General features: G+C 66.5%; 51 protein-coding genes and 1 other RNA gene. 39 read left to right on the top strand and 13 right to left on the bottom strand.

Going from position 1 to position 57,671, the window contains the following annotated elements; all coding sequences use genetic code 11:
• Nucleotides 1-216 precede the first annotated feature (216 nt).
• From DIE08_RS22145 to lipA, 5 genes are all read left to right on the top strand, one after another.
• Nucleotides 217-1,275 (top strand): ATP-NAD kinase family protein, encoded by a 1,059-nt coding sequence (locus DIE08_RS22145; RefSeq protein ID WP_059604320.1) that lies wholly within the window; start codon nt 217-219, stop codon nt 1,273-1,275.
• 100 nt (nt 1,276-1,375) lie between these two features.
• The gene (locus DIE08_RS22140; RefSeq protein WP_059604323.1) at nt 1,376-2,359 is read left to right on the top strand and encodes a thiamine pyrophosphate-dependent dehydrogenase E1 component subunit alpha; all 984 of its coding nucleotides are present in this window, start codon (nt 1,376-1,378) and stop codon (nt 2,357-2,359) included.
• A 68-nt stretch (nt 2,360-2,427) separates the two neighbouring features.
• Nucleotides 2,428-3,432: an alpha-ketoacid dehydrogenase subunit beta gene (locus DIE08_RS22135; RefSeq protein WP_059604326.1), complete on the top strand. Its 1,005-nt coding sequence runs from the start codon at nt 2,428-2,430 to the stop codon at nt 3,430-3,432.
• Between the two features lie 4 nt (nt 3,433-3,436).
• Entirely contained in the window at nt 3,437-4,552 is a 1,116-nt protein-coding gene (locus DIE08_RS22130) for an acetoin dehydrogenase dihydrolipoyllysine-residue acetyltransferase subunit (protein ID WP_124903573.1), read from the top strand.
• A 2-nt stretch (nt 4,553-4,554) separates the two neighbouring features.
• Nucleotides 4,555-5,520: a lipoyl synthase gene (gene lipA / locus DIE08_RS22125; protein ID WP_059604332.1), complete on the top strand. Its 966-nt coding sequence runs from the start codon at nt 4,555-4,557 to the stop codon at nt 5,518-5,520.
• Between the two features lie 15 nt (nt 5,521-5,535).
• Here lipA and DIE08_RS22120 read toward each other — a convergent pair whose 3' ends face one another.
• The 8 genes from DIE08_RS22120 to trxA form a co-directional block, all read right to left on the bottom strand.
• A complete protein-coding gene (locus tag DIE08_RS22120; protein WP_124903571.1) occupies nt 5,536-6,900 on the bottom strand; it encodes an MATE family efflux transporter in 1,365 nt (454 codons plus the stop codon).
• A gap of 2 nt (nt 6,901-6,902) precedes the next feature.
• Entirely contained in the window at nt 6,903-8,660 is a 1,758-nt protein-coding gene (locus DIE08_RS22115; protein ID WP_124903569.1) for a glycosyltransferase family 39 protein, read from the bottom strand.
• Nucleotides 8,661-8,886: 226 nt separating this feature from the next.
• A complete protein-coding gene (locus DIE08_RS22105; protein ID WP_059604341.1) occupies nt 8,887-9,150 on the bottom strand; it encodes a type B 50S ribosomal protein L31 in 264 nt (87 codons plus the stop codon).
• A 160-nt stretch (nt 9,151-9,310) separates the two neighbouring features.
• A complete protein-coding gene (locus DIE08_RS22100) occupies nt 9,311-10,141 on the bottom strand; it encodes a zinc-dependent peptidase (protein WP_124622634.1) in 831 nt (276 codons plus the stop codon).
• Between the two features lie 38 nt (nt 10,142-10,179).
• Nucleotides 10,180-11,736, bottom strand: a complete 1,557-nt coding sequence (locus DIE08_RS22095; protein WP_124903567.1) for an MFS transporter — start codon at nt 11,734-11,736, stop codon at nt 10,180-10,182.
• Entirely contained in the window at nt 11,733-12,233 is a 501-nt protein-coding gene (locus DIE08_RS22090) for a MerR family transcriptional regulator (RefSeq protein ID WP_124903565.1), read from the bottom strand. Before DIE08_RS22090 ends, DIE08_RS22095 begins: the two co-directional genes overlap by 4 nt.
• Nucleotides 12,234-12,365: 132 nt before the next feature.
• Nucleotides 12,366-13,628, bottom strand: coding sequence for a transcription termination factor Rho (gene rho, locus DIE08_RS22085; protein ID WP_006478662.1), 1,263 nt, complete (start codon nt 13,626-13,628; stop codon nt 12,366-12,368).
• A 192-nt stretch (nt 13,629-13,820) separates the two neighbouring features.
• The gene (trxA, locus tag DIE08_RS22080) at nt 13,821-14,147 is read right to left on the bottom strand and encodes a thioredoxin TrxA (RefSeq protein ID WP_006402348.1); all 327 of its coding nucleotides are present in this window, start codon (nt 14,145-14,147) and stop codon (nt 13,821-13,823) included.
• A gap of 414 nt (nt 14,148-14,561) precedes the next feature.
• Between trxA and ffs the strand changes: the two genes are divergently transcribed.
• From ffs to DIE08_RS22030, 10 genes are all read left to right on the top strand, one after another.
• Nucleotides 14,562-14,660, top strand: an RNA gene (gene ffs / locus DIE08_RS22075) — signal recognition particle sRNA small type.
• A gap of 127 nt (nt 14,661-14,787) precedes the next feature.
• Nucleotides 14,788-17,124 carry a DNA polymerase III subunit gamma/tau gene (gene dnaX / locus DIE08_RS22070; RefSeq protein WP_124903563.1) on the top strand — a complete coding sequence of 779 codons (2,337 nt, stop codon included), beginning with the start codon at nt 14,788-14,790 and terminating at the stop codon, nt 17,122-17,124.
• A 94-nt stretch (nt 17,125-17,218) separates the two neighbouring features.
• A complete protein-coding gene (locus tag DIE08_RS22065; RefSeq protein ID WP_006755698.1) occupies nt 17,219-17,545 on the top strand; it encodes a YbaB/EbfC family nucleoid-associated protein in 327 nt (108 codons plus the stop codon).
• A gap of 49 nt (nt 17,546-17,594) precedes the next feature.
• Nucleotides 17,595-18,191, top strand: a complete 597-nt coding sequence (gene recR / locus DIE08_RS22060) for a recombination mediator RecR (protein WP_014896897.1) — start codon at nt 17,595-17,597, stop codon at nt 18,189-18,191.
• A gap of 48 nt (nt 18,192-18,239) precedes the next feature.
• The gene (locus DIE08_RS22055; protein ID WP_124903561.1) at nt 18,240-19,445 is read left to right on the top strand and encodes a CaiB/BaiF CoA-transferase family protein; all 1,206 of its coding nucleotides are present in this window, start codon (nt 18,240-18,242) and stop codon (nt 19,443-19,445) included.
• Between the two features lie 222 nt (nt 19,446-19,667).
• Entirely contained in the window at nt 19,668-20,429 is a 762-nt protein-coding gene (surE, locus tag DIE08_RS22050; protein WP_059604358.1) for a 5'/3'-nucleotidase SurE, read from the top strand.
• Complete coding sequence (locus DIE08_RS22045; RefSeq protein WP_124903559.1) at nt 20,426-21,355, top strand: protein-L-isoaspartate(D-aspartate) O-methyltransferase; 930 nt, start codon at nt 20,426-20,428, stop codon at nt 21,353-21,355. Before surE ends, DIE08_RS22045 begins: the two co-directional genes overlap by 4 nt.
• Before the next feature lie 5 nt (nt 21,356-21,360).
• On the top strand, nt 21,361-22,242 hold the full coding sequence (locus DIE08_RS22040) for a peptidoglycan DD-metalloendopeptidase family protein (protein WP_124903557.1): 882 nt from the start codon (nt 21,361-21,363) through the stop codon (nt 22,240-22,242).
• An 11-nt stretch (nt 22,243-22,253) separates the two neighbouring features.
• Complete coding sequence (gene rpoS, locus DIE08_RS22035) at nt 22,254-23,339, top strand: RNA polymerase sigma factor RpoS (RefSeq protein WP_059604367.1); 1,086 nt, start codon at nt 22,254-22,256, stop codon at nt 23,337-23,339.
• 3 nt (nt 23,340-23,342) lie between these two features.
• A complete protein-coding gene (locus DIE08_RS22030; protein ID WP_059604370.1) occupies nt 23,343-24,119 on the top strand; it encodes a 3'-5' exonuclease in 777 nt (258 codons plus the stop codon).
• Between the two features lie 27 nt (nt 24,120-24,146).
• Here the strand turns inward: DIE08_RS22030 and DIE08_RS22025 are convergent, their stop codons facing one another.
• Nucleotides 24,147-25,001: an endonuclease/exonuclease/phosphatase family protein gene (locus DIE08_RS22025; RefSeq protein WP_124903555.1), complete on the bottom strand. Its 855-nt coding sequence runs from the start codon at nt 24,999-25,001 to the stop codon at nt 24,147-24,149.
• A gap of 198 nt (nt 25,002-25,199) precedes the next feature.
• On the opposite strand from DIE08_RS22025, the gene rlmD reads away from it, so the two are divergent.
• Nucleotides 25,200-26,597: a 23S rRNA (uracil(1939)-C(5))-methyltransferase RlmD gene (rlmD, locus tag DIE08_RS22020; protein WP_124622649.1), complete on the top strand. Its 1,398-nt coding sequence runs from the start codon at nt 25,200-25,202 to the stop codon at nt 26,595-26,597.
• Between the two features lie 66 nt (nt 26,598-26,663).
• Here the strand turns inward: rlmD and DIE08_RS22015 are convergent, their stop codons facing one another.
• Nucleotides 26,664-27,362: a Bax inhibitor-1/YccA family protein gene (locus DIE08_RS22015; protein WP_006761414.1), complete on the bottom strand. Its 699-nt coding sequence runs from the start codon at nt 27,360-27,362 to the stop codon at nt 26,664-26,666.
• Between the two features lie 250 nt (nt 27,363-27,612).
• On the opposite strand from DIE08_RS22015, the gene ndk reads away from it, so the two are divergent.
• From ndk to DIE08_RS21920, 17 genes are all read left to right on the top strand, one after another.
• Entirely contained in the window at nt 27,613-28,038 is a 426-nt protein-coding gene (gene ndk / locus DIE08_RS22010; protein ID WP_006478674.1) for a nucleoside-diphosphate kinase, read from the top strand.
• 55 nt (nt 28,039-28,093) lie between these two features.
• A complete protein-coding gene (rlmN, locus tag DIE08_RS22005) occupies nt 28,094-29,233 on the top strand; it encodes a 23S rRNA (adenine(2503)-C(2))-methyltransferase RlmN (protein WP_014896906.1) in 1,140 nt (379 codons plus the stop codon).
• A 136-nt stretch (nt 29,234-29,369) separates the two neighbouring features.
• The gene (locus DIE08_RS22000; RefSeq protein WP_059604382.1) at nt 29,370-30,395 is read left to right on the top strand and encodes a helix-turn-helix domain-containing protein; all 1,026 of its coding nucleotides are present in this window, start codon (nt 29,370-29,372) and stop codon (nt 30,393-30,395) included.
• Nucleotides 30,396-30,501: 106 nt separating this feature from the next.
• A complete protein-coding gene (gene ispG / locus DIE08_RS21995) occupies nt 30,502-31,806 on the top strand; it encodes a flavodoxin-dependent (E)-4-hydroxy-3-methylbut-2-enyl-diphosphate synthase (RefSeq protein ID WP_006483314.1) in 1,305 nt (434 codons plus the stop codon).
• A gap of 21 nt (nt 31,807-31,827) precedes the next feature.
• The gene (gene hisS / locus DIE08_RS21990) at nt 31,828-33,168 is read left to right on the top strand and encodes a histidine--tRNA ligase (protein ID WP_124903553.1); all 1,341 of its coding nucleotides are present in this window, start codon (nt 31,828-31,830) and stop codon (nt 33,166-33,168) included.
• 55 nt (nt 33,169-33,223) lie between these two features.
• A complete protein-coding gene (locus tag DIE08_RS21985) occupies nt 33,224-33,853 on the top strand; it encodes a tetratricopeptide repeat protein (RefSeq protein ID WP_124622651.1) in 630 nt (209 codons plus the stop codon).
• Nucleotides 33,854-33,893: 40 nt separating this feature from the next.
• Nucleotides 33,894-35,039 (top strand): outer membrane protein assembly factor BamB, encoded by a 1,146-nt coding sequence (bamB, locus tag DIE08_RS21980; protein WP_059604387.1) that lies wholly within the window; start codon nt 33,894-33,896, stop codon nt 35,037-35,039.
• 246 nt (nt 35,040-35,285) lie between these two features.
• Complete coding sequence (der, locus tag DIE08_RS21970) at nt 35,286-36,623, top strand: ribosome biogenesis GTPase Der (RefSeq protein WP_014896912.1); 1,338 nt, start codon at nt 35,286-35,288, stop codon at nt 36,621-36,623.
• Between the two features lie 141 nt (nt 36,624-36,764).
• Nucleotides 36,765-37,004: an RNA chaperone Hfq gene (hfq, locus tag DIE08_RS21965; RefSeq protein ID WP_006399927.1), complete on the top strand. Its 240-nt coding sequence runs from the start codon at nt 36,765-36,767 to the stop codon at nt 37,002-37,004.
• Between the two features lie 72 nt (nt 37,005-37,076).
• Nucleotides 37,077-38,252 (top strand): GTPase HflX, encoded by a 1,176-nt coding sequence (gene hflX / locus DIE08_RS21960; protein ID WP_185633731.1) that lies wholly within the window; start codon nt 37,077-37,079, stop codon nt 38,250-38,252.
• Nucleotides 38,253-38,299: 47 nt separating this feature from the next.
• Nucleotides 38,300-39,667, top strand: coding sequence for an FtsH protease activity modulator HflK (gene hflK, locus DIE08_RS21955; RefSeq protein WP_124903551.1), 1,368 nt, complete (start codon nt 38,300-38,302; stop codon nt 39,665-39,667).
• A gap of 15 nt (nt 39,668-39,682) precedes the next feature.
• Nucleotides 39,683-40,582, top strand: coding sequence for a protease modulator HflC (hflC, locus tag DIE08_RS21950; protein WP_124903549.1), 900 nt, complete (start codon nt 39,683-39,685; stop codon nt 40,580-40,582).
• Between the two features lie 36 nt (nt 40,583-40,618).
• The gene (locus tag DIE08_RS21945; protein ID WP_009687995.1) at nt 40,619-40,810 is read left to right on the top strand and encodes a DUF2065 domain-containing protein; all 192 of its coding nucleotides are present in this window, start codon (nt 40,619-40,621) and stop codon (nt 40,808-40,810) included.
• 101 nt (nt 40,811-40,911) lie between these two features.
• Nucleotides 40,912-42,060, top strand: a complete 1,149-nt coding sequence (locus DIE08_RS21940) for an ATP phosphoribosyltransferase regulatory subunit (RefSeq protein WP_059604400.1) — start codon at nt 40,912-40,914, stop codon at nt 42,058-42,060.
• A 113-nt stretch (nt 42,061-42,173) separates the two neighbouring features.
• The gene (locus DIE08_RS21935) at nt 42,174-43,520 is read left to right on the top strand and encodes an adenylosuccinate synthase (RefSeq protein WP_124903547.1); all 1,347 of its coding nucleotides are present in this window, start codon (nt 42,174-42,176) and stop codon (nt 43,518-43,520) included.
• A gap of 8 nt (nt 43,521-43,528) precedes the next feature.
• Nucleotides 43,529-44,125, top strand: a complete 597-nt coding sequence (locus tag DIE08_RS21930; RefSeq protein ID WP_059604405.1) for a phosphoribosyltransferase — start codon at nt 43,529-43,531, stop codon at nt 44,123-44,125.
• A gap of 273 nt (nt 44,126-44,398) precedes the next feature.
• Nucleotides 44,399-46,312, top strand: a complete 1,914-nt coding sequence (locus tag DIE08_RS21920) for a potassium transporter Kup (protein ID WP_124622663.1) — start codon at nt 44,399-44,401, stop codon at nt 46,310-46,312.
• Nucleotides 46,313-46,423: 111 nt separating this feature from the next.
• On the opposite strand, the gene DIE08_RS21915 is transcribed toward DIE08_RS21920, so the two are convergent.
• Entirely contained in the window at nt 46,424-48,748 is a 2,325-nt protein-coding gene (locus tag DIE08_RS21915; RefSeq protein ID WP_124622665.1) for a Tex family protein, read from the bottom strand.
• Between the two features lie 160 nt (nt 48,749-48,908).
• Here DIE08_RS21915 and DIE08_RS21910 point away from each other — a divergent pair, with 160 nt between their 5' ends.
• The 3 genes from DIE08_RS21910 (at nt 48,909) to DIE08_RS21900 (ending at nt 52,250) form a co-directional block, all read left to right on the top strand.
• A complete protein-coding gene (locus DIE08_RS21910; protein WP_124903545.1) occupies nt 48,909-49,658 on the top strand; it encodes a hypothetical protein in 750 nt (249 codons plus the stop codon).
• Nucleotides 49,659-49,735: 77 nt separating this feature from the next.
• Complete coding sequence (locus DIE08_RS21905) at nt 49,736-49,951, top strand: YdcH family protein (protein WP_006755091.1); 216 nt, start codon at nt 49,736-49,738, stop codon at nt 49,949-49,951.
• A gap of 55 nt (nt 49,952-50,006) precedes the next feature.
• Nucleotides 50,007-52,250, top strand: a complete 2,244-nt coding sequence (locus DIE08_RS21900) for an ATP-dependent DNA helicase (protein WP_124903543.1) — start codon at nt 50,007-50,009, stop codon at nt 52,248-52,250.
• Between the two features lie 81 nt (nt 52,251-52,331).
• On the opposite strand, the gene DIE08_RS21895 is transcribed toward DIE08_RS21900, so the two are convergent.
• Nucleotides 52,332-53,156 carry an outer membrane protein assembly factor BamD gene (locus DIE08_RS21895; protein WP_059604424.1) on the bottom strand — a complete coding sequence of 275 codons (825 nt, stop codon included), beginning with the start codon at nt 53,154-53,156 and terminating at the stop codon, nt 52,332-52,334.
• Nucleotides 53,157-53,197: 41 nt separating this feature from the next.
• Between DIE08_RS21895 and DIE08_RS21890 the strand changes: the two genes are divergently transcribed.
• The 3 genes from DIE08_RS21890 (at nt 53,198) to phaC (ending at nt 57,496) form a co-directional block, all read left to right on the top strand.
• Complete coding sequence (locus DIE08_RS21890; protein ID WP_059604426.1) at nt 53,198-54,406, top strand: RluA family pseudouridine synthase; 1,209 nt, start codon at nt 53,198-53,200, stop codon at nt 54,404-54,406.
• A gap of 6 nt (nt 54,407-54,412) precedes the next feature.
• A complete protein-coding gene (gene pgeF, locus DIE08_RS21885) occupies nt 54,413-55,252 on the top strand; it encodes a peptidoglycan editing factor PgeF (protein WP_124903541.1) in 840 nt (279 codons plus the stop codon).
• Nucleotides 55,253-55,621: 369 nt separating this feature from the next.
• Nucleotides 55,622-57,496: a class I poly(R)-hydroxyalkanoic acid synthase gene (phaC, locus tag DIE08_RS21880; protein WP_124903539.1), complete on the top strand. Its 1,875-nt coding sequence runs from the start codon at nt 55,622-55,624 to the stop codon at nt 57,494-57,496.
• Here phaC and DIE08_RS35925 read toward each other — a convergent pair.
• Nucleotides 57,475-57,671, bottom strand: a 197-nt coding sequence (locus tag DIE08_RS35925) for a hypothetical protein (RefSeq protein ID WP_221622451.1), incomplete at its 5' end; no start/stop codon positions are given. The two genes, phaC and DIE08_RS35925, sit on opposite strands and share 22 nt — an antisense overlap.

Below are 57,671 nucleotides of genomic sequence, written 5' to 3'. Positions count from 1 at the left end.
CTGTCAAGGAGGCAGATGTCGCTGATCGGCATGTCCGCAGAGCCAGTCCGCACGCGGGTTCCGTGGTCATCGCACACACGGTGGCACGCCGCTTGCAGATGTCATGGGCAAGCCCGGCGCGGTCGCGTCGGGTGCGATGATCCGCTGCCCTCGATGACGGCGGACGACACATGCAGGGCCGGCGCGAGCGCCGGTCCACTGGATGGAGACAAGCCCGTGACGACGCCCGTGACCGTCGGCGTGATCGCGAACCCCGCATCGGGGCGCGACATTCGCCGCCTGACGACGCATGCATCCGTGTTCCCGACGGCGGAAAAGGCCAACATGGTCGTGCGCCTGCTCGCCGGCCTCGGCGCGATGGGCGTCGAGCGCGTGCTGACCTTACGCGACAAGACGGGCATCGCGACGCTGCTGATGCGTGCGCTCGATACGCATCGCGCGGTCGCGCCGCACGAACGCTGGCCCGACGTCGAATTCGTGGACCTGCCGATCTCCGATACCGTCGCCGACACGCACGCCGGCGCCGCATACATGCACCGGATGGAAGTCGCGCTGATCGTCGTGCTCGGCGGCGACGGCACCCATCGCGCGGTCGCCGCGCATTGCGGCGCGACGCCGCTCGTCGCGCTGTCCACCGGCACCAACAACGCGTTTCCCGAACATCGCGAGGCGACCGTCGCGGGCGTCGCGGCCGGACTCGTCGCGACCGGCGCCGTGCCGGCCGAGGTCGCGTTCGCGCGCAACAAGCGGCTCGTCGTGCGCTGCGGGGCGGGCCCGAACGCGGGGCGCGAGGAGATCGCGCTCGTCGACGTGTGCGCGGCCCGCCAGCGCTTCATCGGCGCGCGCGCGATCTCGGGGCCTGACGACATCGACACGCTCTATCTGACTTTCGCGGAGCCGGACGGCATCGGCCTGTCCGCGCTCGGCGGCGCGTGGGCACCGCTCGAGCGCAGCGCGCCGCACGGGCTCGCGATGCGTTTCGCCGCCGATGGCAAGACCGCCGGCACGCCGCTCGTCGCGCCGATCGCACCCGGCCGCGTCGATCGCGTCGTGATGCGCAGCTGCGAGCGGCTCGAGCCGGGTGCGTGGCAGACGATCCCGTTCGAACACGGCACGCTCGCGTTCGATGGCGAGCGCGAGATCGAGGTCACGCGCGGCGACCGCTACGAGATCGCGCTCGACTGGCGCGGGCCGCTGACCGTCGATGTCGGCCGCACGCTGCGTTACGCGTCGTCGCGGCAGTTGCTGCGCGATGCCGGCGCGTGGCGCGGCTGACGCCGGCTTCACGTTTCACCGACGGCCGGGCCGTCGTGCAATCCGTCGCCGGGGCGTTGCCGCGGCGGCATTCGCAGTCAGACCTATCAAGGAGACACACATGACCGTTTCGACACAGCTCAGCAGGGACACGCTGCTGGATGCGTATCGGCTGATGCGCACGATCCGCGAATTCGAGGAGCGCCTGCACGTCGAGTTCGCGACCGGCGAAATCCCCGGCTTCGTTCACCTGTACGCGGGCGAGGAGGCCTCCGCGGTCGGCACCATGTTGCACCTCGGCCTTGAGGACTATGTCGCCACCACGCACCGCGGGCACGGCCACTGCATCGCGAAAGGCGTCGACGTGCACGGGATGATGGCCGAGATCTACGGAAAGAAGACGGGCGTTTGCCACGGCAAGGGCGGTTCGATGCACATCGCCGACCTGTCGATGGGGATGCTCGGCGCGAACGGGATCGTCGGCGCGGGCGGCCCGCTCGTGTGCGGCGCGGCGCTCGCGGCCAAGCACAAGAAGACGGGCGGCGTCGGGGTGTGCTTCTTCGGCGACGGTGCGTCGAATCAGGGCGTGATCTTCGAATCGATGAACCTTGCGTCGGTGTGGCGGCTGCCGGCGATCTTCGTGGCAGAAAACAACGGTTATGCGGAAGCGACGTCGTCGAGCTGGTCGGTCGCGACCGACAACATCGCCGACCGCGCGAACGGCTTCGGGATGCCGGGCGTGATCGTCGACGGCTTCGACTTCTTCGCGGTGCACGAAGCGCTCGGCGAAGCTGTCGCACGCGCACGCAACGGTGGCGGCCCGACGCTCGTCGAAGTGAAGTTCACGCGCTATTTCGGTCACTTCGAAGGCGACGCGCAGACCTATCGCGCGCCGGGCGAAGTACAGAAGCTGCGCGACGAGAAGGACTGCCTGAAACATTTCGAGACGCGCGTCGTGCGTGCCGAGGTGCTGACGACCGACGAACTGCGCGCGGTCGATGCGCAGGTGAAGGCGCTGATCGACGACGCGGTCGCGCAGGCGAAGGCCGCGCCGCTGCCCGACGCGGCCGATTTGCTGACCGACGTGTACGTGTCGTACCCGTGAGCGCGATGTGACACAGCGGCCACCGGCCTGCAGCCGGCACGGCGAACCCAATATTCCAGGAGACGGACATGGCAAGGAAGATCACTTATTCGCAGGCGATCAACGAGGCGCTCGCGCAGGAAATGGCGCGCGACGACAGCGTGATCGTGATGGGCGAGGACAACGCGGGCGGCGCGGGCGCGCCGGGCGAGGATGACGCATGGGGCGGCGTGCTCGGCGTGACGAAGGGGCTGTTCCACAAGTTTCCGGGCCGCGTGCTCGATACGCCGCTTTCGGAAGGCGGCTACATCGGCGCGGCGGTCGGCGCGGCCGCGTGCGGGATGCGGCCCGTCGCGGAGCTGATGTTCATCGATTTCATGGGCGTGTGCTTCGACCAGATATTCAATCAGGCCGCGAAGTTCCGTTACATGTTCGGCGGCAAGGCCGTGACGCCGGTCGTGATTCGCGCGATGTACGGCGCCGGCCTGCGCGCGGCCGCGCAGCATTCGCAGATGCTCACGTCGCTGTTTACGCACATCCCGGGGCTGAAGGTCGTGTGCCCATCGACGCCTTACGACGCGAAGGGGCTGCTGATCCAGTCGATCCGCGACAACGATCCCGTGATCTTCCTCGAGCACAAGCTTCTCTACACGCGCGAAGGCGATGTGCCTGAGGAATCCTATGCGATTCCGTTCGGCGAGGCGAACATCGTGCGCGACGGCGATGACGCGACGATCGTCACCTATGGCCGCATGGTGCACCTCGCGACCGACGCGGCCGCGAAGCTCGCGAAGGACGGCATCCAGGTCGACGTGATCGACCTGCGCACGACGTCGCCGCTCGACGAGGAAACGATCCTCGAAAGCGCGGAGCGCACCGGGCGCGTGGTGGTGGTCGATGAAGCGACCCCGCGCTGCTCGATCGCGACCGACATCGCCGCGCTCGTCGCGCGGCGCGCGTTCCGATCGCTCAAGGCACCGATCGAGCTCGTGACCGCACCGCACACGCCCACGCCGTTCGCCGGCGTGCTGGAAGACCTTTACATCCCATCCGCCGACGCGATCGCGCAGGCGGTACTGAAGACGAGGAGCTGACACGATGTCGATTCACATGATCACGATGCCCAAGTGGGGGCTGTCGATGGAGCAGGGGCAGGTCAACGGTTGGCTGAAGGCGATCGGCGAACGCGTGACGAAGGGCGACGAAGTGCTCGACGTCGAGACCGACAAGATCTCGTCGGGCGTCGAGTGCGCGTTCGACGGCACGCTGCGCCGACAGGTCGCGCAGGAGGGCGAGACGCTGCCGGTCGGTGCGCTGCTCGGCGTGGTGGCCGCGGCCGAGGCAAGCGATGCCGACATCGACGCGGCGATCGCCGAATTCCAGCGCGATTTCGTGCCGGCCGCGGCCGCCGACGACGCGTCGGGTCCGCAACCCGAGAAGGCGCCGATCGGCGGACGCACGGTCCGGTTCCTGAAACTCGGCGACGGGTCGGGTACGCCTGCGGTGCTGATCCACGGCTTCGGCGGGGACCTGAACAACTGGCTGTTCAACCACGCGGAGCTGGCCGCGCATCGGCCCGTGTGGGCGCTCGACCTGCCCGGGCACGGCGAGTCGGGCAAGGCGGTCGACACGGGCAGTCTCGACGAACTGGCCGACGCGGTGCTCGCGCTGCTCGACGCGCAGCACATCGATCGTGCGCATCTGATCGGGCATTCGATGGGCGGCGCGGTCGCGATGGCCGCGGCCGAACGCGCGCCGCAACGCGTCGCGTCGCTGACGCTGATCGCGAGCGCGGGGCTCGGCACCGATATCAACCGCGCCTATATCGACGGCTTCGTCGCCGGCAACAGCCGCAACACACTGAAGCCGCACCTCGGCGCATTGTTCGCCGACGACGCGCTCGTCACGCGGCAACTGGTCGAGGATCTCGTCAAGTACAAGCGGCTCGAAGGTGTGCAGGCCGCGCTGGAGAAGATCGCGAACGCCGCGTTCGACGGCGCGTCCCAGCGGCGCGTGTTCCGCGACCGCGTCGAGGCGCTCGCGCCGCGCACGCTCGTGATCTGGGGCGAGCGCGACGAGGTGATTCCGGCGCAGCATGCGCAGGGCTTGCCGGACGGCGTGCGGGTCGAGGTGATCGCCGGCAGCGGCCACATGGTGCAGATGGAGGCGGCTGCCGACGTGAACCGCTTGATCGTCGCGTTTCTCGGAGACTGACGATGGCCGCCGCGCTCGAACGACCCAGTCTCACCGCGCTCGGCCAGCCGGGCGCGAGGAGCCGCGACAAGCTCGCGCGCATTCCGGTGCGCGTCGAGCCCGCAGCCGGCGCGGCGCTGCCTAAGCCGCCGTGGCTGCGGGCGCGGCCGATGATGAGCGGGGCGGTCGCCGACATGGCGGCCGTGCTGCGCGATCATCGGCTGCATTCCGTCTGCGAGGAGGCGATGTGCCCGAACATCGGCGAATGCTTCGCGCAGCGCACCGCGACTTTCATGATCATGGGCGGACTGTGCACGCGGCGCTGCCCGTTCTGCGACGTCGCGCACGGCCGCCCCGATCCGCTCGATCCCGACGAGCCCGCGCGGCTCGCCGACGCGGTCGCGGCACTCGAACTACGCTACGTCGTGATCACGTCGGTCGATCGCGACGACCTGCGCGATGGCGGCGCTGCGCATTTTGCGGCCTGCATCGCGGCGGTGCGCGCGAGCGTGCCGGGCATCGGCGTCGAGGTGCTGACGCCCGATTTCCGTGGCCGCGTCGCGCGGGCGCTCGATGCGTTGTCGTCAGCGTGGCCGGACGTGTTCAATCACAATATCGAGACGGTGCCGTCGCTGTATCGGGCGGCGCGGCCGGGCGCCGACTATCGCGGTTCGCTCGAACTGCTCGCGCAGGCGAAGGCCGCGCGGCCGACGCTCGTGACGAAATCGGGCTTGATGCTCGGGCTCGGCGAGCGCGACGACGAGGTGCGGGACACGCTGCGCGACCTGCGCGCGCACGAGGTCGACGTGCTGACGCTCGGCCAGTATCTCGCGCCGTCCGCGCACCATCTGCCGGTGCGCCGCTACGTGAGCCCCGATGCGTTCGCCGCGTGGCGAGACGAGGGGTTGGCGCTCGGGTTCAGGGAAGTCGTTGCCGGTCCGCTCGTGCGGTCCTCGTACCACGCGGCCGACGTGCTGGAGGGCGCGTAGGCCGCGCGCCATGCGTCATGAGCCGTATGCGCTGACGGCCGGTTGCGTGCGGCTGACGTGGCGCAGGTAGAGCGCGAGGCCTGCGCCCGCGAGCATCAGGCTGATCGTGTTCGCGAACCAGAAGCCGCGCGCGCCGGTCAGCCAGGCGGGCGCGATGCCGCCGACGTCGAAACCGAGCACGTAGCCGCCGCCGAGCCCGACGCCCCATAGCGCGACCGCATAGATCACGGTCGGCACGACCGCGACCTTGTACGCGCGCAGCACGAATGCGGACGTGATCTGCAGCGCGTCGAAGAAGTGGTAGCAGGTGACGATCGCGACGAGCGGCAGCGCGGCGGCGGCCACGGCCGGGTTCGGTGTGTAGCCGCCGACGATCAGCGGACGCAGCGTGAACACGAGCACGCCGTACGCCGCCGCGATCCCGCACGCGAGCATCACGCTGTGCCGGCCGAGCAGGCGTGCCTCGTCCGGGCGGCCGGCGCCGAGTGCGCGTGCCACCAGCGTCGACGCCGCGACGCCGATCGACAGCGGCGTCATGTACAGCACCGCGCCGATGTTGCCGGCGATCTGATGGCCGGCGAGCGTCGTCGTACCGAATTGCGCGATGAAGAGTGCCATGCACGTGTACGACGTGACCTCGATCAGGTATGACAGGCCCATCGGCACGCCGAGCTTCAGGATCGCCTTCTGGCGTGCCCAGACGGGCCAGCAAAAGCGCGAGAAGATCGAAAGCGGCGAGAACACGTCGAGCTTTGCGAGCAGCGTGAAGCCGATCAGGGCGAGCGCCCAGTTGATCAGCGTGCTGGCGAGCCCGCAGCCGGGCCCCCCGAGGGCCGGCACGCCGAAGCCGCCGAAGATGAACCACACGTTGAGGGGAAACTTGAGCAGCAGCGCGCCAACCTGCAGGATCATCGCGAGGCGCGGCTTGCCGGCCGCGTTGGCCAGCGCGTTGTAGATCCGGAACACGAGGCTCGCCGGCAGGCCGTACGACAGGATTCGAAGGTAATCGACCGTGCGATCGTGCAGCGCGGGCGGTGCGTGCGCGATGTGCAGCAGCGGTTCGGGAAAGTGCAGCAGCAGGAAGCCGGGAACCGCGAGCATCAGCGCGAGCCACAGCGCCTGACGGACTTCCTCGCCGATTTCCGCGTAGCGCCGCGCACCGTAAAGTTGCCCGGTGATGGGCTGCAGCGCGGACAGGATGCCCGTCATCCCGATGTAGACCGACACGTAGATCGACGAACCGAGCCCGAGTGCGGCCAGGTCGATGGCCGAATACCGGCCGACCATCGCCGTGTCGATCACGCCGAACGCGATGATCGCGAGCTGGCCGACGAGCACCGGCCACGCGAGACCGACGATCCGGCGGATGTCGGCGAACATCGTCAATCGACCGTCCGGTGGCGCGGGCCGCGGCGCTTGACGGGCGCCGTTGGCCGCTCGATGCGCTCGTACAGTCGGAAGCGTTCGTCGCGGTCGGCGACGCGACGGCCTTCCCACACGAGACGCCACACGTATTGCGACATCGCGCTCGGCTCGCCGAAGTCCGCGCGGTCCTGGCGCAGGATCACGTCGCAGTCGCCCGAGAATTCGAAGTGCATGTCGCCGAAGTACGCGAAGGTCGCGATCTGCGCATCGCCGAGCCGCACGGGCGCGATGCACTCATAGTCTTTCGGCAGATGCGACGCGATCTGTTGCGCGACATCGCTGTAAGTCCGGCCGTAGTTGACGATCGGCAGCCACAGCGTCATCAGCAGCACCCACATCAGCGTGGTGCCCGCGCCCGACAGCACGACGCTGCGCCACAGCACCTTCGGCTGGCGCGAGATGCGCCAGCGCGCGAGCAGGCACCAGCACACGGTGACGATCACCGCGCAGATGAACGAGAGGATCTTGAAGTGCGGTTCGTAGCCCGGCACCAGGCGCGCGAGGTTGCGCGCGAGCGGGTGCGGGAAGCCGGTGAGCGACGCGAGCCATACGAGCCACACGAAGGTGCCGAGGATCGTGAAGCTCAGCACCGCGAACCAGTCGAACGCGTTGATCGCGCCGCGCTTGAGCGTCGGCAGCGCGAAGGTAGCGAGCACCGCGAGCGGCGGCAGCAGCAGCATGTACATGCGGTTCGACTGCTGGCTCTGCAGGATCACGAGCGCGACGAGCGGTACCACGACCGACAGCGGAATCGCGATGTGCGCGCGGCGGCGCATGCCGGCCCAGCTCCACCACGCCCAGATCGCGAGCGGCCACGCGGGCCACGTGAAGAGCGGCAGGTTCTTCGCCGCGTAGGCGAGCACCGCGGTCGGCGGGCCCGAGAAGCGCATCAGGCTGCCGTGGATCCACTGATTGAAGAACCACGCGGCGTCGTCGGGTGCCGCGTGGAACGCGGCGAGCGGCCACAGCGCGAAGATCGCGGCCGCAAGCGGCAGGCCGATCAGCGGCAGGCGCAGGTTGCGCATCTCCGGCGTGACGAGCCACAGTGCGGCCGTGCCGGCGAGCAGCGCGACGACGAGCACCGGGTTGCCGGACAGCGCGACGAGGCCGATCGCGACGCCCCACCACAGCGCACCCTGCATCGGCTTGTCGATGCCGCGCACGATGCCGTACACGAACATCGCGATCCACGCGAACTGCGCGAGCTGCGGCGTCGTTTCGTGCCCGCGCTCCGCGAGCCCGAAGCACGCGACGAGGACCAGCAGCGCGCCGTCGGCAAGCGTGCGGCCGTAGTCCCGCGGCTCCGGCTCGCCGCCGAATGCGTACTTGAACGGCTGGACCTCGGCGCGCCGGCCGAGCAGGTAGGCGGCGTACCAGACGAACGCGCACGCGAGGCAGAACAGCACGCCCGTGTCGACGCGCGACGCGTTGCTCGCGTCGACCCACGGTGCCAGCGCGCGGATCGACAGCGCGCCGAGCCAGTAGCCGAGCGGCCCGTCGGTCGTGATGAACTTGCCGACGAGATTCGGCAGCAGCCAATCGTGCCAGCCGCCGGTGGCCATCGTCCACATCACGCCGAAGCCTGCAGCGTCCTCGTTCTTCCACGGGTCGCGGCCGAACAGGCCGAACGCCGCGTAGACGAGGCAGAGCGTAAGCAGCAGCCAGCGCGGCAGCGCGCGCGTGGCGGAGGCGGTGAGACGAACGACTGGCTTCATGCAGATGAGTGATTTGTTATGAGCAGGCGGCCGGCGCGGTCATGCGCCGACGGCGCCGGATTCGGGCATCCGGCATTGTAGACGCGCCGGCCGTTGCGCGTCGGACGATTGCCCCTGCACCGGCCGCCGTGCGGTGTTTTCCCGGCGAGCGGAGACAAAAAAGGGCAGCCTGGGCTGCCCTTTCGTGCGGTACCGGTGCGTTGCAACCACCGGATCGGTGCGAAGCTTACTTCGCGACCTTGCCGCTGGCGCGTGCGCCGAACTTGTTCTTGAACTTCTCGACACGGCCTGCCGTGTCCATGATCTTTTGCTGACCCGTGTAGAACGAGTGCGATTCCGACGACACTTCGATCTTGGCGAGCGGGTAGGTCTTGCCTTCGTGTTCGACGGTTTCACGCGTCTGGATCGTCGAGCGCGTGATGAACTTGAAGCCGTTCGACATGTCTTGGAAGACGACTTCGCGGTAGTCCGGGTGAATGCCAGGTTTCATGATGTTCCTTGGTGAGAGCGGTAGCCAACCCGCCGCTTGCCGTGCCGGACCGCACGCATTTGCACGATTCAGCCGACGTCAAGCCCGGCGCGAGCCACTTGCCTAAGGTCGAAAAACGGCGATTATGCCAGAAAATCAGACGGTTGACGAATAATTTTCATCACGCGTCGAGGGCGCCCGTCCGGGCCGGATCCTGTCGATAGTAGCGGGCGAGCAGCCGGTAGAGCTCCGGAAATTCGGACTCGAACGCACGCGGTCGCACGAACAGCGCCTCGCTGCACACCGCGAAGAACTCCGACGGGTGATCGGCCGCATAGGGATCGATCAGCGAGTCGCGCTCGAAGCGCGCCCACGCGCGATCCGGCACCGCATCGACGCGCGCGCAGAACTGGTCGTATGCATGCTCGAACACGTCGGCCCACGCCTGCGCGTCGAGGTGCGGCGCGTGCCAGCGGCGAAAAAGGGGCGGATACCCGTCGGCCTCGCCATTGACCATGTCGATCTTGTGCGCGAACTCGTGGATCACGACGTTGTATGCGTCGCGGCCGTCCGTCATCTGCGCGTCTTCCCACGACAGGATCACCGGGCCGCCTTCCCACGCTTCGCCGCTCGCATCCTGCTCGACTTCATGGACGACACCGTCCTCGTCCTGCACGGTCTTGCGGATGACGAATTCACCCGGATACACGACGACGCCGACCCAGCCGTCGTACAGCGACAAATCGAGGTTCAGCACGGGCAGGCACGCCTGCGCGGCGATCGCGACAATCATCTCGTCGGTCAGCGCGAGTCCGTGCGCGGTCGAGAACGATTTCTTCGCGATGAACAGGCTCGTCAGCTCGCGCAGCCGACCCAGGTCGCCGGGCGACAGCGCGTCGAGGAATGGCAGGCGCGCGACGGTGTCCCGCCACAGCTCGTCGGGAATCGGATGGCTGCGCAGCGCGCGGTCGCGGCGGCGGTCGTCGAGCCAGCGGGTCAGTTTCGAGAGCATGGAAGCAGCGCGGGAGAATCCAAAGCCTGTCTTTTAACTCAATCGATCTCTTTTTGCCATGCCGCGAAGAGGCCGCCGACGAGCGCGACGCCCGCGAGGAAATAGAAACCGTCGAGCGACGCGAGGAACGACGCCTGTTGCGCGACCATTCGCGCGATCGATGCGATCGCGAGGGTGTGCGCCTCGTTCAGCGCATGGCCGGCAGCCGCGTAGCTGCGCGTGAGCGCGTCGACGGTTTGCTGGAACAGCGGATCGAACACGTTCGCGCGCTCCACGAGCCGCGTCTGATGTACGGCCAGCCGGTGCTGCTCGACGATGATCACCGACGACGTCGCGAACGAGATCGTCAGTTGCCGCACGATGTTCTTCAGCCGGTAGCCGTGCGTGTATTCGTCGATCGCGAAGATGCGGAACGTCAGGTTCGCGACCGGCAGCACGATGAACAGCAGCAACAGCCCGCGCAGCAGCAGCGGGACGATCAGCGCGGCCTCGCCGACCTGGGGCGTCATCCGCGTCATCCACCGCGCTGCGACGATCGCGATCGCGAACCCCGGCACGACGAACCATTTCTTGTGCGTGACGCGCTTCGCGTGGCGCAGGTAGACGAACAGCGCGGTGGCCGAGATCAGCGACATCGTGCCGACCAGGCGCCCGGCGTTCTCGACCGGATAGCCGAGCCCGCCTTCGAGCAGGCGGGAGGTCAGGTAGCTGAAGCCCGTCGACTCGTAGTAATAGAACATATACAGCAGCAACCCGACCTGGAACGTGCGCTCGCGAAACGCATGCAGTCGCACGAGCGGCGTCGGATGGTTCCACTGGTGATAGGCGAACCACGCGAGCGCGCCAAGGCCCCCGATCGTCAGCAGGATCAGCATTGGCGAACCGCTGTAGAGCTGGTAGTGCACCTGCTGCAGCACGATCTGCAGCGCGCCTTGCGCGAGCGCGAACACGACGTACGGCCAGAAATGCCCGGAGCCGCGCTCGTCGTCGGGCGTTTTGCCCGAATCGGGCAGCGTGAGGAGCGCGAGAATCGCGAATGCGATGCCTGCGGGCGCGGTGCACGCGAACAGCGCGCGCCACGTCAAATGCGCGACGAGCAGCCCTCCGACGATCGGTGCAAGCGCGCTGCCGAGCAGGATCATGATCAGGAACGCGCGCGTGGCGGGCGGCCGCTCCTGCGGCTTGAAGCTGATCTGGATCAGGATCCGGCATGCACCCATCATCGGGCCGATGAAGTAACCTTGGAAGCCGCGCGCGAACGCGAGCTCGAGCGACGTGTTGGCGAGTGCGGCCGCGATCGCGCCGAACGAGAACATCAACATGCAGCCGGCGACGTAGCGGCGATGGCCGAGCCGATCGACCCACCATTGCTGCTGCAGGATGCCGAGCACGGCCGTGACCGCATACGCGCTCGACGACCACACGAGCTCGTCGGGCGACGCGTTGATGCCGCCCGCTATGTAGCTCGCGAAGAACGAGAAGGCCGCGTTGTCGAAGTAGTCGATGCCGGTCACGAGCGCGAGCGCCCACGGGAACAGGTCCGCGCGCAGGTTCGCACGGCTCCACAGCGGCGGGCGACCCGGCGCGACGTTCATTCCCGATCCTTGCGCGAGCGCCGCGTGCCGGCTTCGGCTTGCCGCTGCGCGATCAGCGTGTCGGGGTTTTCGCCGGCGAGGCGCCGTTCGATGTAGTCGATGTCGTGCTGCAGTTCCGTGCGCAGCGCGACGGCTTCCTTCAGCTCGCGCTGGACGGCCGCAATCCGCTGGTCGAGCGTGTCGATTTGCTCGGCGAGCCCCGAGCGGATGTCGCGCAGCGACGCGTCCGAATAGCGGCGCCGGCCGTCGCCCGTTTCTTCCAGCGGGCGCTTGAGCATCTCGGTGATGCCGTGTAGCGAAAAGCCGAGCGCGCGCAGCCGCAGGATGCGGGCGAAGCGTTCGAGATCGGCTTCGTCGTAGAGGCGATAGCGGCCGCCGCTGCGTGACGGCGTGACGAGCCCGCGCTCTTCGTAATACTTCAGTGTGCGCGGCGTGACGCCGAGCCGCGACGCGGCGTCGCTCACGGTCAGCAGCGAGGGGGAGGCGTCGTTCGGCATTGGATTGGCGCGGCTTCGATTGGGGCGATGGCGCGATTATAGATCAACCTGTACGTTCACGTTCAGGTTGACGTGAAAAAACGGCTGCCGGGCGAAATGCGCGGGCAGCCGTTCGTTGCGGTGCGGGGGCGATCAGCCGCCGCGGCGCATCAGGTCGAAGAACTCGGAGTTGCTCTTCGTCTGGCGGATCTTGTCGAGCAGGAATTCCATCGCCTCGACTTCGTCCATGTCGTGGATGAACTTGCGCAGCACCCAGATCTTTTGAAGGATCTCGGGCTTGATCAGCATTTCTTCGCGGCGCGTGCCCGACTTGTTCAGGTTGATCGACGGATAGACGCGCTTTTCCGCGAGACGGCGCTCGAGGTGCACTTCCATGTTGCCGGTGCCCTTGAACTCTTCGTAGATCACGTCGTCCATGCGGCTGCCGGTTTCGATCAGCGCGGTGCCGATGATGGTCAGCGAGCCGCCTTCCTCGATGTTGCGCGCCGCGCCGAAGAAGCGCTTCGGGCGCTGCAGCGCGTTCGCGTCGACACCGCCCGTCAGCACCTTGCCCGACGCCGGGATCACGGTGTTGTACGCACGTGCGAGACGCGTGATCGAGTCGAGCAGGATCACGACGTCGTGCTTCATTTCGACGAGGCGCTTGGCCTTCTCGATCACCATTTCGGCGACCTGCACGTGACGCGTGGCCGGTTCGTCGAACGTCGAAGCGATCACTTCGCCGGCGACCGAGCGCTGCATTTCGGTCACTTCTTCAGGGCGCTCGTCGATCAGCAGCACGAACAGGATGACGTCGGGATGGTTCTGCTTGATCGCATGTGCGATGTGCTGGAGCATCACGGTCTTGCCCGACTTCGGCGACGCGACGAGCAGGCCGCGCTGGCCCTTGCCGATCGGCGCGATCATGTCGATGATGCGGCCCGTGACGTTCTCTTCGCCGCGCATTTCGCGTTCGAGCGACAGCGGCTTGTTCGGGTGCAGCGGCGTGAGGTTCTCGAACATGATCTTGTGTTTCGAGGCCTCGGGCGGCTGCCCGTTGACTTTGTCGACCTTCACCAGCGCGAAGTAGCGCTCGCCGTCCTTCGGCGTGCGGACTTCACCTTCGATGGTGTCGCCGGTGTGCAGGTTGAAGCGGCGGATCTGCGACGGGCTGATATAGATGTCGTCGGTGCTCGCGAGGTACGACATTTCCGGCGAGCGCAGGAAGCCGAAACCGTCCGGCAGCACTTCGAGCGTGCCGTCGCCGAAGATCGTCTCTCCCGTCTTGGCGCGCTTTTTGAGAATGGCGAACATCAATTCCTGCTTGCGCAGGCGGTTCGCGTTTTCGATCTCCAGGCCATTGGCCATTTCGATCAGTTCGGACACGTGCAGAGACTTGAGCTCGGATAAATGCATACGGAGAACCCGCCAGGGAGGAGATGCGACGAAAAGAAAAGGGAGGAGGGCGAGCGGAAGCGCTCTGAGACTTAATGCGTCTTGTAGACGTTTTTTGATTCTAGCATACGCCGATTCGCGCCTGAGCGGCCGATCGGCGGCTTGACGGCGGACGTGTTGTCGGTTGACAACACGTCCGCGGAACAGCCGGTATTACAGGTGGCTGTCCAGGAATGCGGTGAGCTGCGACTTCGACAGCGCGCCGACCTTCTGCGCGGCGGCCGCGCCGTTCTTGAACAGGATCAGCGTCGGGATGCCGCGCACGCCGAACTTCGCAGGCGTTGCCTGGTTGTCGTCGACGTTGATCTTCGCGATCTGCAGCTTGTCGCCGTAATCCTTCGCGACTTCGTCGAGGATCGGGGCGATCATCTTGCACGGGCCGCACCATTCGGCCCAGAAGTCGACGAGCACGGGCTTGTCGGATTTGACGACGTCCTGTTCGAACGATGCGTCGCTGATGTGTTTGATCTGTTCGCTCATTGGGTCAATACCTCTTACGGTTCGGGGACTGCCTGCTCGGCGCGTTGCGGCGCTCCGGCGGCCTTGTCGGCTGCCGGCCGCTGCCGCAGGTCACTCCCCTCTCCGGAAGGAAGGGCGTAAGCGCTGCTTGGCGCGGCTCGCGGGTCGTTCGGGCGTCATATTAGCCTAAATTGCTATCTGCTGCGGGCGGCGATAGTAGCCGCTACGCGAGTAGGGGTACGACGCGCCGTTTGACCGTTGTGTCCCGAACGTGGAGGCCGGCGCGCAAAATTCAAGAGTCACGAAGCGTCACGATATATGACCGCGGGTTCGCGCCGGATTGGAGAGCCCGCACGCGCGTCGGTTTGCTCGATCTTTGGCCTTGTTGCGAACAAACGGTCGCATTCGGCCGGAAGCGGTGATAGAATATGCCGTGACGGGCCTCCTCGCATGGTGGGGCGGTGAACCTGGTCAGGTCGGGAACGAAGCAGCCACAATCGTTTTCCGCCAGTGCCGAGGGTCGGGCTCGTCACCTTTCCTCTCGCCCCGTTCGCCGGGCGTTTTTTATTTCTGCGTCATTCTCCGTTCTACCTGCGCATTGCCCGTCTTCAGCACCGTTTCACGTGTCGGCGCGACGCAGCGTTACTGATACAATTTCCCGATGACCTATCAAGTTCTCGCACGCAAGTGGCGTCCGAAGGATTTCGCTTCGCTCGTCGGCCAGGAGCACGTCGTCAGGGCGCTCACGCACGCGCTCGACGGCGGGCGTCTCCATCACGCCTATCTGTTTACCGGAACCCGCGGCGTCGGCAAGACGACGCTGTCGCGGATCTTCGCGAAGGCACTCAACTGCGAAACCGGCGTCACGTCGCAGCCGTGCGGTGTGTGCCGCGCGTGCCGCGAGATTGACGAAGGCCGCTTCGTCGATTACGTCGAAATGGACGCGGCGAGCAACCGCGGCGTCGACGAAATGGCCGCGCTGCTCGAGCGCGCGGTGTACGCGCCCGTCGATGCGCGCTTCAAGGTCTACATGATCGACGAAGTGCACATGCTGACGAATCACGCGTTCAACGCGATGCTGAAGACGCTCGAGGAGCCGCCGCCGCACGTCAAGTTCATCCTCGCGACGACCGATCCGCAGAAGATTCCCGTCACGGTGCTGTCGCGCTGCCTGCAGTTCAACCTGAAGCAGATGCCGGCCGGGCACATCGTGTCGCATCTCGAACGGATCCTCGGCGAAGAGCGGATCTCGTTCGAGCAGCAGGCGCTGCGCCTGCTCGCGCGCGCCGCGCAGGGCAGCATGCGCGATGCGCTGTCGCTGACCGACCAGGCGATCGCCTATTCGGCGAACGAAGTGACCGAATCGGCTGTGTCGGGCATGCTCGGCGCGCTCGACCAGACCTACATGGTGCGCCTGCTCGATGCGCTCGCGGCCGGCAACGGCCCGGAGATTCTCGCGATCGCCGACGAGATGTCGCTGCGCAGCCTGTCTTTTTCCACCGCGCTGCAGGACCTTGCGAGCCTGCTGCACCGGATCGCGTGGGCGCAGTTCGCGCCGGGCTCGGTTCTCGACGAATGGCCGGAAGCGGCCGACCTGCGCCGCTTCGCGGAGACGCTGAGCCCCGAGCAGGTTCAACTGTTCTATCAGATCGCGACGGTCGGACGCGCGGAGCTCGGCCTTGCGCCGGACGAATACGCCGGCTTCACGATGACGCTGCTGCGGATGCTCGCGTTCGAGCCGGCCGTCGGCGCCGGCAGTGCGCCGGGCGGTCAGCCGGCCGTGCCGCGTGCCGTGCCCGCGGCTGCGCCGCGTGTGGCAGCCGCCGCGTCGGCGGCGCCCAAGCCGTCTTCGGAACAGGCAGCCGCCGCGGGCGCAGCACGCCCGCTAGCGGCCGCTCCGGTCGCGCCCGCTGCGCGTCCGTCGCCGGCCCGGTCCGACGAAGCGGTGACTTCGCCTGCCGTGAAGCCTGTTTCGACGCCGGCTGCGGCAGCGGCCGCAGCGCCGCTGCCGGAAGCAAACCCGGCACCGCAGGCAGCACCGGCGAGCGATGCGCTGCCCGCTGTCCGCAACGAACCCGAATTGCCTGCTGCCGCCACGCGCAACGACGAACCAGCGCCGGCTGCCGAACAGGCGCCGCGTGCCGTGCCGGCCGAGCCCGTCGCGCGCCCGGCGGCCCGCGGCGGTGCGGCTGCCGCACTCGACGTGCTACGCAATGCCGGCATGCGCGTGTCGTCCGACCGTTCGCGGGCGGGCGGCGCATCGAAACCGGCGGCGGCCCAGCCGGCCCCGGAGAAACCGGCGGTATCGCGACCTGCCGTGCAGGTGCCGACGCCGCGCGCGGCGGCACGAGCGCCGCAGCCAGCCGACACGCGCCAGGCTCCGCCGCCGTGGGAAGACATTCCGCCGGACGAATACGTGCCGCTCAGCGCCGACGAGATGTTCGGCGGTGCGGCGGACGACGGCTTCGTACCTGTGTTCGACAGCGGCCCCGATGACGTGCGCATTGCGCCGAAGGCGGCGGAGGCCCGTCCGTCCGCACCGGTCGACACGCGCCCGCTGCCGCCCGCGATCGCGCTCGACCCGGTCGGCTTCGACGGCGAATGGCCGGCGCTGGCCGCACGGTTGCCGCTGAAGGGCGTCGCGTATCAGCTCGCGTTCAACAGCGAGCTGACGGCCGTCGACGCGACGACGTTGAAACTGTCCGTGCCGGTGCCGCAGTATGCGGACGCCGCCCAGGTCGCGAAACTGAAGGCCGCCCTGGCCGACGCGCTCGGCAAGCCCGTCGAGGTCGAGGTCGAGGTCGGGCCCGCGCGGCGCACCGCGGCGGCGCTGGATGCGGCCGCGCGTGCGGTACGCCAGCGCGAGGCCGAGCAGGACATCCATGGCGATCCGTTCGTCCAGCAACTCGTGCGTGACTTCGGGGCGCGTATCGTCGAAGGCTCGGTGCGGCCGCTCGCCGATTTGGCGCCGGACGGCACATCCCCGACGCTGCATTGAACGAATCGCACCGCGACAGGCACAATCACGCCCGCACATATTGACCGGCGCGCGCCGCGTGCCGGTTTTCACACGATCAAGAAGGAGTATTCCCATGTTGAAAGGCAACCTCGCCGGACTGATGAAGCAAGCGCAGCAAATGCAGGAAAACATGAAGAAGATGCAGGAGCAGCTTGCGCAGATCGAAGTCGAAGGGCAGTCGGGTGCCGGGCTCGTCAAGGTGACGATGACCTGCCGCAACGAAGTGCGCCGCGTGGCGATCGACCCGAGCCTCCTCGCGGACGACAAGGACATGCTCGAGGATCTGGTCGCGGCAGCGTTCAACGATGCCGTGCGCAAGGCCGAGGCGACGTCGCAGGAAAAGATGAGCGGCATGACGTCCGGCCTGCCGTTGCCCCCGGGCTTCAAGCTGCCGTTCTGAGCGCAGCGTCCGTTCAGTCCGATCAGTTCGTTCTGCTTTCAGCCGCCGTATGAAACAGCCGTCCGCCCTGTCCGCCCTCGTCGAAGCGTTGCGCGTATTGCCCGGCGTCGGGCCGAAATCCGCGCAGCGCATGGCGTACCACCTGATGCAGCACGATCGGGAGGGCGCGGAGCGGCTCGGCCGGTCGCTGCTGTTCGCGACCGAGCACCTGCAGCACTGCGAGAAGTGCAATACGTTCACGGAAGCGCAGATCTGCGAGGTGTGCAGCGACGAGGAGCGTGATCCGACGTTGCTGTGCGTCGTCGAGACACCGGCCGACCAGATCATGCTCGAGCAGACGATGACGTATCGCGGGCTGTATTTCGTGCTGATGGGGCGGCTGAGCCCGCTCGACGGAATCGGCCCGAAGGAAATCCATTTCGACCGCCTCGTGCGGCGCGCGTCCGACGGGATCGTCAAGGAGGTCGTGCTTGCGACCAACTTCACGAACGAGGGCGAGGCCACCGCGCACTACCTCGGCCAGACGCTGAAGGCGCGCGGGCTCGCGGTCACGCGCCTCGCGCGTGGCGTGCCGGTGGGCGGCGAGCTTGAATACGTCGACGCGGGCACGATCGCCCGCGCGATGCTCGACCGCCGCACGATGTAAGCCGGGCGCCGCCGGCCGGCGGCGCCGTTCCTCATGTCAGGGAGACACATGAGCGCCAGTCAGGGCCCCCTCGCGGGCGTCAAAGTGCTCGAATTCGGGACGCTGATCGCGGGGCCGTTCGCGTCGCGCCTCTTCGGCGAATTCGGCGCGGAAGTGATCAAGATCGAGGATCCGAACGGCGGCGACCCGCTGCGCAAGTGGCGCAAGCTGCATCCGGAGCAGGGCGGTACGTCGCTGTGGTGGTCGGTCCAGGCCCGCAACAAGAAATCGGTCACCCTCAACCTGAAATCCGATGCCGGCAAGGCGATCGCGCGGCAGCTCGCGCGCGAGGCCGACATCGTGATCGAAAACTTTCGCCCGGGCCTGCTCGAGAAGCTCGGGCTCGGCTACGACGTGCTGTCGGCCGACAACCCCGGTCTCGTGATGGTGCGCCTGTCCGGCTACGGGCAGACGGGCCCGTACCGCGACCGGCCGGGCTTCGGCGCGATCGCCGAATCGATGGGCGGGTTGCGCCACATCACCGGCTATCCTGACCTGCCGCCGCCGCGCATCGGCATCTCGATCGGCGACTCGATCGCCGCGCTGCACGGCGTGATCGGCGGGCTGATGGCACTTCACCACCGCAAGGTGAACGGCGGCGCGGGGCAGGTGGTCGACGTCGCGCTGTATGAAGCGGTGTTCAACATGATGGAAAGCGTGGTGCCCGAGTACGGCGTGTACGGGATGGTGCGCGAGCGCACCGGCGCGTCGTTGCCGGGCATCGTGCCGTCGAACACCTACGCGTGCCGCGACGGCAGCATCGTGATCGGCGGCAACAGCGACCCGATCTTCAAGCGGCTGATGAAGGCGATCGAGCGCGACGATCTCGCCGACGATCCGGCGCTTGCGCGGAACGACGGCCGCGTGCCGCGCACGCAGGAGATCGACGATGCGATCGCCGCGTGGCTCGCGCCGCGTACGATCGACGAGGCGCTCGCCGTGCTCAACGCGGCCGACGTGCCCGCCGGGCGCATCTACAGCGCCGCCGACATGTTCACCGATCCGCAGTTCGTCGCGCGGCAGATGATCCAGCGCTTCAAACTGGCCGACGGCACCGACATTCCGCTGCCGAACATCACGCCGAAGTTGTCCGGCACGCCGGGCGAAACGCGCTGGCTCGGGCCCGAACTCGGCGAGCATACGGACGAGGTACTGCGTGGCCTCGGCTACGACGCACAGGCGATCGCCGCGCTGCGCGAGGCCGGCGCGATCTGAGTGCCCTAGGGCCGGGCGCTTCGCGTCGGGCTTCCGCGAGGGCAGCCTCTCCCGAGGGGCACGCTTTGGGGCGGGAAACGCCGGGCGGCACAACGTTGTCTCGCGCCCGCGGAACGCCGCCGTGCAATGCGGCGGCGCACCGCGCACGCGTCGTGCATGCAGCCCGTCCGCAGTCGCCTGACTGTCGCTCTCGCGCCATCTTTCCTCGGTTACAATCGCCGGATGCGAATCCTACTCAGCAACGACGACGGCTATCTCGCCCCCGGTCTCGCCGCGCTCAGCGACGCGCTGCAGCCGCTGGCCGACCTCACGGTGATCGCGCCCGAGCAGAACTGCAGCGGCGCATCGAATTCCCTCACGCTGTCGCGGCCGCTGTCGGTGCAGCGCGCGACGAATACGGGTTTCTTCTACGTGAATGGCACGCCGACCGATTCGGTGCACGTCGCGTTGACGGGGATGGCCGACGCGAGGCCCGACCTCGTCGTGTCCGGGATCAACAACGGCCAGAACATGGGCGAAGACACGCTCTATTCAGGGACCGTTGCGGCCGCCACCGAAGGCATCATGTTCGGCGTGCCGGCCATCGCGTTTTCGCTGGCCGAGAAGGGCTGGGCGCATCTGACGGACGCGGCGCGCGTCGCCGCGGAAATCGTCGAACACTATCTCGCGCATCCGCTGCCCGGTCAGCCGCTGCTGAACGTCAATATCCCGAATCTGCCGTATGGGGAACTGAAAGGCTGGCAGGTCACGCGCCTCGGCAAGCGTCACCCGTCCCAGCCGGTGATTCGCCAGACCGACCCGCGCGGCGAGCCGGTCTACTGGATCGGTGCCGCGGGTGCTGCGCTGGACGCGAGCGAAGGCACCGATTTCCACGCTGTCGCAAACGGTTTCGTATCGATCACCCCGCTGCAGCTGGATCTCACGCATACGCAAATGCTGCCCGCAACGCGCGAATGGGTGCGCGCAGGAGGGCGGGCTTCATGAGCGGCGAGCGCGCGAAGCGGTTTCCGCTCGCGCTCGAAGATCTCAAGCGAGCGCCACGCAAATCGGAAGGCCGGGCCGGCGAACGCCATGCGGCGGGCGTGGTGCCGAAGGCCGTCGACAAGTCCACCGCCGTGCTGAAGCCGGTGGCGGTGAAGGCGGGCGTCGCCCGCCCGGTGCCCGGCACGACCGGCGCGAAGCCGGCGACCGCGCCGAAACCGACCGCGCTGAAGCCGGCGATGCCTAAGCCAGCTGCCCCGAGCGTCGCGCCGGCCGGTGCGTTCGCGCTGACGTCGGAACGTGTGCGCGAGCGCATGGTCGAACGCCTGCGCGCGAACGGCGTGACCGACGCGCGCGTGCTGGATGCGATGGCCGCGGTGCCGCGTCACATGTTCGTGGATCCGGGGCTCGCGACGCAGGCCTATGAGGATGCTGCGCTGCCGATCGGTCACCAGCAAACGATTTCAAAGCCGTCGGTCGTCGCGCGCATGATCGAGCTCGCGATGGCCGGCCGCACGCTCGAGCGCGTCCTCGAGATCGGCACCGGTTGCGGCTACCAGGCCGCGGTGCTGAGTCACGTGGCACGCGACGTGTATTCGATTGAACGCATCAAGCCGCTCTACGAGCGCGCAAAGCTGAACCTGCGGCCGCTGCGCGTGCCGAACATCCGTCTGCATTACGGCGACGGGCGTGTCGGTCTGCCGTCCGCGGGCCCGTTCGACGCGATCGTGATCGCTGCGGCGGGGCTCGACGTGCCACAGGCGCTGCTCGAGCAACTCGCGATCGGCGGGCGGCTCGTCGCGCCGGTCGGCGCGCAGAGCGGGCAGCCTCAGGTGCTCACGCTTGTCGAGCGCGTCGCGCACGCGCAATGGCGGGAGTCGCGGCTTGATCGCGTTTTCTTTGTCCCTTTAAAATCCGGAGTGATTTGAAACCGATGAGTATGTTGCGCGCGATGCAAAACAACCGAACCAGGGAACCGCTCACGTTCGCCCAGCGCGCGATCTGTGTGGCTGCGTTCTCCACGCTACTGGCCGCCTGTGCGACGCGGCTCGACAACGCGCCCGTCGTCGACCGCTCCGGAACGCTCGGCACGACCACCGCCGCCCAGCCGGCGGTGCCGCTCGGCCCGCCGCCGCCCGGCTTCTACCGTGTGAAACCGGGCGACACGCTGTACCGGATCGCGCTCGAAAACGGACAGAACTATCGCGACATTGCCGCGTGGAACAACCTGGCGAACCCGAACCAGATCGAAGTCGACCAACTGCTGCGCGTCGCGCCGCCGGGCGGTGCCGCGGTTGCAGGCTCGCCGGCTGCCGCGCCGATCGCAGGCGCCGCCGTCGCGACCGCACCGCTCAGCAGCGGTCCCGCGACGCCGGCCGCAGGCTCGTCGTCCGCGGTCACGCCGCCGGCTGCCGCCGCATCGAGCGATACGGCCGCGGCGCCGAGCGGCCCCGTGACGTTCGCATGGCCCGTGCGCGGCCCGGTGCTGAACGGTTTCGACGACGCGAAGAACAAGGGCGTCAATATCGGCGGCACGTCCGGCGAGGCCGTGAAGGCGGCGGCCGACGGCCGCGTCGTCTACTCGGGCAACGGCCTGCGTGGCTACGGCAATCTCATTATCATCAAACACGATGCAACTTACCTCACGGCGTATGCACACAATCGCGCTTTGATGGTAAAAGAGGGGGACGCGGTAACGAAGGGGCAAAAGATCGCCGAGATGGGTAACAGCGATGCCGACCGCGTGATGCTGCATTTCGAGGTTCGCCGGCAGGGTAAACCTGTCGATCCGCTGAAGTATTTGCCGCCTCAATAACCGAGACGACCATGCCGAAATCGAAGCGCCACGAGCCGCAAGCCGAATCTGAGAAGATCAGTCGTGCCACGCAAGCATCGGTGGAGCGAGCTGGCGCTTCGACGGACGACGAAGACGACGTCGCGGAAAACGAACGTGATCTCGAGGCACGCGACGCCGAAGCGGACGGCGACGACGAGCGCGAAGGCCGTGCGGAAGCCGCGCCCGACGTCGACGATTTCCGCGCATTGCTGCAGGCCGAACTCACGGCCGACACGATCCAGCATTACCTGAATCGCATCAGCGTGAAGCCACTCCTGACCGTCGAGGAGGAGCAGCGCTATTCGCGTCTCGCGAAGGCCGGCGAATTTGAGGCGCGGCAGGTGATGATCGAGCGCAACCTGCGTCTCGTCGTCAGCATCGCGAAGGGTTACCTGAACCGCGGCGTGCCGTTGCTCGACCTGATCGAGGAAGGCAACCTCGGCCTGATGCACGCGATCGAGAAATTCGACCCGACGCGCGGCTTTCGTTTCTCGACCTACGCGACGTGGTGGATCCGCCAGAGCATCGAACGGGCGATCATGAACCAGGCGCGCACCGTGCGCCTGCCCGTGCACGTGATCCGCGAACTGAACCAGGTGCTGCGCGCGAAGCGCCACCTCGAAAAGAACTCGATGTCGACGGGCGAGGCGGCTGAGCGCCGCGAAGCCAGCATCGACGACATCGCCTATCTCACCGGCAAGACCGCCGAGGAAGTCACCGACATCCTCGCGCTCAACGAGCACACCGCGTCGCTCGACGCGCCGCTCGATCTCGATCCCGCGAGCAGCCTGCTCGACCTGCTGCCCGACGACCAGAGCCAGTCGCCCGACGCCGAGGTGCAGCACCGCGAACTCGAGACGCTCACGCGCGCGTGGCTGTCGCGGCTGTCCGACAAGCATCGGCACGTGATCGAGCGCCGCTTCGGCCTGAACCACATCGAACCGGCCACGCTCGAGGAGCTGGCCGACGAGATGGGGCTCACGCGCGAGCGGGTGCGGCAGATCCAGCAGGAAGCGCTGGTGCGCCTCAAGCGGTTCTTTGCCTCCAACGGCGTGCGCAAGGACGCCGTTCTGTAACTGATGACTCCGATTCTCGTTTTTGACATCGAGACCATTCCCGATGTCGACGGCATTCGCCGTCTGGAAGACCTGCCCGCGACGCTCGACGATGCCGCGGTGGCCGAACATGCGTTCGCCGCGCGCCGCGAAAAGACCGGCAGCGATTTCCTGCCGCATCACCTGCAGCGCATCGCGGCGATTTCCTGCGTGTTCCGCGACAACAATGGTTTTCGCGTGCGCTCGCTGGGCACGCCCCAGGACAACGAGGCGACGCTGGTCCAGTCGTTCTATCGCGTGATCGAGAAATACACGCCGCAGCTCGTGTCGTGGAACGGCGGCGGCTTCGATCTGCCGGTGCTCCATTACCGTGCGCTCGTGCACGGGATCCCCGCGACGCGCTACTGGGATCTGGGCGAGGACGACCGCGAATTCAAGTGGAACAACTACATCTCGCGCTATCACTCGCGACACACCGATCTGATGGACGTGCTCGCGATGTATCAGGCGCGCGCGAATGCGCCGCTCGACGCGCTCGCGAAGCTGTGCGGGTTTCCGGGCAAGCTCGGGATGGACGGCAGCCAGGTGTGGCCCGCGTTCCAGGACGGCCGGATCGAGGAAATCCGCAACTATTGCGAAACCGACGTCGTCAATACTTACCTGCTGTATTGCCGGTTCCAGCTGATGCGCGGCGGCCTGACGCCGAGCGAGTATGCTGACGAGATCCTGCTCGTGAAGAACGCGCTGGCACAGGAGCCCGCGTCGCATTGGGCCGAATACCTGGCCGGTTTCGACGCGTAACGCGGGAGGCTCGCGCCGCGGCAGCGATCAATCGAGTTCGAGCACGATCGGCTGGTGATCCGACGCGCGCACGTCGGCGTCGATCTCGCAGCGCGTGACGCGTGGCAGCAGCGTATCGGTCACGAACACGAAATCGCATGCGAGCGGCCCTTCCGACCATTGCGCCGTGTCGTAAACGCCGGCAGTCGGCGGCGGCGTGCAGCCCGGGTGGCGGGCAATCCACGCATCGACGAACGGCGGCGCGTCGGCGATCGGCGCCAGCATGCGCCGGTACGCATCGCTGCCGAACGCGCTGTTGAAATCGCCGCAGACGATCGCGTCGCGCGGCTGGTCGGTCGCGCTGAACGGCCCCGTCGCATTTTCCGCCGGCGCGGGCCGGTCCGCGTGGGCGCAGGCCTCTCGGTGCCGATCGCGCAACGCATCGACCTGCGCGAGTCGCTGGCGCGCCGAATAGTATTCGAGGTGCGTCGTGACGACCCGAAGCGGACCCGACGGCGTCAGCAGCTCGACGTCGAGCGCGACACGCGGCATCGACGGCGCGCCCGCGTCGGCCGGCCACGGCAGCAGTTGGCGCAGCACGCGCCGGACGGGCAGCCGGGTCGCGATCGCATTGCCGAACTGGCGACGCGGCGCGCCGGGTTCCAGCGCCGGCAGGTCGGCGCCGATCGCGTCGACGATCGCATAGCCGGGCAGCAACGCCGCCAGTTCGGCGAACTGGTCGGGGCCCGGCCGGCCGGGCAGTGCGCCGAAGCCGCGCGTCACTTCCTGCAGGCACAACACGTCGAAGTCGCCAAGCCGGCGGGCGGCGGCGATGGTGCGGGGAAGGTCGACGACGCCGTCCGCGTCCCGACCCCATTGAACGTTCCAGTCGATCAGTCGCATGGTCGAGTCTCCTGCGAGCAGAACTTATGCCGTCCGTGGCCTGGCGAGACGCCGCGCATGCGGGCCGGCGGCAGACCGTGCCTGCATGACGTGGTGCGGTAGGCGCATCCGTATCGACGCTTGCGCCACGAAAGCGGGCGATGCGGGCTTTCGTCGTCTACAATCTCGCCTTCTTCAACGTTTTGTCAGGAAAAGCTGGTGTCCGAAGCCGTCCCCACTTCTGCGCGCAAATCGAAAAATGCGCCCGTCGCGCCCGGGCCTGCCCCGGTTCTCGAGATCGAATCGCTCGACATGGAAGCGCGCGGTGTCGGCCGCACGACGACCGAGGACGGCTCGCCGGGCAAGGTCATCTTCGTCGAGGGCGCGCTGCCCGGGGAGCGCGTGACCTATTCGAGCTATCGTCGCAAGCCGAGCTACGAGCAGGCGACCGTCGTCGATATTCTGCGCCCAAGCGTGCTGCGCACGCAGCCGAAGTGCAAATTCTTCGGCACCTGCGGCGGCTGCTCGATGCAGCACCTCGACATGCGTGCGCAGGTGGCGATCAAGCAGCGCGTGCTCGAGGACAACCTGTGGCACCTGTCGAAGCTGCGCGCCGAGACGATGTTCGCGCCGATCCACGGCCCGTCGTGGGGTTACCGCTACCGTGCGCGCCTGACCGTGCGCAACGTCGCGAAGAAGGGCGGCGTGCTCGTCGGATTCCATGAAAAGAAGAGCAGCTATGTCGCCGACATGACGAGCTGCGAAGTGCTGCCGCCGCACGTGTCGGCGATGCTCGTACCGCTGCGTCGGCTGGTGGAGGGGCTGTCGATTCGTGACCGGATGCCGCAGATCGAGCTCGCGGTCGGTTCGCAAGTCACGGCGCTGGTGCTGCGCGTGCTGGAGCCGATCAATGCGGATGACGAAGCGCTGCTGCGCGCGTTCGCGGACGAGCACAAGGTGCAATTCTGGCTTCAGCCGAAGGGCCCGGACACGGTCACGCCGTTCTATCCGCTGGACGTGCCGCTCGACTACACGCTGCCGGAGTTCGGCATCCGCATGCCGTTCAAGCCGACCGACTTCACGCAGGTCAACCATCAGATCAACCGCGTGCTGGTGGGCCGCGCGCTGCGCCTGCTCGCGCCGTCGCGCGACGATCGCGTGCTCGACCTGTTCTGCGGGATCGGCAACTTCACGCTGCCGCTCGCGCGGCTGTCCCGCGAGGTGATGGGCATCGAAGGCAGCGAGACGCTGACGACGCGCGCGCTGGCGAATGCGCGCGAGAACGGTGTCGACGGCCACACGACGTTCGCGTGCCGGAACCTGTTCGAGGTGACGGGCGACGACCTTCGTGCGCTCGGCGCGTTCGACAAGTTCCTGATCGACCCGCCGCGCGAAGGCGCGCTCGCGGTGTCGAAGGCGCTGGCCGAAATCGCGCAAAGCGGCGACGGCCCGCTGCCGAAGCGCATCGTCTACGTGTCGTGCAACCCGTCGACGCTCGCGCGCGACGCGGGCCTGCTCGTGCACGAGGCCGGCTATCGGCTGAAGGGTGCCGGGGTCGTTAACATGTTCCCGAATACGTCGCACGTCGAATCGATCGCGCTGTTCGAGCGCGACTGAGCGGGCGGGCGGTGGACGTAAAAAACCGGCCCACGAGGCCGGTTTTTTTTCGGTGTCTAGCGACCGTCAGTTACGGTTGCCGCCGAAGATGCCGAGCAGCGCGAGCAGGTTCGTGAACACGTTGTACAGATCGAGGTAGATCGCAAGCGTCGCCGAGATGTAGTTCGTCTCGCCGCCGTTCACGACGCGCTGGACGTCGAACAGCATGTAGGCCGAGAAGATCGCGATCGCGAGCACCGACACGGTGAGCATCAGCGCCGGCAGTTGCAGGAAGATGTTCGCGACCGAGGCAAGCAGGATCACGATCACGCCCATGAACAGCCACTTGCCGAGCCCCGAGAAGTCGCGCTTGCTGACCGTGGCGATCGTCGCCATCGCGGCGAAGATGATGCCGGTGCCCCCGAACGCGAGCATGATCAGCGACGGGCCGTTCGAGAAGCCGAGGATGAAGCTCAGCAGGCGCGACAGCATCAGGCCCATGAAGAACGTGAAGCCGAGCAGCACGAACACGCCGGCCGCGCTATTTTTCGTCCGCTCGATCGCGAACATGAAGCCGAACGCGATCGCGAAGAACGCCAGCAGGCTCATCATCGGGCTGGTGGCCGCGAACAGCGAGAAGCCCGTCGCGACGCCGACCCATGCCCCCAGCACCGTCGGCACCATCGACAGCGCGAGCAGCCAGTACGTGTTCCGCAGCACGCGATTGCGAACTTCCGCGGTGCTGACGGAGCCGCCGCGGCCGAAATTGTACGGATAGTCGTTCATGGTTTCTCCTAACATTGAACGCGTGGGCGTCCCGGGCCGGTTCGGCGCACGCGGTGTGCGGCGCAGCAAACCGGAGCAGCTATGGCTAAGATACGTTCCGCACCGCTTGGTTTCAATGGCAGGGCGGCGCAAAAATATATCGATTCAGAACCTTTCATTCGTGTAAGGGTTCAATCGCAATGATACACGGGATCGTGCTACAATAGCGGATTCATTTGAACCTGTAACTTCTTAATTTCTTGGAGTTTTTATGGCAATCGAGCGCACCCTGTCGATCATCAAGCCGGATGCGGTGGCAAAGAACGTGATCGGCCAGATCTACAGCCGTTTCGAAGGCGCCGGCCTGAAGATCGTCGCATCGCGCATGGCACACCTGTCGCGTGCTGACGCAGAGAAGTTCTACGCAGTTCACGCAGCACGTCCGTTCTTCAAGGACCTCGTCGATTTCATGATCTCGGGTCCGGTGATGATCCAGGTTCTGGAAGGTGAAGGCGCGATCCTGAAGAACCGCGACCTGATGGGCGCGACGGATCCGAAGAAGGCGGAAAAGGGCACGATCCGCGCCGACTTCGCCGACAGCATCGACGCGAACGCCGTGCACGGCTCGGACGCAGCGGAAACGGCTGCGGTCGAAATCGCGTTCTTCTTCCCGGAAATGAACGTTTACTCGCGCTAAGCCCTGGCTGACAGCAAGTAGGCAGGATTCAGCGCACGCGGCAAGGCAGCACATCATGACGAGCGAAACTTCCGTCAATCTTCTCGACTTCGATGCCGAGGGTCTTGTCGCGTACTGCGGCAGCCTCGGCGAGAAGCCGTTCCGCGCCAAGCAGTTGCAGCGCTGGATCCATCAGTACAACGCTGGCGATTTCGACGGCATGACCGACCTCGCGAAGTCCCTGAGAGAAAAGCTCAAGGGCCGCGCGTCGATCGTGATGCCCGATATCGTCAGCGATCACGTTTCCACCGACGGCACGCGCAAGTGGCTGATCGACGTCGGAAACGGCAATGCGGTCGAAACCGTTTTCATCCCGGAAGAGACGCGCGGCACGTTGTGCGTGTCGTCGCAAGCCGGGTGTGCGGTCAACTGCCGCTTCTGCTCGACGGGCAAGCAGGGCTTCTCCCGCAACCTGTCGACAGCCGAAATCATCGGCCAGCTCCGGATGGCCGAATTTGCACTGCGTGCGTCGCTCGGTCGCGCGCCCGGTCCGAACGGCAAGGCCGAACGGGTCGTCACCAACGTGGTGATGATGGGCATGGGCGAGCCGCTGCTGAATTACAGCGCGGTCGTGCCCGCGATGCGGCTCATGCTCGACGACAACGCCTACGGCCTGTCGCGCCGCCGCGTCACATTGTCGACGTCCGGCGTGGTGCCGATGATGGACCGCCTCGGCGCAGAACTGCCGGTCGCGCTCGCCGTTTCGCTCCACGCACCGAACGACGCGCTGCGCGACGAACTGGTGCCGCTCAACAAGAAGCATCCGCTTCGCGAGCTGATGGCCGCGTGCCAGCGTTATCTGAAAGTTGCGCCGCGCGACTTCATCACTTTCGAATACTGCATGCTCGACGGCGTCAACGACACCGAAGCGCATGCGCGCGAACTGCTGGCCGTCACGCGCGACGTGCCCTGCAAGTTCAATCTGATCCCGTTCAATCCGTTTCCGGAATCGGGCCTCATCCGCTCGAAGCCGGAGCAGATCAAACGTTTCGCACAGGTCCTCATCGACGCGGGTGTCGTCACGACCGTGCGCAAGACGCGCGGCGACGACATCGACGCCGCGTGCGGCCAGCTGGCCGGCGCCGTGAAGGACCGCACGCGCCTGGCGGAGCGAACGGGCGCAGCAGCAAAAATCATCGAAGTTCGGGCGGTTTGACGGGGATGCCCGAACCTTTTGGCGGTACAACACGCGAATAGCGATCGGACGCGGCGCCTCGGCGCCGCGCATGATATGGACGGTTGCGGGAGCCGGCGGCGCCCGCCAGTGAAGAAGAATCGACGCGAGGACAAGGATGAGTGAGCCGCAGCCGACAAACGGCGCAGAGATGAATGCCGCGAAGCCGGCGCAGGCAGGGCTTGAAACGCTGGCGGCCGTCGGCAGCCGGCTGGCGGAGCTCCGGGAAGCGAAGGGCTGGACGGTCGACGACGTGTCGGCGCGGCTCAAGGTCGCCCCGCAGAAACTGCGTGCGCTTGAGGCAGGCGACATCAGCCATTTGCCCGGCGTGACGTTCGCGCTTGGCGTCGTGCGCAGCTACGCGAAAATGCTCGGTGTCGATCCCGAGCCGTTTGCACAGGCGTTGCGCCGCGAGCGCGGCGTGCCCGAAGTCGATCTGTCGATGCCCGCGTCGTCGGGGACGGATCTGCCGCGCGGCCGCGTATCGATTCCGCTCGGCGGCTCGTCGCGCCATCATCCGTGGCTGTGGGGGACGGCGATCGTTGTCGTCGCGGTGATCGCGGTACTCATGTGGCACACTGGCGGCGATACGTCGAGCTGGCTCGCGCGCTTCAAGAGTGGCGGCGACGCCGAACATGCGTCGGCGGCGAGCGCGTCGGCGGCGTCTTCCGCCGAAGAGGCGGTCGCCGGCGGTGCGTCGACGGCAGTCGGCAACGACGTCCCGGCGCAGGTTGCAGCATCCGCCGCGGCACCGCAGGCTGTCGCGTCGGCTGCTCCGGTTGCTTCGGCTCCGGCCCCGACGGCCGTCGTGCCTGCGTCGCAACCGATCGTCGCGTCGGCAGCGGCGAGCAGCGCGGCCGTGTCGGCGCAGCCCGCGAGCGTCGTGGTGGCGGCAGGCCAGTCGATGGTCGAACTGAAGGTCAAGCAGGATTGCTGGTTCAGCGTGCGCGACAAGAACGGCAAGGAGCTGTTCTCGGCGCTTGTGCGGGCCGGCGAGACGAAGCAGGTCGCCGGCGACGGGCCGTTCAAGGTCACGATCGGCAACAAGGCAGGTCTTGATACGGTCGCGTTCGACGGAAAACCCGTCGATCCGGCGAAATATTCGGCAGCGCGGGGTAACGTGGCGCGGTTCACGCTGCCCTGACGTCAAGCGCCGTGACGCAGGCCTGTCCTGGACAGGCCGCGAGGGCACGGCGCTTTTTCAATTCATGCGCCGCCTCGCGGCGCATTCCGCGTAAATGGATCTATCGATGCAATCCGAAGCTCAATCCCCACGCAGCAGTCAGATTTGTTCAACCGAGCCGGTGTTCGGCGGGCATCAGCCGCGTCGCGTGTCGCATGCGGTGGATGTTCGTTGGGGCGGGCAGCTCGTGACGATCGGCGGTGATGCGCCGGTGCGCGTGCAGTCGATGACGAATACCGACACGGCCGACGCGATCGGCACGGCGATCCAGATCAAGGAACTCGCGAATGCGGGTTCGGAACTGGTGCGCATCACGGTCAATACGCCGGAGGCCGCGGCCGCCGTGCCGGCGATCCGCGAGCAGCTCGACCGGATGGGTGTGACCGTCCCGCTCGTCGGAGATTTCCACTACAACGGCCACCTGCTGCTGCGCGACTATCCGGGCTGCGCGGAGTCGCTGTCGAAGTACCGGATCAACCCGGGTAACGTCGGCCAGGGTGCGAAGCGCGACACGCAGTTCGCGCAGATGATCGAGGCCGCGGCGAAGTACGACAAGCCGGTGCGGATCGGCGTGAACTGGGGCAGTCTCGACCAGGACCTGCTCGCGCGCATGATGGACGAGAACGGTGCGCGTGCGCAGCCGTGGGATGCGCAGAGCGTGATGTACGAAGCGCTGATCCAGTCGGCGATCGGCTCGGCCGAGCGCGCGGTCGAACTGGGTCTCGGCCGTGACCGCATCGTGCTGTCGTGCAAGGTCAGCGGCGTGCAGGACCTGATCGCCGTGTACCGCGAGCTCGGCCGCCGCTGCGGGTTCGCGCTGCACCTCGGTCTGACCGAGGCGGGCATGGGCTCGAAGGGCATCGTCGCTTCGACGGCCGCGCTCGGCGTGTTGCTGCAGGAAGGGATCGGCGACACGATCCGCATTTCGCTGACGCCGGAGCCGGGTGCGTCGCGCACGGGCGAAGTGATCGTCGGCCAGGAAATCCTGCAAACGATGGGCCTGCGCTCGTTCGCGCCGATGGTGATCGCGTGCCCGGGCTGCGGCCGCACGACGAGCACGCTGTTCCAGGAACTCGCGATGCAGATCCAGACCTATCTGCGTGAGCAGATGCCGGTCTGGCGCAAGGAATATCCGGGCGTCGAGAAGATGAACGTCGCGGTGATGGGCTGCATCGTCAACGGCCCGGGCGAGTCGAAGCACGCGAACATCGGCATCAGCCTGCCGGGTTCGGGCGAAAACCCGGCCGCGCCCGTCTTCATCGATGGCGAGAAGGTCAAGACGCTGCGCGGTGAGCGGATCGCCGAGGAATTCCAGCAGATCGTCAGCGACTACGTCGCACGCAATTACGGCCGCACCGAGGCCCTGAACTAAATTCGTCCACACACACGAACGATGACTGAACAGAAACGCAAGATCGAGAAGCTCACCGGCGTCAAGGGCATGAACGACATCCTCCCGCAGGATGCCGGCCTCTGGGAGTTCTTCGAAGCTACCGTGAAATCGCTGCTGCGCGCGTACGGCTACCAGAACATCCGCACGCCGATCGTAGAACATACGCAGCTCTTCACGCGCGGCATCGGCGAAGTCACGGACATCGTCGAGAAGGAGATGTACAGCTTCACCGACGCGCTGAACGGCGAGAACCTGACGATGCGCCCGGAGAACACCGCGGCCGTCGTGCGCGCGTCGATCGAGCACAACATGCTGTACGACGGCCCGAAGCGCCTGTGGTACATCGGCCCGATGTTTCGTCACGAGCGTCCGCAGCGCGGCCGCTATCGTCAGTTCCACCAGGTCGGCGTCGAGGCACTCGGCTTCGCTGGCCCGGACGCGGATGCCGAGATCATCATGATGTGTCAGCGCCTGTGGGACGACCTCGGCCTGACCGGTATCAAGCTCGAGATCAACTCGCTCGGCCTCGCCGAAGAGCGTGCCGCACACCGCGTCGAACTGATCAAATATCTCGAGCAGTTCGCCGATGTCCTGGACGAGGACGCAAAGCGTCGCCTGTATACGAACCCGCTGCGCGTGCTCGACACGAAGAACCCCGCGCTGCAGGAAATCGCGCAGAACGCGCCGAAGCTGATCGACTTCCTCGGTGACGAGTCGCGTGCCCATTTCGAAGGGCTGCAGCGCCTGCTGCTCGCGAACAACATCCCGTTCAAGATCAACCCGCGTCTCGTGCGCGGCCTCGACTACTACAACCTGACCGTGTTCGAGTGGGTGACCGACAAGCTCGGCGCGCAGGGCACGGTCGCGGCCGGCGGCCGCTACGATCCGCTGATCGAGCAGCTCGGCGGCAAGCCGACCGCCGCATGCGGCTGGGCGATGGGCATCGAGCGCATTCTCGAGCTGCTGAAGGAAGAGGATCTCGCGCCCGAGCAGGAAGGTGTCGACGTGTACATGGTGCACCAGGGCGAGACGGCGCGCGAACAGGCGTTCATCGCGGCCGAGCGTCTGCGCGATACGGGCCTCGACGTGATTTTCCACTGCAGCGCTGACGGCGGCCCGGCAAGTTTCAAGTCGCAGATGAAGCGGGCCGATGCGAGCGGTGCCGCGTTCGCGGTGATCTTCGGCGAAGAAGAGGTCGCGAACGGCACGGTCGGCGTGAAAGCGTTGCGCGGTGCGGGCGAGGATGGGGAAAAGAACGTTCAGCAGACCGTACCGGTCGAAAGCTTGACCGAATTCCTAATCAATGCGATGGTTGCATCCGCCGAAGACGGCGACGACTGATCGCGCTGGCATTCGCTCGACAAGAAAAGCCTGAAAAGGAAGGAATCGCTCGCCGATGAGTTATCACGACGAACAAGAATCGATTGAAAGTCTCAAGGCGTGGTGGGCCCGCTGGGGCAACCTCACCACGTGGATCGTGCTCGCGGCGCTGGTCGTCGCGGCCGGTTTCAACGGCTGGAATTACTGGCAGCGCCGTCAGGCCGCCGAGGCTTCCGGGTTGTACGAGCAGGTGCAGAAGGCTGCCGCCGGGAATGACAAGGCGACGATGGCCCGCGCGGCGGCCGACATGGAAGACAAGTTCGGCAGCACGCCGTATGCGCAGATGAGCGCACTGTTGGCAGCGAAGACGCTGTACGCAGCCGGCGATGCCGCCGGCGCGAAGGCGCAGCTGCAATGGGCCGTCGATCACGCCAAGGACGACGAGTACAAGCAGATCGCGAAGCTGCGTCTCGCATCGCTGCTGCTCGACGAGAAGGCGTACGATGCGGGCCTCGCGCTGCTTTCCGGCACGCCAGTCGATGCATTCAAGGGTCTCGTGGCCGATCGCCGCGGCGATCTGCTTGCGGCGCAAGGCAAGACCGCCGATGCGCGCGCCGCATACAAGCTTGCGCTCGACGGCCTGTCGCAGGACGACCAGTCCGCGCGTCAGCTCGTGCAGTTCAAGCTCGACGCGCTCGGCGGCTGATCCCGGCCCTCTCAACCTCTTAACTCTGCTTCGCTAACCGATGAATTTGCTGAAACGTTACGCTGTGCCCGTAGCCTGCGCGGCGGCTGTCCTGGCATTGGCGGCCTGCTCGTCGTCGAAGGACGCGCGCCGCGTGCCGACGCCGCTCACCGAGTTCAAGCCCGTCATGGACGTGCAACAGGTCTGGAAGGCGAGCGTCGGCAAGGGCGGGCGCTATCTGTTCTCGCCGGTGGCCGTTGGCGACGCCGTCTACGCGGCGGGCGAGAACGGTTCGGTCGAGAAGATCGACGCGAAGACGGGCCAGACGCTGTGGCGCGCGAAGGTCGGCTCGGATCTGTCGGCCGGGGTCGGCAGCGACGGCAACCTGACCGCAGTCGGCGCGTTGAAGGGCGGTGTGTTCGTGCTGGGCCCCGACGGCAAGCAACTGTGGAAGACGAGCGTGCAGGGCGAGATCTTCTCGCCGCCGCTGGTCGGCAACGGTCTCGTGATCGTGCGCACGATCGACGGCCAGGTGATCGCGTTCAACGCGCAGACGGGCGAGCAGAAGTGGAACTACCGCAACCGCGCGGTGCCGCTGAACCTGCGCGTGTCGGCCGGCATGACGTTCGCGGGCGATGCGGCCGTGCTGGCGGGCTTCCCCGGCGGCGGTCTTGTCGCGATCAACCTGCAGACGGGCGAGCCGTTCTGGCAGACGCCCGTGTCGTTCCCGAAGGGCGTGACCGAAGTGGAGCGTATCAACGACGTCAGCGGTCCGCCGACGCTCGTGGGTGCTCAAGCGTGCGCGGTCACGTTCCAGGGCCAGCTCGGCTGCTTCGACGCGAACTCGGGCCGTCCGCTGTGGGAGAAGGCGTTCTCGAGCCGCAGCGGTCTCGCGCAGGACGATTCGGTCGTCGCCGGCGGGGACGACTGGTCGGTCGTGACGGCCTACGACGCGGCGAGCGGCAATCAGCTCTGGCGTAACGACAAGCTGAAGAGCCGCGACGTCGGCGTGCCATACCTGCTCGGCCATGCGGTCGTGATGGGCGACTACAAGGGCTTCGTGCACTTCCTGTCGCGCGAGGACGGCAGCTTCATCGCCCGGATGAAAACCGACGGCAGCGCGATTACCGCGGCGCCGGTCCTGGCCGGCAATACGCTCGTCGTGCAGACGAAGGATGGCGGCCTGTACGGGTTCCGTCCGCGCTGACGCGCACGCAACGAGCGCAATCGCGGCGCGGCGGGCTCGTCCCGCGCGCGCGATTGCGCGACATGAAGGCGGCCGGTGTCCCCGGCCGCTCGGTATTTGAAAGGCAGTTCGAAACGAAAGACGACGGCGCGCAACGCGCGCCCGGCGCGCGCATCCGGCGCGGCGCGAATTCGTGATATTTTCATTCAGCGCAGCCGCCCGCAGCAGCGGGCCTCCCGCTGCTGCGCATCACCGTAGAAAACACAGATGAAACCGGTCATTGCCCTCGTTGGGCGCCCCAATGTGGGGAAATCCACGCTGTTCAACCGGCTCACGCGCTCGCGCGATGCGCTGGTTGCCGACTTGCCCGGCCTGACGCGCGATCGCCATTACGGCGAAGGGCGCGTCGGCGAGCGGCCGTATCTGGTCGTCGATACCGGCGGCTTCGAGCCCGTCGCGAAGGACGGCATCCTGCACGAGATGGCACGCCAGACGCGGCAGGCCGTCGAGGAAGCCGACGTCGTCGTGTTCATCGTCGACGGCCGTAACGGCCTCGCGCCGCAGGACAAGTCGATCGCCGACTACCTGCGCAAGACCGGCCGGCCGATCTTCCTGGTCGTCAACAAGGCCGAGGGGATGAAGTACACGGCGGTTGCGACGGACTTCTACGAGCTCGGGCTCGGCGATCCGCGCGCGATCTCGGCCGCGCACGGCGACGGCGTGACCGACATGATCAACGAAGCGCTGGAAGTCGCATACGCGGGCCAGCCCGAGGAAGCGGACGAGGACGATCCGTCGCGCGGCATCAAGATCGCGATCGTCGGCCGGCCGAACGTCGGCAAGTCGACGCTCGTGAACGCGCTGATCGGCGAGGACCGCGTGATCGCGTTCGACATGCCGGGCACGACGCGCGATTCGATCTACGTCGACTTCGAGCGCAACGGCAAGAAATATACGCTGATCGACACCGCGGGCTTGCGACGTCGCGGCAAGGTGTTCGAGGCGATCGAGAAATTCTCGGTCGTGAAGACGCTGCAGTCGATCTCCGACGCGAACGTCGTCATTCTTCTGCTGGATGCGCAGCAGGACATTTCCGACCAGGACGCGCACATCGCAGGCTTCGTCGTCGAACAGGGCCGCGCGCTCGTGATCGGCGTCAACAAGTGGGACGGCCTCGACGACCATGCACGCGATCGTGCGAAAGCGGATTTGACCCGCAAGCTGAAATTCCTCGACTTCGCGAAATCGCACTACATTTCGGCCGCGAAGAAGACGGGCATCGGCGCGCTGATGCGCTCGGTCGACGACGCGTACGCGGCGGCGATGGCGAAACTGCCGACGCCGAAGCTCACGCGCGCGCTGATCGAGGCGGTCGAGTTCCAGCAGCCGCGTCGTCGCGGTCCGGTGCGTCCGAAGCTGCGCTACGCGCACCAGGGCGGCCAGAATCCGCCGCTGATCGTCATCCACGGCAACGCGCTCGATGCGGTCACGGAAACCTACAAGCGTTACCTCGAAAACCGATTCCGCGAAACTTTCTCACTGACCGGGACTCCATTGCGCATAGAGTTCCGTTCGTCGAACAACCCGTACGCGGACAAGGGCTGAAGCAGGTCCTGCAAGGGGTAGGCCGCATGGCCTACGCCCGGGCGGGGCATGCAAAATCGGCTATAGTGTAGCGATTGGCGCCGGATCTCTTTTTCTTCGTCGCCAATCCAGATCAACCTGCAAAAAAAGATGGAGTACGCCATGAGCAACAAAGGGCAATTGTTACAAGACCCGTTTTTGAACGCACTGCGCAAAGAGCACGTTCCCGTTTCGATCTATCTCGTCAACGGCATCAAGCTGCAAGGGAACATTGAATCGTTCGACCAGTACGTCGTGTTGCTCCGTAATACGGTGACCCAGATGGTCTACAAGCACGCCATCTCGACGGTCGTGCCGGCGCGCCCGGTGAATTTCCACCCGGACGCGGAAGCCTCGTCCTAACCCATCGCAGCGGCCGGCGTCCGGTCGCCGCGAGCGACCGATGCCAGCCGCCTTATCTTGACACCCGATAATTTGATCAACGCAGCGCTCGTCGGCATCGACTTCGGCAAGACCGATTTCGAAGCCAGTCTCGAAGAACTCAGTCTTCTCGCCTCCAGTGCGGGGGCCCGTCCCGCCGTCACCCTCACGGGTCGTCGCGCCAGTCCCGATGCCAAGATGTTCATCGGCAGCGGCAAAGCCGAAGAATTGCGGCTTGCCTGCGAAGCGCACAACGTCGAAATCGTCATCTTCAACCACGCACTGGCACCGGCCCAGCAACGCAATCTGGAGCAGGCGCTTAACAGGCGGGTGGTCGATCGCACGAGCCTCATTCTCGATATCTTCGCGCAGCGTGCCCGCAGCCACGAAGGCAAGCTGCAGGTCGAGCTCGCGCAGTTGCAATACCTGTCGACCCGCCTGATTCGCGCGTGGACTCACCTGGAGCGGCAAAAGGGCGGTATCGGCCTGCGCGGCCCCGGTGAAACCCAGCTCGAAACCGACCGCCGGCTGATCGGCGAGCGCATCAAGATGCTGAAGTCGCGGCTCGACCGGTTGCGCCGGCAGCACAGCACGCAGCGTCGCCAGCGCGCGCGCAGCGGCACGATGTCGGTGTCGCTCGTCGGCTATACGAACGCGGGCAAGTCGACGCTGTTCAATGCGCTGACGAAAGCGCAGGCCTATGCGGCGGACCAGCTGTTCGCCACGCTCGATACGACGTCGCGGCGCGTGTACCTCGGCGACGAGGCAGGCCAGATCGTCGTGTCTGATACGGTGGGGTTCATTCGCGAACTGCCTCACCAACTGGTTGCCGCATTTCGCGCGACCCTTGAGGAAACGATCCACGCGGATCTGCTGCTGCACGTCGTCGACGCGTCGAGCGCGGTGCGGCTCGAACAGATCGAGCAGGTGAACGGCGTGCTGCACGAGATCGGTGCGGACACGATCCGGCAGGTGCTGGTGTTCAACAAGATCGACGCCGTGCCCGAGCTGGCGGCCCGCGGCGACGCGGTCGAGCGGGACGAGTATGGTAATATTTCGCGCGTCTTTTTGAGCGCACGCACCGGTCAGGGTCTTGATGCGTTGCGTGCCGCCATCGCCGAGATCGCCTCCGCGGAACACCTTTCCGGCGCGACGTTACCCAACGGCGCGCTCGACGGCGCACCCGCTGAACCGCACGAAGACCACACGATTTCCGAACACGGGCGCTAACCGGTCCCGGCCGGTTCGCTGGCGTCTAATCTGGTGAACAAACTCTGGTGAACGAATACAACGAGCGGAGTACCTGGCGGCGGATGCGCGCCTTGCTGTCAATCAACGATCCCCGCTGGGGACGCGGCGAAGGCAAGGGCAACGACGGATCCCGTCCGCGTGCGAACGAATCGAAGCGTCCGCCCGGTGGCGACGGTGACGGTCCGCCCGATCTCGACGAGATGTGGCGCAACTTCAACCGGCGTCTGAGCGGCCTGTTCGGCGGCAAGGGCGGCAACGGCTTCCGGCCCGACAATGGCCGGGCCGCGCGCGTCGGCGTTGGCATCGTGGTCGGCGTGCTGGTCGCGGTCTACGCAGGCAGCGGGCTGTTCGTCGTGCAGGAGGGCCAGACGGGCGTCGTGCTGCAGTTCGGCAAGCTGTCCGGCACGGTTGGCCAGGGCGTGCACTGGCGCGCACCGTATCCGTTCGCGTCGCACGAGATCGTCGACACATCGCAGGTCCGTTCGATCGAGATCGGCCGCAACAACGTCGTGCGTCTCGCGAACGTGAAGGAAGCGGCGATGCTGACGCGCGACGCCGACATCGTCGACGTGCGTTTCATCGTCCAGTACCGCATTCGTTCGGCAATCGACTACCTGTTCCGCAGCGTCGACCCGGAGCGCAGTGTGTCGCAGGCCGCCCAGGCCGCGGTGCGTGCGATCGTCGGCACGCGCAGCGCGGCCGACATGCTGAACCAGGATCGCGACGCGCTGCGCGAGCAATTGTCCGCCGCGATCCAGCGCGATCTCGATCGCTACCAGTCGGGCCTCGAGATCACGGCCGTCACGATGCAGAACGTCGCGGCACCCGAGCAGACACAGGCCGCATACGCCGAAGTCGCGAAGGCGCGCGAAGACCGCGAGGCCGCGAAGCGTGCGGCGCAGGCCTATGCGAACGACCTGCTGCCGAAGGCGCAGGGCGATGCCGCGAAACTCGCCGATGAAGCGAAGGCGTATGCCGATCGCGTGGTCACGCAAGCAGAAGGCGACGCCGACCGGTTCAAGCAGGTCTATGCACAGTATTCGAAAGCGCCCGCGGTGATCCGTGAGCGGATGTACCTCGAGACGATGCAGGAAATCTATTCGAACGCGACGAAAGTGTTCGTCGGCAACAAGGGTGGCAACAGCGTCGTGTATCTGCCGCTCGACAAGCTCGTCGAGCAGGGGCGACAAAACGTCGCGAATGCCGCGAATGCCACGAATGCCGCGACGCCGGCCGGTGCATCCGAGCCCGCCGCGGCGTCGGCCCCGGCTGCCGCTGCATCGAGCGCACCCGCGAGCGCGGCTTCGTCCGCGGCGGCGCCCGCACCGGGCAGCGACGTGCTGCGGTCGCGCGAAGCGTTCCGCAGCCGCTCGCGTGAAGACGATACGAAGTAACGGAGAGCGCAGAACATGAACCGAATCATTGCGCTCGTCGTCGCAATCGTGATCGCCGCCTTCGCGGCGTCGTCGACCGTCCTGACCGTCGACCCGCGCCACACTGCCGTGTTGTCGGGCCGCGACGGCGCGCAACCCGAACTCGCGGGTCCCGGCATTCATTTCAAGTTGCCGCCGCCGCTGCAGACGGCGACGCTGATCGACACGCGCCTGCAATCGCTCGAGTCGTCGGATCCGTTGCAACTGGCGACCGAAGACAAGCACGATCTGCTTGTCGCGTATGCGGTCAAGTACCGGATCAGCGATCCGATGAAGTATTTCACGGCGACGGGCGGCGACCCGGCGGCTGCCACCGAGCGTCTGGCCGGCGCGCTGAAGAGCGCACTCGGCGACGCGTTCGGCAAGCGCGCGCTCGACGACGCGCTCGGCGGCCAGCGCGACATTGCCAATGCGGTGCGCGAGGCGGTGCGCGCGAAGGCATCGGTCTTGGGCGTCGACGTGGTCGACGTGCAGTTGACGCGTGTCGACTTGCCGGCTGCGCAGACGGATGCCGTCTATCAGCGGATGATTGCCGCGCTGCGCGACCAGGCCGCACAGGTGCGTGCGGATAGCGCCGCCGATGTCGAGCAGATCAAGGCCGACGCGGAACGCGAACAGCAGGCGGTGCTCGCGAATGCGTACAAGTCCGCGCAGATGGTCAAGGGCGAGGGCGACGCGAAGGCCGCGTCGATCGCCGCCGAAGCGTTTGGCCGTGATCCGCAGTTCTATCAGTTTTATGCGAGCCTGCAGGCTTACCGGAATACCTTCAAGCGCAACGACATCATCGTCGTCGACCCCGACAGCGAGTTTTTCCGCTTCATGCGCAGCTCGACGGGCGGTGCCGCACCGGCGGCACCCGCTCCCCGCAAACACTGACCTTGGGGCGCCGCATCGAGTGGCGCCGTCGCTCGCATGGATCTGGCTGGCTCGTTGTTGCTCGCGGTAGCACTGATGCTGATTATCGAGGGGGCGTTCCCCTTCGTGTTTCCCGTCGCCTGGCGCGACACGTTTCGTAGAATAGCGGAGCGGCCGCCGCATCATATCCGGATCGGCGGGCTCATCGTGATGGCGCTCGGGCTCGTCCTGTTGCTGCTCGCCACCTGATCCGGACGGCGCACCCGCCGTTCGTTCCGCCCGATTTCCGATTTCCGATTCATCTCGCGGCGCGCGTGTCGCGCCCTGTTTCCTGTCGTAGGACCGTACCGATGTCGACCTGGTTACTTCCCGAGAATATCGCCGACGTACTGCCGTCGGAAGCGCGCAAGATCGAGGAGCTGCGCCGCAGGCTGCTCGATCGCTTCCGTTCGTACGGCTACGAAATGGTGATGCCGCCGCTGCTCGAATATCTCGAGTCGCTGCTGACGAGCGGCGGCGCCGACCTGCGCCTGCGCACCTTCAAGCTGGTCGATCAGCTGTCGGGCCGCACGCTCGGCCTGCGCGCGGACATCACGCCGCAGGTCGCGCGCATCGACGCGCACCTGCTGAACCGCCAGGGCGTGACGCGCCTCTGCTATGCGGGCCACGTGATGCATACGCGTCCGCGCGGCCTGCATGCGACGCGCGAACAGATCCAGATCGGCGCCGAAATCTACGGTCATGCCGGGCTGGAAGCCGATCTGGAGATCCAGCAGCTGATGCTCGACGCACTGCACCTCGCGGGGCTGTCGCGGATCCGTCTGGATCTGTGTCACGCGGGCGTGCTCGCGGCGCTGCTCGCACGCGACGCGCAGGCCGCCGAGCGCGGCGAGGCGCTGCACGACGCGCTGTCGGGCAAGGACGTGCCGCTGCTGAACGAACTCACCGACGATCTCGGCGCCGATACGCGCGCGGCGCTGCGGGCGCTGCCGCATCTGTACGGCGACGCGAGCGTGCTCGACGAGGCACGTGCACGCCTGCCGGTGCTGCCCGAGATCACGCGCGCACTCGACGATCTCGCGCAGCTCGCGGCGCAGGCGAAGGGCGTCGAGGTGGCGATCGATCTCGCCGACCTGCGTGGCTACGCGTACCACAGCGGCGCGATGTTTACGGCGTACATCGACGGCGTGCCGAACGCGATCGCGCGCGGCGGCCGTTACGACCACGTGGGCCAGGCCTACGGCCGCGCCCGCCCGGCGACGGGCTTCTCGCTCGACTTGCGCGAACTCGCGCGGATTTCGCCGATCGAGGCGCGAGGCACTGCAATTCTCGCGCCGTGGGCACAGGACGACGCGCTGAGCGCGGCCGTTGCGGCGCTGCGCGATGCGGGCGAGGTCGTGATCCAGGCGTTGCCGGGGCACGACCACGTGCTCGACGAGTTCGCGTGCGACCGTTCGCTCGTCGAGCGTAACGGCGCATGGGTGGTCGAACCCCGTTAAACAGGCGTTCGCGGGCCGTCGTTCGGCGTGCATATCGTTGAAGCGAAACGGAAAAATTCGGAATCGCCCGCGAACATAGGTAGAATACGTTTTTAACCAGCTAACGAATCAACATGTCTGCCAGCGCAGTGAACGTGACTCCCGGGCGCAATGTCGTCGTCGTGGGAACGCAATGGGGTGATGAAGGCAAGGGCAAGATCGTCGACTGGCTGACGGACCACGCTCAGGGCGTCGTGCGTTTCCAGGGCGGTCACAACGCCGGCCACACCCTCATCATCGGCGGCAAGAAAACCATCTTGCGCCTCATTCCGTCGGGCATCATGCGTGAAGGCGTCGCCTGCTACATCGGCAATGGCGTTGTCCTGTCCCCCGAGGCACTGTTCAAGGAAATCGGCGAGCTGGAAGAGGCCGGCGTGAACGTGCGCGATCGCCTGTTCATCTCCGAAGCCACGACGCTGATCCTGCCGTACCACATTGCGATCGACCAGGCGCGCGAGGCGCGTAAGGGTGCGGGCAAGATCGGTACGACCGGCCGCGGCATCGGCCCCGCGTACGAAGACAAGGTCGGCCGCCGCGCGCTGCGCGTGCAGGACCTGTTCGACGCAAAGACCTTCGCCGACCGCCTGCGCGAAAACCTCGATTTCCACAACTTCGTGCTGACCCAGTACCTGGGTGGCGCGGCCGTCGATTTCCAGGCCACGCTCGACACGATGCTCGGCTACGCCGATCGCCTGAAGCCGATGGTGGCCGACGTGTCGCGCCGCCTGTATGACGCGAACAACGCCGGTCAGAACCTGTTGTTCGAAGGCGCGCAAGGCACGCTGCTCGACATCGACCACGGCACCTATCCGTTCGTCACGTCGAGCAACTGCGTCGCGGGTGCGGCATCGGCCGGCGCTGGCGTCGGTCCGCAGAAGCTGAACTACATCCTCGGCATCACGAAGGCGTACTGCACGCGCGTCGGCTCGGGCCCGTTCCCGAGCGAGCTGTACGACGCGGACAACCCGCAGCGCCAGGACCAGGTCGGCGTTACGCTGGCGAACGTCGGCAAGGAATTCGGCTCGGTCACCGGCCGTCCGCGCCGCACCGGCTGGCTCGACGCGGCGGCGCTGCGCCGCTCGATCCAGATCAACGGCGTGTCGGGTCTGTGCATGACGAAGCTCGACGTGCTCGACGGCCTCGATGAAGTCAAGCTGTGCGTCGGCTACAAGATCGACGGCAAGGACGTGGACATCCTGCCGCGCGGTGCGGCCGATGTCGCGCGTTGCGAGCCCGTGTACGAAACGTTTGCCGGCTGGAAGGAAAGCACCGTCGGCATCAAGGCGTGGGACGCGCTGCCGGCGAATGCTCAGGCATACCTGGCCCGTGTCCAGGAAGTGGCCGGCGTGCCGGTCGACATGGTTTCGACGGGGCCGGATCGCGACGAGACGATCCTGCTTCGCCACCCGTTCAAGGTGTAATTCTCAGCATGACGCAGCAAATCACGATGACGGCGGCAGACTTGATGACCGATCCGCGCAACGACGACAAGAACCTGTGGGTGGGCTGGGACGAATACCATCGTCTGATCGAGCTGCTTGCGCTCCAGGTGCATGCATCGGGCTGGAAGTTCGATCAGATCCTGTGCCTCGCGCGCGGCGGTCTGCGCGTCGGCGACCAACTGTCGCGCATCTATGACGTCCCGCTCGCGATCCTCGCGACGAGTTCGTACCGCGAAGCGGCCGGCACCGAGCAGGGCGAGCTCGACATCGCGCAGTACATCACGATGACGCGTGGCAACCTCGAGGGCAACGTGCTGCTGGTCGACGATCTCGTCGATTCGGGCGTCACGCTCGCGCGCGTGCAGGAGCACCTGAAGGAGCGCTATCCGGCGGTCAAGGCCGTGCGCTCGGCGGTGCTCTGGTACAAGGGTTGCTCGAAGATCAAGCCTGACTATCACACGCAGTATCTGCCGACTAATCCGTGGATTCATCAGCCGTTCGAAGAGTGGGACACGGTTCGTCCGCATAATCTCGAGGCGTGGATCAAGCGTGGTCGTGCGCAGCGCGACGGCTCGGGCGCGTAAGTGTCCGGCTGATCGAAGGAAAGCCTTGTACGGCGCCGCTTGCGGCGCCGTTTTTCATTGCGGCGCCGGGCTGGTGGGTACCACAATCGGTCTTGACGGTAGGCAGACGGCGCGGCCCCGGCTATGATGGCAGCCCTGCCACAGCTCGCGCAGGATTGCATGCGCAGCGTGGATCACGTGGCTTCAGGGCAACAGGGCAGGACGGTTTTTCAGGGGGGCGCGAGTAGAATAGCGCTCGTTTTGTCCGAACCGGACCCGATTATTAAGCTTCATATGAACGACACGATCCAGGCGACCGACGCAGCCCATGCGCATTCGACGCACCAACACTCGATGCGGGCGCTTGCGATAGCGGCCATCGGCGTCGTGTTCGGCGACATCGGCACGAGCCCGCTGTATTCGCTGAAGGAGGCGTTCAGCCCCGCACACGGCATTCCGCTCACCGAAGGCTCGATTCTCGGGGTGATCTCGCTGCTGTTCTGGGCGATCATCCTGGTGGTCGGCATCAAGTATCTACTGTTCGTGATGCGGGCCGACAACAATGGCGAGGGCGGCGTGCTCGCGCTGATGGCGCTGTCGCTGCGGCCGCTCGACTCGAAAACCCGCGTCGCGGGCGCGCTGATGGCGCTCGGGATCTTCGGCGCGTGCATGTTCTACGGCGATGCCGTGATCACGCCGGCGATTTCCGTGATGTCGGCCGTCGAAGGTCTGGAGATCGCGACGCCGCACCTGTCCCATCTCGTGATGCCGATCACGATCGTGATCCTGATCGCGCTGTTCTGGATCCAGCGTCACGGTACCGCGATGGTCGGCAAGCTGTTCGGGCCGATCATGGTGCTGTGGTTCATCGCGATCGCGGCGCTCGGTGTGTATCACATCGCGCGCGTGCCGGGCATCATCGCGGCGATCAACCCGTATTACGCGGCGTCGTTCATGTCGGAGCATGTGCTGCAGGCTTATGTCGTGCTCGGTTCGGTCGTGCTGGTGCTGACCGGTGCGGAAGCGCTCTACGCGGACATGGGCCACTTCGGCGCGAAGCCGATTCGCCTCGCCGCATACGGGCTCGTGATGCCGTCGCTCGTGCTGAACTACTTCGGCCAGGGCGCGCTGCTGATCCAGAACCCGAAGGCGATCGAGAACCCGTTCTTCCTGCTGGCGCCGGAGTGGGCGCTGCTGCCGCTCGTCGTGCTGTCGACGGTTGCGACCGTGATCGCTTCGCAGGCCGTGATCTCGGGCGCGTATTCGTTGACGTCGCAGGCGATCCAGCTCGGCTACGTGCCGCGCATGAAGGTGCTGCATACGTCCGAGCTGGCGATCGGCCAGATCTACGTGCCGGTCGTGAACTGGCTGCTGCTGTTCGTGATCCTCTGCATCGTGATCGGCTTCAAGAGCTCCGACAACCTCGCCGCCGCGTACGGTATCGCGGTGACGGCGACGATGGTGATCACGACCGTGCTCGCGGCTGTCGTGATGGTGAAGGTATGGAACTGGAACCGGCTGCTCGTCGGCGCGATCATCGCGGTGTTCCTCGCGGTCGACCTCGGCTTTTTTGGCGCGAACCTGCTCAAGGTCGCGCAGGGCGGCTGGCTGCCGCTCGGCATTGGCGCGCTGCTGTTCTTCCTGCTGATGACCTGGTACAAGGGCCGCCACATCGTCAAGGAGCGTACGGCTGCCGACGGTATCCCGCTCGAGCCGTTCCTGCAGGGGCTGCTCGCGCATCCGCCGCACCGTGTGTCGGGTACGGCGATCTACCTGACCGGTAACGACAAGCTCGTGCCCGTCAGCCTGTTGCACAACCTGAAGCACAACAAGGTGCTGCACGAGCGGACCATTTTCCTGACGTTCGTCACGCGCGACATCCCGTACGTGCGCGATGACAAGCGCCTGAGTTCGCGCGACGCGGGCGGCGGTCTGTACATCGTCAAGGCCGAATACGGCTTCAACGAGACGCCGGACGTGAAGGCCGTGCTCGAGGAATTCGGCCGCACGCACGACATGACGTTCGAACTGATGGACACGTCGTTCTTCCTCGCGCGCGAAACGGTCGTGCCGACGCATCTGCCCGGCATGTCGATCTGGCGCGAACGCGTGTTCGCATGGATGCATCAGAACGCGGCGAAGCCGACCGACTTCTTCTCGATCCCGGCGAACCGCGTCGTCGAGCTCGGCACCAAGATCGAAATCTGATCGGCACGGGCCGCATATGCGGCCCATGCCGATCCGGCAACGTTTGCCGAAGCCATGAAAAAGCCCGCCTTCCGGCGGGCTTTTTTTGGTGCGTCGACAGCCTTCGCGTGTTCAGCGTTTCAGCTTCGCGAACGCCGCAGCCATCGCGCCGGCCGGTTCAGGCTCGCGCGAACGCTGCGGGCGCGCCGCGCCGCGGCCGGCATTGCCGCGATCCTGGCCGCCGCGCGGCGCCATGCCGGGCGCGGCCGCTTCGTCGTCGAGGCGCATCGTCAGCGAAATGCGCTGACGCTTTACGTCGACGTCGAGCACCTTGACCTTGACGACCTGGCCGGCCTTCACGACTTCGTGCGGATCCTTGATGAACTTCGTCGACATCGCGGACACGTGGACGAGGCCGTCCTGGTGCACGCCAACATCCACGAATGCGCCGAACGCCGCGACGTTCGTCACGACACCTTCAAGCAGCATGCCCGGCATCAGGTCAGACACCTTTTCGACGCCGTCACGGAACGTTGCGGTCTTGAATTCGGGGCGCGGGTCACGACCCGGTTTTTCGAGTTCGGACAGGATGTCGCGCACGGTCGGCAGGCCGAAACGTTCGTCAACGAATTCGGTCGGCGACAGGCCGGACAGCGCATCACGGCTGCCGAGCACGTCGTCGATCCGCTTGTTGATCTTCGCGAGGATCCGTTCGACGACCGGATAAGCCTCCGGGTGGACCGACGAGCGGTCGAGCGGATTCTCGCCGCCGTTGATGCGCAGGAAGCCGGCTGCCTGTTCGAAGGTCTTGTCGCCGAGGCGCGGCACCTTGCGCAGGTGATCGCGCGACGGGAACGGCCCGTTCGCATCGCGGTAGTCGACGATGTTGCGCGCGAGCGTGGCGTTCAGGCCCGAGACGCGTGCGAGCAGCGCGACCGACGCGGTGTTTGCGTCGACGCCGACCGCGTTCACGCAATCCTCGACCACCGCGTCGAGCGAGCGGGCGAGTTCGCGCTGGTTCACATCGTGCTGGTACTGGCCGACGCCGATCGCCTTCGGCTCGATCTTCACGAGCTCCGCGAGCGGGTCCTGCAGGCGGCGGGCGATCGACACGGCGCCGCGCAGCGACACGTCGAGTTCCGGGAATTCCTTTGCGGCCAGTTCGGACGCCGAGTAGACCGACGCGCCGGCTTCCGACACGACGATCTTCTGCAGCCGCAGTTCGGGGTGCTTCGCGATCAGCTCGCTCGCGAGCTTGTCGGTTTCACGGGACGCGGTGCCGTTGCCGATGCTGATCAGCTCGGCCTGCGTCTGCGCGGCGATGCGCGCGAGCTTCGCGAGCGAGCCGTCCCAGTCGCGCCGCGGCTCGTGCGGGTAGATCGTATCGGTCGCGAGCAGCTTGCCGGTGCGGTCGACCACGGCGACCTTCACGCCCGTGCGCAGGCCGGGGTCGAGACCGATCACGGCCTTCGGGCCGGCCGGCGCGGCCAGCAGCAGGTCCTTCAGGTTGCGGGCGAACACGCGGATTGCTTCGGCTTCCGCCGTTTCACGCAGTTGCGTGAGCAGTTCGTTCTCGATGTGCGGCTGCACCTTCACGCGCCAGCACCAGCGGCACACGTCGGACAGCCACTTGTCCGCCGGGCGGCTCTGGTTCGCGATCCCGAAATGGCGCGCGATCATCGCTTCGCCGGGATGCGGGATCTGCGCGTCGAGTTCCTCGCCGAGCCCGAGCTTGACGGTCAGCACGCCGGCATTGCGGCCGCGGAACAGTGCCAGCGCGCGATGCGACGGCACGGTGCGGATCGTTTCCGCGTAGTCGTAGTAGTCGCGGAACTTCTCGCCTTCCTCGTTTTCCTTGCCTTCGACGACCGCGGAGGACACGACGCCCTGGCTGTGCAGGTAGTCGCGCAGCTTGCCGAGCAGTTCGGCTGTTTCGCCGAATTGCTCGGACAGGATGTCGCGGGCGCCGTCGAGGGCGGCCTTCACGTCGGCGACGCCCTTGTCGGCATCGACGTACGCGGCGGCTTCCGTCTGCGGGTCGAGCAGCGGATTCGCGAGCAGCGCCTGCGCGAGCGGCTCGAGGCCGGCTTCGCGCGCGATCTGCGCACGCGTGCGGCGCTTCGGCTTGTACGGCAGATAAAGGTCTTCGAGCACCTGCTTGCTGTCGGCCGCGTCGATCGCGGCGCGCAGTTCGTCGGTCAGCTTGCCCTGTTCGTCGATGCTCGACAGGATCGCCGCGCGGCGATCCTCGAGCTCGCGCAGATACAGGAGGCGTTCCTCGAGCTGGCGCAGCTGCGTGTCGTCCAGGTTGCCGGTCACTTCCTTGCGGTACCGGGCAATGAACGGAACGGTCGAGCCTTCGTCGAGGAGTTGCACTGCCGCCGCGACCTGGCGCGGCTGGACGGACAGTTCGGTGGCGATGCGCTGTACGATCTTGAGTGCTACGGTTTCCGTCATGTCGTGGATGATCTGCCTGCTGAAATCGCGGCGCGGGCCGGCAGGCCGCGCGCCGCGGGCTGCAAGACGGGCCCGCCGGACCAGATGCCGCGGGTGAGTGAAGCGGGGCATTTTGCCATAAATGGCGGAGCGTCCAGCCGGGGGTGATAGAATTTGACACATGTCCCGCAGCTTTCCTACGACGTTGCCAACTTCCCGCATTTCTCTCGTCGCGCTCGGCGCAGCGCTCGCCGCGGCTTTGTCCGCCGGGTCTACCGTCGCGTACGCACAGGCATCGGGCGCCACCGCGCCGGACGCCGCAGTGGCCGCGCCCGTCGCCCCCTCCACCACGCAGGATTTTGACACCCGTCAAAAAGTGCTCAATCAACGTTCCGCGGAAAACGATTATCGTTATGCCGTGGCGGAGCACGATTGTTACAGCAAGTTCTTCGTCAATCACTGTCTCGGCAATGCGCGCGACCGGATGCGCGAGGAGCGGGCGAGCATCCGTCAGGAGCAGCTCGCGCTCGACGACGAACAGCGCGCGGTGCGGGCGCAGCAGCGCGACCAGCAGCAGGCGTTGAAGCAGGCGCAGAATGCGGCGGAAGCGCCGCAGCGCGCGGCGAACGATGCGGCGAACGCGGCTGCGTTCCGCGACAAGCAGGAGCAGAATGCGCTGAAGCAGGCGCAGCGCGGCGCCGAGGGCCCGCAGCGCGCCGCGAACAAGCAGGCATACGACCAGAAGCAGGCAGACTTCCAGCGCAAGCTCGACCAGGCGCGCCAGCAGGGCGCGCAGAAAGCGCAGGAGCGGGCGGACAACGCCGCGCGCTACGAGCAGAAGCAGAAGGAAGCCGCCCAGCACAAGGCCGATGTCGAGCGGCGTCAGCAGGAAGCGGCCAAGAAGGCCAAGCAGCAACAGCAGGGGCAGTAACGTGTTGGATTGATCCGGAGTCAGTCTCGTGCGTGCCGGCACGCCAGTCGGCGCGCTGCTTCGATGAGGAGGCGCATATGCAAAACCGTCCCACGGAACAGCAGCAGGAATTGCACAACCGTTTGGCTGCATTGCAGGAGCAGCACCAGCAGCTCGCTCGGGAGATCGAGCTGAAGGAAGGACACTCCGACATCGATGACATCACGCTGCACCGGCTGAAGAAGGAAAAGCTGGCGGCCAAGGACAAAATCATTTTGCTGCAATCGCAGCTGGAACCGGATAAGCGCGCCTGAGCGCGGCCTGGCAAGCGCCGGCGCCGCTCGGGCGCTGGACACAGGAACGCTTGCCTTGAATTCACCGCTTGATGCCAAACCCGATTCCCGGCGTGACGCGTCGTCCGCCGGGCGCGTTCGTGCGCCCGAAGGCACCTTCGAGCTGAGCCGCAAACGCGTCGACGAACTCGACACGATCTTCGGCGACGGCGGATTGCTCGCGCGTGCGCTCGACGGCTATCACCCGCGTCAGTCGCAGATCGAGATGGCGCGCGCGGTCGCGTCCGCGATGGAGGCGTCCGCGCGCCGGATGCCCGAGCCGGAGATCTTCGAGACCCGCAAGCGGCCGGCGCGCCGCCTCGGCGAAGGCGACAAGGCGGCCGAATCCGCCGCGGAGGGTGTTGCGCCCGAAGCCGACGGCGACGCTGGCGACAATACGCTGATCGTCGAGGCCGGCACCGGCACCGGCAAGACCTATGCGTACCTGGTGCCCGCGATGCTGTGGGGCGGCAAGGTGATCGTATCGACCGGCACGAAGCACCTGCAGGACCAGCTGTTCCAGCGCGACATCCCGACCGTGCGCAACGCACTCGCGGTGCCGGTGACGGTCGCGATGCTCAAGGGCCGCTCGAACTACCTGTGCCATTACTACCTGCAGCGCACGGCCGACAACGGTCGCTTGCCGTCGCGCCAGGATACCGCGTACCTGCAGGAAATCGTCCGGTTCGCCAAGGTCACGAAGAGCGGCGACAAGGCCGAACTCGCGAGCGTGCCGGAGACGGCACCGGTGTGGTCGATGGTCACGTCGACGCGCGACAACTGCCTCGGCCAGGAGTGCCCGCATTACAAGGAATGCTTCGTGATGCAGGCGCGCCGCGAGGCCCAGCAGGCGGACATCGTCGTCGTCAACCATCACCTGTTCTTCGCGGACATCATGCTGCGCGACACCGGGATGGCCGAGCTGCTGCCGAACGCGAACACGGTGATCTTTGACGAAGCGCACCAGTTGCCGGAGACGGCCACGCTGTTCTTCGGCGAGACGCTGTCGACCACGCAGATCCTCGAACTTGCGCGCGACACGGTCGCGGAAGGCCTGAGCCATGCGCGCGATGCGGTCGAGTGGGTGAAGCTCGGCGGCGATCTCGAACGTGCGGCGCGCGACCTGCGTCTCGCGTTCGCGAACGACCAGATCGTGCGCATGTCGCTCGCGCAACTGGGCGACGATCACCCGATGTTCGCCGCGCTCGACGCGCTCGAAGTGGCGCTCGATGCGCTTGCCTCGGCGCTCGCGAGCCAGGCCGAGCGGGCGGAGTCGCTCGGCGCGTGCCTGCGGCGCGCACGCGAGCTGCAGGACCTGCTCGCGGGCTGGGTTGCGCCCGGCGCGGCGGAAGCGGCCGCGAAGGCCGATGCCGCGGCAGCCGGCGACAAGGCGGCCACCGACGACCCGAACGAGAAGGTGCGCTGGGTCGAGGTGTTCGCGCATACCGTCCAGCTGCACGAGACGCCGCTGTCGGTCGCGCCGATTTTCGCGAAGCAGCGCGCCGGCGTGCCCCGCGCGTGGGTGTTCACGTCGGCGACGCTGTCGGTGCGCGGCGATTTCACGCACTACGCGGCCCAGATGGGCCTCAGCTCGCGGCGCTCGATGACCCTCGCAAGCCCGTTCGACTATCAGACGCAGGGCCTGCTGTATGTGCCGCGCAACCTGCCGCAGCCGTCGTCGCCGGCGTTTACCGATGCCGTGTTCGATGCCGCGTTGCCGGCGATCGAGGCATCGGGCGGCGGCGTCTTCATGCTGTGCACGACGCTGCGCGCGGTCGACCGGATCGCGTCGAAGCTGCGCGACGTGATCGAGTCGCGCGGCTGGAACACGCCGCTGCTGGTGCAAGGCGATGCCAGCCGTACCGAACTGCTCGATCGTTTCCGTTCGTACGGCAATGCGATCCTCGTCGGCAGCCAGAGCTTCTGGGAAGGCGTCGACGTGCGCGGCGACGCGCTGTCGCTCGTTGTGATCGACAAGCTGCCGTTCGCGCCGCCTGACGATCCGGTGCTGGCCGCGCGGCTCGACGCGCTGACCAAGAAGGGCTTGAGCCCGTTCGCGGTTCACCAGCTGCCTCAGGCCGTGATCACGCTGAAGCAGGGCGCAGGCCGGCTGATTCGCGCGGAGACGGATCGCGGCGTGCTGATGATCTGCGACACGCGGCTCGTCGACAAGCCTTACGGTCGACGGATCTGGCAGAGCCTGCCGCCGTTCAAGCGCACCCGCGAGATCGCAGTCGTGCAGGACTTCTTCGACGAACATCGCGCGGCAAAGCGCGCGTGATCGCGCTGCTGCCTGCTGCGGGCGGCACCAACAAAAAACCCGGCTCGATGGCCGGGTTTTTTGTTGGTGCTCGGGCGTCGCTCAGAACTGCCACCACGACTTCTTCGTGCCGGGGCGCGAATGGCCGGTGATGTACGGGCTGTCCGGGAAGGTCCCCGCGAGCACGCGCTTCGTGTCTTCCGCGAGTTCCGGCTGGTTCAGCTTGCCGTACGACAGGATCATGATGTGCAGCGCGTCCTCGATCGCCGGCGCGCCCTTGTAGTCCTTGATCGCGAGCTGCGCGCGGTTGATCGCCGCGACATAGGCGCCACGCCGATAGTAGTAGTCGGCCGCGTGCACCTCGTGCGAGGCGAGCGCGTTGACGATGTAGCGCATCCGGGCGGCGGCGTCGGGTGCGTACTTGCTCTTCGGGTAGCGGTCGACGACGACCTTGAACGCGTCGTACGATTCGCGCAGTGCCTGCGGATCGCGCTCGCTCATGTCCTGGCCGGAGAAGCGGCCGAACAGGCCGAGATCGTCGTTGAAGTGGATCATCCCCTTCAGGTAGTACGCGTACGGGATATCCGGGTGATCCGGATGCAGCTGGATGAAGCGGTCGACGGCCTGGTCGGCGGCTGCCGCTTCGTTGTCCTTCCAGTTGCAGTACGCGACGTTGATCTGCGCCTGTTGCGCGAAATGGCCGAACGGATCGCGACCTTGCAGCGATTCGAAATATTTCGCGCACTTGCCCCAGTCGCCGCCGGACAGTGCGTCCTGGGCCTCTGAGTATAATTTGTTGTTCGACCAGGTAGCCGTCTCGTCCTGCTTCTGCGGCAAGCCGTGGCAGCCGGCGATGAGGGCCGCGGCCGCTACCGCCGCAGCTCGGGCGGCGACGGTTTTGGCCGTACGTTTGGTCGAATTCATCATGCTCGCATGTCCTAGCTTCAAGTCTCGGTGACCCAGTCTAAATGACCCGTTCAAGTTCGCAGAATGCCCCGCAGGGCAAGTCAAATCGCGAAGATTATAGCCCAAGCGATCGGCCCGCCGACGCTGCGTCGGGGGATTCCCCCGATGACGATCTGGCTGCAGGCGCGATGCAGCCGCCTGTCGTGCCGTCCGCGGCGGTCGACGAGGCCCCGCGCGTCGTCGAAGTGCCGCTGTCGCTCGCGGGTGAGCGCCTCGATAAAGCGCTTGCCCAACTGTTCCCCGAATTCTCCCGCAGCCGCTTGCAGAGCTGGATCGAGGCACAGCGCGTGCTGGTCGACGGCGCGCCGGCGAAGATCCGCCAGCCGGTGCCGCTCGGCGCAAGGATCGAGCTCGTGCCCGACCTGCTGCCGGAGCAGCTGGCGTTCACGCCGGAGCCGGTGCCGCTCGACGTGATCTACGAGGACGACGCGCTCGTCGTCATCAACAAGCCGGCGGGCGTCGTCGTCCATCCGGCTGCCGGCAACTGGAGCGGCACGATCCTCAACGGCCTGCTGCACCGCTACGGCGACGCGGCGGCCGGCCTGCCGCGCGCGGGCATCGTGCACCGGCTCGACAAGGAGACGTCCGGCCTGATGGTGGTTGCGCGCACACTCGCCGCGCAGACCGACCTCGTGCGCCAGCTGCAGGCGCGTACCGTGAAGCGCCGCTATTTCGCGCTCGTATGGGGCATGATGCCCGAAGACGGCACGATCGACGCGCCGATCGGCCGCGATCCGCGCGAGCGCACGCGCATGGCCGTCGTCACCGGCGCGTCGGGCAAGCCCGCGCGCACGCATTTCCGTACGGTTGACACATGCATGTGGCAACGTCAGCCGGTGTCCGCGATCCAGTGCGATCTCGAAACCGGCCGTACGCACCAGATCCGCGTGCACTGCGCGCATGTCGGGCATCCGCTGCTCGGCGATCCGGTGTACGGGCGCGCGCGCGGCAAGCGCTCGGTCGCGCCGCTGCCGGGCGGGTTCGCGCGGCAGGCGCTGCACGCCTGGCGGCTCGGCCTCGTGCATCCGGTCACGGGCAAGACGATGCAGTGGCGTTGTCCGTTGCCGGACGACATGAACGCGCTCGTCGCGGCGCTGGGCTTCGGGCAGGGCGACGAGGAATTCGACGATGAAGATGGTGTCTACGACGATGACGATTTCGCCGGCGAATATCAGGATCACGACGACGATTACGACGATGAGGAGGAGTGAGTGCCGATGACGAACCTGGCGCCGTTGACGTGGCAGGACTGCATGCGGCCCGACTGGCAGGTGGCGCCGCGCGTGCGTGCGCTGATCACGACGCGCGACGGCGGCGTGAGCGAGGGCCCGTACGGGCGCTGGCAGGACGGCGCCGCGTTGCCGGGCGGGATGAATCTCGGCCAGCATACCGGTGACGATCCGACCCATGTCGCCGCGAATCGCGCGCGCTTGCTCGCGCTGGCGGGACAGTCGCGAGCGGCATGGCTCGAACAGGTTCACGGCGCGCGGATCGTGCGTGCGGACGAAGTGATCGAGGCCGCGCCGGGTGCCGAGGCGCCCGTGCGGGCCGATGCGAGCGTGACGGACCGCGCGGGCGCGGTCTGTGTCGTGATGGTCGCCGATTGCCTGCCGGTGCTGTTGTGCGACGCGCGGGGCCGGGCGGTGGGTGCCGCGCATGCTGGCTGGCGCGGGCTCGCGGCCGGCATCGTCGAGCAGACCGCGGCCGGCGTCGCGGCACTCGCCGGCGGCGCGACGGATGATCTCCATGCGTATCTCGGGCCCGCGATCGGCCCGCGGGCGTTCGAGGTCGGCGCAGACGTGCGCGAGGCGTTTCTCGACACGGCTCCGCAGTCGGAGCATGATGAGACGCGTCAAGCGTTCGTCGTGATCGACGGCGCGCCCGGCAAGTACCTCGCCGACCTCTACGCGCTTGCGCGCCTGCGCCTCGCGCGCGCAGGCGTGACGCACGTGAGCGGCGGGACCGCCTGCACGGTCACCGAACACGCGCGCTTCTATTCGTACCGGCGCGACCGCGTGACCGGCCGCATGGCGGCGGCGATCTGGCTGGCCGATTGACTGCTGACCGCGCACGTGCGCGCGCGGCTTGGCTTGTTGCGCTGCGAAATCGGTTATTGCGATATTGGCGCGGCAATGCGGCGTTGCATGGACAATCGAATGAATAATCGCGAAGTCAAGTCAATCAAAATGTTTTATGTTTCGCCGGAAGCCTTGTCCAGCTTGTTTCGCGCGGATTATCTCCGAGCAGAAATGCTCGGTGGTTTGACGCAGTGCTTCACATGGGGAAAACGATAATGATAAAAATACCGCACTGCGGCAGAATCTGGAGACGCCTCTCCAGAGCATGACGGCCCGGCTCGCAGCCGGCACGCCGCGCGCGAGCAGGATTTCACGATTGACGCTCACGAATCACCGGTAAGGCAGGTAATGACAGCATCGAAAAATTCGTCGACGTCCGCTCAAGCGGGCACTTTCGCGGGCAGCACCGGATTCGACCAGGCTACCCAGCCGATGCAGCAGATGTTCGAGGCATGGCTGAACGCCTGGCGCGGTTTCGCCGATCCGGCGCGCGCTGCAACGGCGGCGACCACGGCGAATCCGTTCGCCGCATTCCAGTTCCCGACATCCGTTCCGTTCCAGATGCCGTCGATGCCCGATCTGGGCGCCTTCGGCGGCCTGGCTTCGCCGTTCGCGGGATTGAAGCTGCCCGTGGCCGCGATCCCGCCGGAACGGCTCCAGAAGCTGCAGGCCGATTATGCGCGCGACTGCGTGACGCTGATGCAGCAGGCCGCCGCCGCGAAGCTCGAGTCGCCAGAACTGAGGGACCGCCGCTTCAGCGCGGATGCCTGGAAGGCGTCGCCCGCGCATGCGTTCGCGGCTGCGTGGTATCTGCTCAACGCGCGCTACCTGCAGGAACTGGCCGACGCGCTCGAGACCGATCCGAAGACGCGCGAACGCATCCGTTTCTCCGTCCAGCAATGGACCGCCGCAGCCGCGCCGAGCAACTTCCTGGCGCTCAATCCCGATGCACAGAAGTCGATCCTCGAGACGCAGGGCGAAAGCCTGCGGCAGGGGATGATGAACCTGCTCGGTGACATGCAGCGCGGCAAAATTTCGCAGACCGACGAATCGCAATTCGTGGTCGGCAAGAACCTCGGGTGTACCGAAGGCGCGGTCGTCTACGAGAACGACCTGATCCAGCTGATCCAGTACGCGCCGAAGACGGACAAGGTGTTCGAGCGGCCGCTCCTGATCGTGCCGCCGTGCATCAACAAGTTCTACATCCTCGACCTGCAGCCCGAGAATTCGCTCGTCGCGCATGCGCTGTCGAACGGCCATCAGGTGTTCCTCGTGTCGTGGCGCAACGCCGATGCGTCGGTCGCGCACAAGACGTGGGACGACTACATGAACGAAGGGCTGCTCGCGGCGATCGACGCCGTGCAGCAGATCAGCGGCCGCGAGCAGATCAACACGCTTGGCTTCTGCGTCGGCGGCACGATGCTCGCGACCGCGCTGTCGGTGCTCGCCGCGCGCGGCGAACATCCGGCCGCGTCGATGACGCTGCTGACCGCGATGCTCGATTTCACCGACACCGGCATCCTCGACGTGTTCGTCGACGAGGCGCACGTGCAGATGCGCGAGCAGACCATCGGCGGCAAGAACGGCGCGGCGCCGGGGTTGATGCGCGGCGTCGAGTTCGCGAACACGTTCTCGTTCCTGCGGCCGAACGACCTCGTCTGGAACTACGTCGTCGACAACTACCTGAAGGGCCGCACGCCCGCCGCGTTCGACCTGCTGTACTGGAACAGCGACTCGACGAGCCTGCCGGGCCCGATGTACGCGTGGTACCTGCGCAATACCTATCTCGAGAACAAGCTTCGCGTGCCGGGCGCGCTGACCGTGTGCGGCGAATCCGTCGACCTGTCGCGCATCGACGTGCCGACCTTCATCTACGGGTCGCGCGAGGATCACATCGTGCCGTGGCAGACGGCTTACGCATCGACGTCGATCCTGACGGGTCCGCTGAAGTTCGTGCTCGGCGCGTCGGGCCACATCGCGGGCGTGATCAATCCGCCGGCGAAGAAGAAGCGCAGCTACTGGGTCAACGACAACGATCTGCCCGGATCCGCGGACGACTGGTTTGCCGGTGCGACCGAGCAGCCGGGCAGCTGGTGGACGACCTGGGTCGAGTGGCTCGACCAGTACGGCGGCCGCAAGGTGGCGCCGCCCGCCAAGGCCGGTTCCGCGCAGTTCCCGGTGATCGAGCCGGCGCCGGGCCGCTACGTGTTGCAGCGCGATTGACGAAAGACGGACAGCGGCGCACGCTGTCCGGTGCACCGCAGTTTTTTAACAGGGCCGGTAGCGATGCGCCGCGTCGTGCGGGCCTGGAGGAAAGGGAAATGACGGACGTAGTGATCGTATCGGCCGCGCGGACCGCGGTCGGCAAATTCGGCGGTTCGCTCGCGAAGATCGCGGC

The organism is Burkholderia sp. Bp9004, assembly GCF_003858025.1.
GTDB classification, from domain to species: domain Bacteria; phylum Pseudomonadota; class Gammaproteobacteria; order Burkholderiales; family Burkholderiaceae; genus Burkholderia; species Burkholderia diffusa.
Note: the sequence above shows the minus strand (reverse complement) of the source record. Positions and strands in the feature narration are given on the sequence as shown.

Coding starts and splice junctions, on each gene's coding strand:
- DIE08_RS22140 (WP_059604323.1), top strand. CDS start 1,376: ATGACCGTTTCGACACAGCTCAGCAGGGACACGCTGCTGGATGCGTAT.
- DIE08_RS21895 (WP_059604424.1), bottom strand. CDS start 53,156: ATGATGAATTCGACCAAACGTACGGCCAAAACCGTCGCCGCCCGAGCT.
- DIE08_RS22135 (WP_059604326.1), top strand. CDS start 2,428: ATGGCAAGGAAGATCACTTATTCGCAGGCGATCAACGAGGCGCTCGCG.
- DIE08_RS22095 (WP_124903567.1), bottom strand. CDS start 11,736: ATGAACGTCGCGCCGGGTCGCCCGCCGCTGTGGAGCCGTGCGAACCTG.
- surE (WP_059604358.1), top strand. CDS start 19,668: ATGCGAATCCTACTCAGCAACGACGACGGCTATCTCGCCCCCGGTCTC.
- DIE08_RS22130 (WP_124903573.1), top strand. CDS start 3,437: ATGTCGATTCACATGATCACGATGCCCAAGTGGGGGCTGTCGATGGAG.
- dnaX (WP_124903563.1), top strand. CDS start 14,788: ATGACCTATCAAGTTCTCGCACGCAAGTGGCGTCCGAAGGATTTCGCT.
- rpoS (WP_059604367.1), top strand. CDS start 22,254: ATGCCGAAATCGAAGCGCCACGAGCCGCAAGCCGAATCTGAGAAGATC.
- DIE08_RS21940 (WP_059604400.1), top strand. CDS start 40,912: ATGTCGACCTGGTTACTTCCCGAGAATATCGCCGACGTACTGCCGTCG.
- DIE08_RS22105 (WP_059604341.1), bottom strand. CDS start 9,150: ATGAAACCTGGCATTCACCCGGACTACCGCGAAGTCGTCTTCCAAGAC.
- rlmN (WP_014896906.1), top strand. CDS start 28,094: ATGACGAGCGAAACTTCCGTCAATCTTCTCGACTTCGATGCCGAGGGT.
- hfq (WP_006399927.1), top strand. CDS start 36,765: ATGAGCAACAAAGGGCAATTGTTACAAGACCCGTTTTTGAACGCACTG.
- DIE08_RS22000 (WP_059604382.1), top strand. CDS start 29,370: ATGAGTGAGCCGCAGCCGACAAACGGCGCAGAGATGAATGCCGCGAAG.
- rho (WP_006478662.1), bottom strand. CDS start 13,628: ATGCATTTATCCGAGCTCAAGTCTCTGCACGTGTCCGAACTGATCGAA.
- DIE08_RS22030 (WP_059604370.1), top strand. CDS start 23,343: ATGACTCCGATTCTCGTTTTTGACATCGAGACCATTCCCGATGTCGAC.
- recR (WP_014896897.1), top strand. CDS start 17,595: ATGAAACAGCCGTCCGCCCTGTCCGCCCTCGTCGAAGCGTTGCGCGTA.
- DIE08_RS22055 (WP_124903561.1), top strand. CDS start 18,240: ATGAGCGCCAGTCAGGGCCCCCTCGCGGGCGTCAAAGTGCTCGAATTC.
- bamB (WP_059604387.1), top strand. CDS start 33,894: ATGAATTTGCTGAAACGTTACGCTGTGCCCGTAGCCTGCGCGGCGGCT.
- ispG (WP_006483314.1), top strand. CDS start 30,502: ATGCAATCCGAAGCTCAATCCCCACGCAGCAGTCAGATTTGTTCAACC.
- DIE08_RS22025 (WP_124903555.1), bottom strand. CDS start 25,001: ATGCGACTGATCGACTGGAACGTTCAATGGGGTCGGGACGCGGACGGC.
- DIE08_RS21905 (WP_006755091.1), top strand. CDS start 49,736: ATGCAAAACCGTCCCACGGAACAGCAGCAGGAATTGCACAACCGTTTG.
- DIE08_RS21985 (WP_124622651.1), top strand. CDS start 33,224: ATGAGTTATCACGACGAACAAGAATCGATTGAAAGTCTCAAGGCGTGG.
- DIE08_RS21890 (WP_059604426.1), top strand. CDS start 53,198: ATGACCCGTTCAAGTTCGCAGAATGCCCCGCAGGGCAAGTCAAATCGC.
- DIE08_RS21910 (WP_124903545.1), top strand. CDS start 48,909: ATGTCCCGCAGCTTTCCTACGACGTTGCCAACTTCCCGCATTTCTCTC.
- DIE08_RS22065 (WP_006755698.1), top strand. CDS start 17,219: ATGTTGAAAGGCAACCTCGCCGGACTGATGAAGCAAGCGCAGCAAATG.
- hflC (WP_124903549.1), top strand. CDS start 39,683: ATGAACCGAATCATTGCGCTCGTCGTCGCAATCGTGATCGCCGCCTTC.
- phaC (WP_124903539.1), top strand. CDS start 55,622: ATGACAGCATCGAAAAATTCGTCGACGTCCGCTCAAGCGGGCACTTTC.
- DIE08_RS22045 (WP_124903559.1), top strand. CDS start 20,426: ATGAGCGGCGAGCGCGCGAAGCGGTTTCCGCTCGCGCTCGAAGATCTC.
- der (WP_014896912.1), top strand. CDS start 35,286: ATGAAACCGGTCATTGCCCTCGTTGGGCGCCCCAATGTGGGGAAATCC.
- trxA (WP_006402348.1), bottom strand. CDS start 14,147: ATGAGCGAACAGATCAAACACATCAGCGACGCATCGTTCGAACAGGAC.
- DIE08_RS21915 (WP_124622665.1), bottom strand. CDS start 48,748: ATGACGGAAACCGTAGCACTCAAGATCGTACAGCGCATCGCCACCGAA.
- DIE08_RS22040 (WP_124903557.1), top strand. CDS start 21,361: ATGAGTATGTTGCGCGCGATGCAAAACAACCGAACCAGGGAACCGCTC.
- pgeF (WP_124903541.1), top strand. CDS start 54,413: ATGACGAACCTGGCGCCGTTGACGTGGCAGGACTGCATGCGGCCCGAC.
- hisS (WP_124903553.1), top strand. CDS start 31,828: ATGACTGAACAGAAACGCAAGATCGAGAAGCTCACCGGCGTCAAGGGC.
- DIE08_RS21935 (WP_124903547.1), top strand. CDS start 42,174: ATGTCTGCCAGCGCAGTGAACGTGACTCCCGGGCGCAATGTCGTCGTC.
- DIE08_RS21930 (WP_059604405.1), top strand. CDS start 43,529: ATGACGCAGCAAATCACGATGACGGCGGCAGACTTGATGACCGATCCG.
- DIE08_RS22090 (WP_124903565.1), bottom strand. CDS start 12,233: ATGCCGAACGACGCCTCCCCCTCGCTGCTGACCGTGAGCGACGCCGCG.
- DIE08_RS22115 (WP_124903569.1), bottom strand. CDS start 8,660: ATGAAGCCAGTCGTTCGTCTCACCGCCTCCGCCACGCGCGCGCTGCCG.
- DIE08_RS22100 (WP_124622634.1), bottom strand. CDS start 10,141: ATGCTCTCGAAACTGACCCGCTGGCTCGACGACCGCCGCCGCGACCGC.
- lipA (WP_059604332.1), top strand. CDS start 4,555: ATGGCCGCCGCGCTCGAACGACCCAGTCTCACCGCGCTCGGCCAGCCG.
- DIE08_RS21920 (WP_124622663.1), top strand. CDS start 44,399: ATGAACGACACGATCCAGGCGACCGACGCAGCCCATGCGCATTCGACG.
- DIE08_RS22015 (WP_006761414.1), bottom strand. CDS start 27,362: ATGAACGACTATCCGTACAATTTCGGCCGCGGCGGCTCCGTCAGCACC.
- DIE08_RS22120 (WP_124903571.1), bottom strand. CDS start 6,900: ATGTTCGCCGACATCCGCCGGATCGTCGGTCTCGCGTGGCCGGTGCTC.
- DIE08_RS21945 (WP_009687995.1), top strand. CDS start 40,619: ATGGATCTGGCTGGCTCGTTGTTGCTCGCGGTAGCACTGATGCTGATT.
- ndk (WP_006478674.1), top strand. CDS start 27,613: ATGGCAATCGAGCGCACCCTGTCGATCATCAAGCCGGATGCGGTGGCA.